The organism is Lentzea miocenica, assembly GCF_033949945.1.
Taxonomy (GTDB): Bacteria; Actinomycetota; Actinomycetes; order Mycobacteriales; family Pseudonocardiaceae; genus Lentzea; species Lentzea miocenica.
Window position 1 is genome coordinate 1 of sequence record NZ_JAXAVW010000052.1, and the last position, 47,458, is coordinate 47,458.

49 protein-coding genes, 1 tRNA gene and 1 pseudogene are annotated in these 47,458 nt (G+C 69.1%); 27 read left to right on the plus strand and 24 right to left on the minus strand.

The features are described 5' to 3' along the window. Window positions 1-31 precede the first annotated feature (31 nt). Window positions 32-199 carry a DUF397 domain-containing protein gene (locus SK803_RS42670; protein ID WP_319971986.1) on the plus strand — a complete coding sequence of 56 codons (168 nt, stop codon included), beginning with the start codon at window positions 32-34 and terminating at the stop codon, window positions 197-199. On the opposite strand, the gene SK803_RS42675 is transcribed toward SK803_RS42670, so the two are convergent. Then, window positions 177-371 carry a PspC domain-containing protein gene (locus SK803_RS42675; RefSeq protein WP_319971939.1) on the minus strand — a complete coding sequence of 65 codons (195 nt, stop codon included), beginning with the start codon at window positions 369-371 and terminating at the stop codon, window positions 177-179. The genes SK803_RS42670 and SK803_RS42675 overlap by 23 nt on opposite strands. Before the next feature lie 134 nt (window positions 372-505). Between SK803_RS42675 and SK803_RS42680 the strand changes: the two genes are divergently transcribed. After that, entirely contained in the window at window positions 506-1,768 is a 1,263-nt protein-coding gene (locus SK803_RS42680) for a hypothetical protein (protein ID WP_319971940.1), read from the plus strand. Here the strand turns inward: SK803_RS42680 and SK803_RS42685 are convergent. Together SK803_RS42685 and SK803_RS42690 are read right to left on the minus strand one after the other, a co-directional pair. Then, entirely contained in the window at window positions 1,672-2,277 is a 606-nt protein-coding gene (locus tag SK803_RS42685) for a TetR/AcrR family transcriptional regulator (protein WP_319971941.1), read from the minus strand. The two genes, SK803_RS42680 and SK803_RS42685, sit on opposite strands and share 97 nt — an antisense overlap. A 27-nt stretch (window positions 2,278-2,304) precedes the next feature. Further along, window positions 2,305-2,664: pseudogene (locus SK803_RS42690) on the minus strand (hypothetical protein); the annotation flags it as partial. A gap of 243 nt (window positions 2,665-2,907) precedes the next feature. Here SK803_RS42690 and lnt point away from each other — a divergent pair. The 5 genes from lnt to SK803_RS42715 all read left to right on the plus strand — a co-directional run bounded on the left by lnt (window position 2,908) and on the right by SK803_RS42715 (window position 6,917). Further along, window positions 2,908-4,374: an apolipoprotein N-acyltransferase gene (gene lnt / locus SK803_RS42695; protein WP_319971942.1), complete on the plus strand. Its 1,467-nt coding sequence runs from the start codon at window positions 2,908-2,910 to the stop codon at window positions 4,372-4,374. Further along, window positions 4,358-5,125: a polyprenol monophosphomannose synthase gene (locus SK803_RS42700; RefSeq protein WP_319971943.1), complete on the plus strand. Its 768-nt coding sequence runs from the start codon at window positions 4,358-4,360 to the stop codon at window positions 5,123-5,125. Before lnt ends, SK803_RS42700 begins: the two co-directional genes overlap by 17 nt. A 200-nt stretch (window positions 5,126-5,325) precedes the next feature. Beyond that, a complete protein-coding gene (locus tag SK803_RS42705) occupies window positions 5,326-6,138 on the plus strand; it encodes a MerR family transcriptional regulator (protein WP_319971944.1) in 813 nt (270 codons plus the stop codon). Between the two features lie 9 nt (window positions 6,139-6,147). Then, complete coding sequence (locus tag SK803_RS42710; protein WP_319971945.1) at window positions 6,148-6,444, plus strand: hypothetical protein; 297 nt, start codon at window positions 6,148-6,150, stop codon at window positions 6,442-6,444. Beyond that, window positions 6,441-6,917, plus strand: a complete 477-nt coding sequence (locus tag SK803_RS42715; protein ID WP_319971946.1) for a TspO/MBR family protein — start codon at window positions 6,441-6,443, stop codon at window positions 6,915-6,917. The genes SK803_RS42710 and SK803_RS42715 overlap by 4 nt, the downstream gene beginning before the upstream one ends. Here SK803_RS42715 and SK803_RS42720 read toward each other — a convergent pair. Continuing rightward, window positions 6,910-7,185, minus strand: coding sequence for a hypothetical protein (locus SK803_RS42720; RefSeq protein WP_319971947.1), 276 nt, complete (start codon window positions 7,183-7,185; stop codon window positions 6,910-6,912). The two genes, SK803_RS42715 and SK803_RS42720, sit on opposite strands and share 8 nt — an antisense overlap. Before the next feature lie 50 nt (window positions 7,186-7,235). Continuing rightward, window positions 7,236-9,806, minus strand: a complete 2,571-nt coding sequence (locus SK803_RS42725; protein WP_319971948.1) for an ATP-binding protein — start codon at window positions 9,804-9,806, stop codon at window positions 7,236-7,238. A 122-nt stretch (window positions 9,807-9,928) separates the two neighbouring features. Here SK803_RS42725 and SK803_RS42730 point away from each other — a divergent pair. The 5 genes from SK803_RS42730 (at window position 9,929) to SK803_RS42750 (ending at window position 18,228) form a co-directional block, all read left to right on the plus strand. Further along, window positions 9,929-10,012 (plus strand) — tRNA-Tyr (locus SK803_RS42730). Window positions 10,013-10,091: 79 nt separating this feature from the next. After that, a complete protein-coding gene (locus SK803_RS42735; protein ID WP_319971949.1) occupies window positions 10,092-10,583 on the plus strand; it encodes a Gmad2 immunoglobulin-like domain-containing protein in 492 nt (163 codons plus the stop codon). A gap of 16 nt (window positions 10,584-10,599) precedes the next feature. Continuing rightward, window positions 10,600-11,826: an MFS transporter gene (locus tag SK803_RS42740; RefSeq protein WP_319971950.1), complete on the plus strand. Its 1,227-nt coding sequence runs from the start codon at window positions 10,600-10,602 to the stop codon at window positions 11,824-11,826. Between the two features lie 159 nt (window positions 11,827-11,985). Next, window positions 11,986-17,451 (plus strand): ATP-binding protein, encoded by a 5,466-nt coding sequence (locus SK803_RS42745; protein WP_319971951.1) that lies wholly within the window; start codon window positions 11,986-11,988, stop codon window positions 17,449-17,451. A 72-nt stretch (window positions 17,452-17,523) separates the two neighbouring features. Then, complete coding sequence (locus tag SK803_RS42750) at window positions 17,524-18,228, plus strand: hypothetical protein (RefSeq protein ID WP_319971952.1); 705 nt, start codon at window positions 17,524-17,526, stop codon at window positions 18,226-18,228. Here the strand turns inward: SK803_RS42750 and SK803_RS42755 are convergent. Next, window positions 18,215-19,087: a 5'-nucleotidase gene (locus tag SK803_RS42755; RefSeq protein WP_319971954.1), complete on the minus strand. Its 873-nt coding sequence runs from the start codon at window positions 19,085-19,087 to the stop codon at window positions 18,215-18,217. The two genes, SK803_RS42750 and SK803_RS42755, sit on opposite strands and share 14 nt — an antisense overlap. A gap of 51 nt (window positions 19,088-19,138) precedes the next feature. Between SK803_RS42755 and SK803_RS42760 the strand changes: the two genes are divergently transcribed. Then, window positions 19,139-19,453, plus strand: coding sequence for a DMT family transporter (locus tag SK803_RS42760; RefSeq protein WP_319971955.1), 315 nt, complete (start codon window positions 19,139-19,141; stop codon window positions 19,451-19,453). Then, window positions 19,453-19,857: a DMT family transporter gene (locus SK803_RS42765; RefSeq protein WP_319971956.1), complete on the plus strand. Its 405-nt coding sequence runs from the start codon at window positions 19,453-19,455 to the stop codon at window positions 19,855-19,857. Before SK803_RS42760 ends, SK803_RS42765 begins: the two co-directional genes overlap by 1 nt. Here the strand turns inward: SK803_RS42765 and SK803_RS42770 are convergent. The 3 genes from SK803_RS42770 to SK803_RS42780 form a co-directional block, all read right to left on the minus strand. After that, a complete protein-coding gene (locus SK803_RS42770) occupies window positions 19,753-21,012 on the minus strand; it encodes a glycosyl hydrolase family 18 protein (RefSeq protein ID WP_319971957.1) in 1,260 nt (419 codons plus the stop codon). The genes SK803_RS42765 and SK803_RS42770 overlap by 105 nt on opposite strands. A gap of 185 nt (window positions 21,013-21,197) precedes the next feature. Next, window positions 21,198-21,935, minus strand: coding sequence for an SDR family NAD(P)-dependent oxidoreductase (locus SK803_RS42775; RefSeq protein WP_319971958.1), 738 nt, complete (start codon window positions 21,933-21,935; stop codon window positions 21,198-21,200). A gap of 5 nt (window positions 21,936-21,940) precedes the next feature. Further along, window positions 21,941-23,662 carry a serine/threonine-protein kinase gene (locus SK803_RS42780; protein WP_319971959.1) on the minus strand — a complete coding sequence of 574 codons (1,722 nt, stop codon included), beginning with the start codon at window positions 23,660-23,662 and terminating at the stop codon, window positions 21,941-21,943. A 66-nt stretch (window positions 23,663-23,728) separates the two neighbouring features. On the opposite strand from SK803_RS42780, the gene SK803_RS42785 reads away from it, so the two are divergent. After that, window positions 23,729-24,379 carry a Clp protease N-terminal domain-containing protein gene (locus tag SK803_RS42785; RefSeq protein WP_319971960.1) on the plus strand — a complete coding sequence of 217 codons (651 nt, stop codon included), beginning with the start codon at window positions 23,729-23,731 and terminating at the stop codon, window positions 24,377-24,379. On the opposite strand, the gene SK803_RS42790 is transcribed toward SK803_RS42785, so the two are convergent. Then, window positions 24,333-25,301 (minus strand): helix-turn-helix transcriptional regulator, encoded by a 969-nt coding sequence (locus SK803_RS42790; protein WP_319971961.1) that lies wholly within the window; start codon window positions 25,299-25,301, stop codon window positions 24,333-24,335. The genes SK803_RS42785 and SK803_RS42790 overlap by 47 nt on opposite strands. 101 nt (window positions 25,302-25,402) lie before the next feature. Here SK803_RS42790 and SK803_RS42795 point away from each other — a divergent pair, with 101 nt between their 5' ends. From SK803_RS42795 to SK803_RS42810, 4 genes are all read left to right on the plus strand, one after another. Beyond that, window positions 25,403-25,816, plus strand: a complete 414-nt coding sequence (locus tag SK803_RS42795; protein ID WP_319971962.1) for a VOC family protein — start codon at window positions 25,403-25,405, stop codon at window positions 25,814-25,816. Window positions 25,817-25,897: 81 nt separating this feature from the next. After that, window positions 25,898-26,287, plus strand: coding sequence for a response regulator (locus SK803_RS42800; protein ID WP_319971963.1), 390 nt, complete (start codon window positions 25,898-25,900; stop codon window positions 26,285-26,287). A 109-nt stretch (window positions 26,288-26,396) separates the two neighbouring features. Next, on the plus strand, window positions 26,397-26,981 hold the full coding sequence (locus SK803_RS42805; RefSeq protein WP_319971964.1) for a sigma-70 family RNA polymerase sigma factor: 585 nt from the start codon (window positions 26,397-26,399) through the stop codon (window positions 26,979-26,981). A gap of 92 nt (window positions 26,982-27,073) precedes the next feature. Then, window positions 27,074-27,559 (plus strand): hypothetical protein, encoded by a 486-nt coding sequence (locus tag SK803_RS42810; RefSeq protein WP_319971965.1) that lies wholly within the window; start codon window positions 27,074-27,076, stop codon window positions 27,557-27,559. On the opposite strand, the gene SK803_RS42815 is transcribed toward SK803_RS42810, so the two are convergent. Both SK803_RS42815 and SK803_RS42820 read right to left on the minus strand, forming a co-directional pair. After that, complete coding sequence (locus tag SK803_RS42815; RefSeq protein WP_319971966.1) at window positions 27,525-28,886, minus strand: FAD-dependent oxidoreductase; 1,362 nt, start codon at window positions 28,884-28,886, stop codon at window positions 27,525-27,527. The genes SK803_RS42810 and SK803_RS42815 overlap by 35 nt on opposite strands. A 43-nt stretch (window positions 28,887-28,929) precedes the next feature. Continuing rightward, window positions 28,930-29,916 (minus strand): helix-turn-helix transcriptional regulator, encoded by a 987-nt coding sequence (locus tag SK803_RS42820; protein WP_319971967.1) that lies wholly within the window; start codon window positions 29,914-29,916, stop codon window positions 28,930-28,932. 88 nt (window positions 29,917-30,004) lie between these two features. On the opposite strand from SK803_RS42820, the gene SK803_RS42825 reads away from it, so the two are divergent. Further along, entirely contained in the window at window positions 30,005-30,394 is a 390-nt protein-coding gene (locus SK803_RS42825; RefSeq protein WP_319971968.1) for a cupin domain-containing protein, read from the plus strand. Further along, window positions 30,391-30,780 (plus strand): DUF1304 family protein, encoded by a 390-nt coding sequence (locus SK803_RS42830; RefSeq protein WP_319971969.1) that lies wholly within the window; start codon window positions 30,391-30,393, stop codon window positions 30,778-30,780. The genes SK803_RS42825 and SK803_RS42830 overlap by 4 nt, the downstream gene beginning before the upstream one ends. On the opposite strand, the gene SK803_RS42835 is transcribed toward SK803_RS42830, so the two are convergent. Genes SK803_RS42835 through SK803_RS42850 form a run of 4 tightly spaced genes read right to left on the minus strand, consistent with a single transcriptional unit; the run spans window position 30,769 to window position 34,760 of the window. Then, window positions 30,769-31,326 (minus strand): SMI1/KNR4 family protein, encoded by a 558-nt coding sequence (locus SK803_RS42835; RefSeq protein ID WP_319971970.1) that lies wholly within the window; start codon window positions 31,324-31,326, stop codon window positions 30,769-30,771. The two genes, SK803_RS42830 and SK803_RS42835, sit on opposite strands and share 12 nt — an antisense overlap. Next, entirely contained in the window at window positions 31,323-31,976 is a 654-nt protein-coding gene (locus tag SK803_RS42840; protein ID WP_319971971.1) for a response regulator transcription factor, read from the minus strand. Before SK803_RS42840 ends, SK803_RS42835 begins: the two co-directional genes overlap by 4 nt. Before the next feature lie 18 nt (window positions 31,977-31,994). Continuing rightward, window positions 31,995-34,544 carry a histidine kinase gene (locus SK803_RS42845; RefSeq protein WP_319971972.1) on the minus strand — a complete coding sequence of 850 codons (2,550 nt, stop codon included), beginning with the start codon at window positions 34,542-34,544 and terminating at the stop codon, window positions 31,995-31,997. Window positions 34,545-34,550: 6 nt separating this feature from the next. Next, window positions 34,551-34,760, minus strand: coding sequence for a hypothetical protein (locus tag SK803_RS42850; RefSeq protein WP_319971973.1), 210 nt, complete (start codon window positions 34,758-34,760; stop codon window positions 34,551-34,553). 131 nt (window positions 34,761-34,891) lie between these two features. Between SK803_RS42850 and SK803_RS42855 the strand changes: the two genes are divergently transcribed. Further along, window positions 34,892-35,305, plus strand: a complete 414-nt coding sequence (locus SK803_RS42855) for a protein-tyrosine phosphatase family protein (protein WP_319971987.1) — start codon at window positions 34,892-34,894, stop codon at window positions 35,303-35,305. Here the strand turns inward: SK803_RS42855 and SK803_RS42860 are convergent. Both SK803_RS42860 and SK803_RS42865 read right to left on the minus strand, forming a co-directional pair. Next, complete coding sequence (locus tag SK803_RS42860; RefSeq protein WP_319971974.1) at window positions 35,302-35,985, minus strand: MOSC domain-containing protein; 684 nt, start codon at window positions 35,983-35,985, stop codon at window positions 35,302-35,304. The two genes, SK803_RS42855 and SK803_RS42860, sit on opposite strands and share 4 nt — an antisense overlap. A 10-nt stretch (window positions 35,986-35,995) precedes the next feature. Further along, on the minus strand, window positions 35,996-36,385 hold the full coding sequence (locus SK803_RS42865; RefSeq protein ID WP_319971975.1) for a MerR family transcriptional regulator: 390 nt from the start codon (window positions 36,383-36,385) through the stop codon (window positions 35,996-35,998). Window positions 36,386-36,459: 74 nt separating this feature from the next. On the opposite strand from SK803_RS42865, the gene SK803_RS42870 reads away from it, so the two are divergent. Then, window positions 36,460-37,494 (plus strand): aldo/keto reductase, encoded by a 1,035-nt coding sequence (locus tag SK803_RS42870; RefSeq protein WP_319971988.1) that lies wholly within the window; start codon window positions 36,460-36,462, stop codon window positions 37,492-37,494. Between the two features lie 29 nt (window positions 37,495-37,523). On the opposite strand, the gene SK803_RS42875 is transcribed toward SK803_RS42870, so the two are convergent. Genes SK803_RS42875 through SK803_RS42885 form a run of 3 tightly spaced genes read right to left on the minus strand, consistent with a single transcriptional unit; the run spans window position 37,524 to window position 40,686 of the window. Continuing rightward, entirely contained in the window at window positions 37,524-38,645 is a 1,122-nt protein-coding gene (locus SK803_RS42875; RefSeq protein ID WP_319971976.1) for a hypothetical protein, read from the minus strand. Continuing rightward, window positions 38,642-40,156: an alkaline phosphatase D family protein gene (locus SK803_RS42880; protein WP_319971977.1), complete on the minus strand. Its 1,515-nt coding sequence runs from the start codon at window positions 40,154-40,156 to the stop codon at window positions 38,642-38,644. Before SK803_RS42880 ends, SK803_RS42875 begins: the two co-directional genes overlap by 4 nt. 11 nt (window positions 40,157-40,167) lie before the next feature. Beyond that, the gene (locus tag SK803_RS42885; protein WP_319971978.1) at window positions 40,168-40,686 is read right to left on the minus strand and encodes an FAD-dependent oxidoreductase; all 519 of its coding nucleotides are present in this window, start codon (window positions 40,684-40,686) and stop codon (window positions 40,168-40,170) included. Window positions 40,687-40,752: 66 nt separating this feature from the next. Between SK803_RS42885 and SK803_RS42890 the strand changes: the two genes are divergently transcribed. Further along, window positions 40,753-41,223 (plus strand): GbsR/MarR family transcriptional regulator, encoded by a 471-nt coding sequence (locus tag SK803_RS42890; RefSeq protein WP_319971979.1) that lies wholly within the window; start codon window positions 40,753-40,755, stop codon window positions 41,221-41,223. Here SK803_RS42890 and SK803_RS42895 read toward each other — a convergent pair. Continuing rightward, window positions 41,159-41,710, minus strand: a complete 552-nt coding sequence (locus SK803_RS42895) for a TetR/AcrR family transcriptional regulator (RefSeq protein ID WP_319971980.1) — start codon at window positions 41,708-41,710, stop codon at window positions 41,159-41,161. The genes SK803_RS42890 and SK803_RS42895 overlap by 65 nt on opposite strands. Window positions 41,711-41,838: 128 nt before the next feature. Here SK803_RS42895 and SK803_RS42900 point away from each other — a divergent pair, with 128 nt between their 5' ends. From SK803_RS42900 to SK803_RS42910, 3 genes are all read left to right on the plus strand, one after another. After that, the gene (locus tag SK803_RS42900; RefSeq protein WP_319971981.1) at window positions 41,839-42,783 is read left to right on the plus strand and encodes an SDR family NAD(P)-dependent oxidoreductase; all 945 of its coding nucleotides are present in this window, start codon (window positions 41,839-41,841) and stop codon (window positions 42,781-42,783) included. Next, window positions 42,780-43,721 carry an SDR family NAD(P)-dependent oxidoreductase gene (locus tag SK803_RS42905; RefSeq protein ID WP_319971982.1) on the plus strand — a complete coding sequence of 314 codons (942 nt, stop codon included), beginning with the start codon at window positions 42,780-42,782 and terminating at the stop codon, window positions 43,719-43,721. Before SK803_RS42900 ends, SK803_RS42905 begins: the two co-directional genes overlap by 4 nt. A 945-nt stretch (window positions 43,722-44,666) precedes the next feature. Beyond that, a complete protein-coding gene (locus SK803_RS42910) occupies window positions 44,667-45,710 on the plus strand; it encodes a chitinase (protein ID WP_319971983.1) in 1,044 nt (347 codons plus the stop codon). Here SK803_RS42910 and SK803_RS42915 read toward each other — a convergent pair. Continuing rightward, window positions 45,707-46,114 (minus strand): SgcJ/EcaC family oxidoreductase, encoded by a 408-nt coding sequence (locus SK803_RS42915; RefSeq protein ID WP_319971984.1) that lies wholly within the window; start codon window positions 46,112-46,114, stop codon window positions 45,707-45,709. The two genes, SK803_RS42910 and SK803_RS42915, sit on opposite strands and share 4 nt — an antisense overlap. A 46-nt stretch (window positions 46,115-46,160) precedes the next feature. Then, on the minus strand, window positions 46,161-47,458 hold a 1,298-nt coding region (locus SK803_RS42920; RefSeq protein WP_319971985.1), incomplete at its 5' end, for an alpha/beta hydrolase family protein.

The following is a 47,458-nucleotide window of genomic DNA, read 5'->3' on the forward strand; positions in this document are numbered from 1 at the left end:
ACCAGCATCGTGTCCTGAGGAGGCGGCCCGGATGACCGAATGGCGCAAGAGCAGCTACAGCGCGACTGAATCCGACTGTGTTGAGATCGGGCACCGCGTCGGCATCCGGGACTCCAAAGCGCCCGCCACCCACCTGCCGGTGAGCCCGGCAGCGTGGACGGCGTTTTTGCGGTCGGTCAGTAACCGCGGTCGGGCATGATCACCCAAAGCACGAGGTAGACGACGAACTGCGGTCCGGGCAGAAGGCAGGACAGCACGAACAGAAGGCGCACGGTGCTCGCCTTCATGCCCCAGCGCTGGGCGAGCCCCGCGCACACACCCGCGATCATCCGGTTGGTCCTGGGCCGGCTCAAAGCAACTGTCGTGGTCATATACCTAGAATGCCCGGTTTCGTCCATCTGTTGCATCGGGGATGAACCCTGATTTCACCCGGACGTGTTACAGGACGTAACCCCGAGGCTGTGACCTGCGACTCCACGGTTGTCCCGAACCGTGGGGAGCCGAGATGCGCGTTGATTTCCTTGTCGACACGGTGTTCATCGCGGTCTACGCGCCGCTGTTGTGGCATGCCTGGCAGTGGTTGCGCGCGAAGGAACTCGAAGGGCCGCCGTCGCCGCTGCGCAGCCTGACGCTGGCCGGCAGCCCGTATCCGCGGGCGGTGCCGATCACGGTGCTGGCGGTGGCGCACCTGGCGGGCAACCCGATGGGCTTCGTCGCGCTCGGGTTCCTGGCGCTCGTGGTCGTGGAATCCGCGTGGCGCAACCGGAACCGGTGGGTGCGCCGGCATCTGTGGGCGTTGGGGCGCCTCAGGGTTCCGGCGGTGGTCGTGGTGCTGACGGCGGCGATCCTGTTGTTCGGCGACACGCGGTCGCTCAGGCAGCCGGGGGTGGGGCTGGCGATGTGGATCGCGGCGGTGGCGATGGGGGCGAGCGTCTGGTTCGTCACGCGCAGGCTCGTGCTCACGTCCTGGCCGCAGAAGACGTGGCGCAGTGCGCGGCCGGAGTTGGGGGCGTTGATCAGGCTGGCGTTGTGCGTTCTCGTTGGTGTCATCGGGTGGATTTACGGGCCGCGGGAGTTGACCGGGTACGCGGTGGTGCTCGGGCTGGTCGTGCTGCTCGGGTTGGTGTGGGTGGTCTGGGAGTTGGAGGACGCCGACGCCGCGGAGAGCAAACGCGGTGAGGCGGACACGATCCGGGCCAGAGCCGCGATGAGGCCTGGCGTGGAACAGCGACCGGCCGTGATGCGGGTCGCGCGCGGGCTCGCCGTTACGCCACTCGCCGCGCTCGCAATCGCTTACGTGCCAATGGCGTACGAGGTCGACGGGCAGAGTGTGCTCACGGCCATGCGGGTGCTGGTGTTGTGTTGCGTGGCGGTGTTGTTCGGCGACTGGCTGATGGCTCGCAGCGCGAAAGGGCCCTCGCACACGCCGCATCACTGGTGGTTCACGGCCGGGATCGTGGTGGTGTCGAGCGCGAGTCTCGTGACGGTGGGCGCGCTGGGGCGCACCTTGCCGCTCGCGGTGGTGTTCCTGATGTTCGCCGGCCTGTTGCTCAGCGAGGCGCAGCGGTTCGCGGAGACCGTGCCGGTGCCGAAGGGGTTGCTGTTCCTGGGGTTCACCAGGACGCCCGTCGCGCTGCTGATCGTGCTGTGCGTGCTCAGCAGCGGGCTGAGTTACCCGACGGACGCGGTGGAGAGCTGGTCGACGAACCTCAGGCAGGTGGTGCGCATGACGTCCACGGTCATGGCGTTCGACCCGGCCAGCACCTGAAGGGCGAGGCCGTCGAGCATGCTGACCATCATGTTCGCCAGCTCGACCGGGTCGCCTGGCGAGTGGATGTCGCCGGACTCCTGGCCGTCGCGGAAGATGCTCGCCACGATGTCGCGCCACTCGCCGTAGAAGCGCTCGTTGAGCTCCTGGAGTTCGGGGCTTCGGATGGCCTCGACCCACAGCTCGGCCCAGACCTTCCAGGCCTCGACGGTCTCCGCGCCCTCGGGCAGGTAGGACTCCACCACCATGCGCAGGCGGGACAGCGGCGGTTCGTCGGACTCGAGGATCCAGCGGCGGCGGGCGACCGAGAGTTCGAAGCAGTGCTCGAACGCGGCGTCGGTCAGCTCGCGCTTGGTCTCGAAGTAGTAGTGGACCGTGCCGCCGGAGACTCCCGCGTCCTTGGCGACGTCGGACACCCGGAGGTGGCGGAAGCCCTCGGACGCGATCACCTTGCAGGTGGACGCGAGGATCTGCGCCTTGCGTTCGGCTTCCACGCTTGGACGGGGCATCCGTCACCTCCTGATTTGGTCCGAACCTTACCGAAACTGGGAACGAAGCTTGCGCTTGTCGACCTTTCCCACCTTCGTCAGAGGCAATTGGGGGACGATCGTGACGCCTCTTGGCCGATGAAGCTCGTCCAGTTCGTCAACAACGGAACCGTGCCTGCCGGATACCGGAAGCGTGATGAGGAAGTCGTCAAGCAGGCGTGAGCAGACGTTGTCCGACGTCCGGCCGGTGACGATCACGTCCTTGAGCTCGGCCGCGCCGGGCTCGGGCGGCACGTAGACCAGCCGGCCGCCGAGCAGGTGGACCGCCAGGTTCAGCAGGACCTTCTCCGGGGTGTTGCCGACGTGCACCGCCACCCCGTCACCGGGCCGGACGCCGCGCTGGGTGAGCCCGTCGGCGAGCGGAACAGCAGGTCACGGGCTTGAGAACGGGTGAGCCGGGTGTCTGCGCCGACGATGAACTCTCGGTCCCCCTCCGTCGCCAGGCGTTGCAGCACCAGATCGACATAGGTCATCCGTTCTGTGTACTCCTGGGCCTCGTAGGCTGATCGGGTGGTCGCACCCCCCATCGCGCCGGAATCGCCGGAATTGCCCGCTCGCAGACGGCGGGTGAGCCGCCCGGTCCTGTCTCGCATGGCACTCGCCGCCACCGGCGGCGTGCTGATCTACCTGAGCTTTCCGCCCCGTCCGCTGTGGTTCCTGGCGCCGGTCGGGTTCGCGTTGCTCGCGTATGTGATCTACGACAGACGTGCGCGGGCCGGGTTCGGCTACGGGCTGCTGTTCGGGCTCGGGTTCATGGTGCCGCTGCTGCGGTGGACCGGGGAGTTCGTCGGGCTGATCGCGTGGCTGCCGCTGGCGCTGGCGTGCGCGCTGATGATCGCGATCGGCACGGCCGCGATGGCGTTCGCCTCACGGGTGCCGGGGTGGCCGTTGTGGGCGGCGTTCTTGTGGGTGGCCGACGAAGCGCTGCGCGGGGTGTTCCCGTTCGGCGGCTTCACCTGGGGCAAGATCGCGTTCGGGCAGCCGGAGGGCTGGTACCTGCCGCTGGCGTCGCTGGGTGGCGCGCCGCTGGTGTCGTTCGCGGTGGTGCTGACCGGGTTCGGGCTGTTCTGGGTGCTCAGGAACTGGAAGCTCGGCCTGCCGCTGGTCGTGGTGCCGCTGCTGGCCGGGTTCGTCGTGCCGGTGGGCGTCGACGCCTCGGCCGGGACGGTGACCATCGCCGCGATCCAGGGCAACGTGCCGCGCGCCGGGCTCGACTTCAACTCGCAGCGCCGCGCGGTGCTCGACAACCACGTCAAGAAGACGATGGAGCTGGCCGCCGACGTCGCCGCGGGCAAGGTGAAGCAGCCGGACGTGGTGATCTGGCCGGAGAACTCGTCCGACATCGATCCGTTCCGCAACGTCGACGCGGCCGCGCGGATCGATGAGGCCGCCAAGGCGATCGAGGCGCCGATCGCGGTGGGTGCCGTGGTGGTCGACCGCGCCGACGGGCTGCCGCGCAACCAGGTGGTGCTGTGGGACCCGGAGAAGGGGCCCACGGACACCTACACGAAGCGCAAGCTGCAGCCGTTCGGCGAGACGATGCCGATGCGGTCGTTCTTCCGGCTGTTCGCCTCCGAGGTGGACCGCGCGGGTGTGTTCCAGCCCGGTTCGGACCCGGAAGGTTTCGTCATGGGGCCGGCGAAGGTCGCGATTGACACATGTTACGAAGTGGCGTTCGACTCAGTGGTCCGCGACACCGTGACGGCGGGCGCGACGATCATCGCGATCCCGACGAACAACGCCACGTTCGGCTACACGGAAATGACCTACCAGCAGCTTTCCATGTCAAGAGTGCGGGCCGTGGAGCACGGCCGGGCAGTGGTCGTGGCGGCCACTTCCGGGGTCAGCGCGATCGTCCAGCCTGACGGTTCCGTCACTCAGAAGACTGGCCTTTTCGTGCCTGATGCCCTGGTCGCGGAGCTGCCGCTGAGGTCGCAGACTACGCTGGCGACTTGGCTAGGAGCCTGGCCCGAGTGGGTGATGACCGCTCTGGGCCTTGTCGCATTGGCGCTGGGCTTCGCACGACGACGGAAGGACTCGAATGGCGCAGCAGCCTGACCAGGAACTCGGGCAGGTGCTGGTGGTGATCCCGACCTACAACGAGCGGGACAACATCGGAAAGATCGTCAAGAGGCTGCACACGGCACTGCCCGACGTGCACGTGCTGGTGGTCGACGACGGCAGCCCCGATGGCACCGGCCAGCTGGCCGACGAGATGGCCGCCGCCGACGACCGCGTCCACGTGATGCACCGCACCGAGAAGGCCGGACTGGGCGCCGCGTACGTCGCGGGCTTCCAGTGGGCGCTCGACCGCAACTACGGCGTCATCTGCGAGATGGACGCCGACGGCTCGCACGCGCCGGAGCAGCTGCATCGGCTGCTGGACGCGCTGCCGAAGGCCGACCTCGTGCTCGGCTCGCGCTGGGTGCCCGGCGGCGAGGTCGTGAACTGGCCCGCGAAGCGCAAGTTCCTGTCGCTGGGCGGTTCGCTGTACTCGCGGCTCGCGCTGGGCGCGAACATCCGGGACATGACGGGCGGCTACCGGGCGTTCCGCGCGGACACCCTGCGCAAGCTGAACCTCGTCTCGGTCGCGTCGGCCGGGTACTGCTTCCAGATCGACCTGCTGTGGCGCACGCTCGAACTCGGGTTCCGGGTGCGCGAGGTGCCGATCACGTTCCTGGAGCGCGAGTTCGGCGAGTCGAAGATGAGCGGCAACATCGTCCGCGAGGCACTGATCCGCGTGACGAAGTGGGGCCTGCGCCGGCGCGGGAACCAGGTCAAGGACCTGTTCACCGGCAAGAAGAAGTAGTTCCACCGGCTTGCATCACGGCGTCTGCAAGTACCGCCAACTCAACATCAACAGGCGCACAACTACACCCAACCTGTTCGGCACTCGTCGAACAGGTTGGGTGTAGTTGCAGGCGGTTTGATCATGGGTCGGTAGTACTTGCAGACGCCTCTCGGGCGTCCGCGCATTACGATTCGAAATCGGTGCAGCGGAGGTGAGCGGTGGAGTGGAGTGCCGGAGCGGTCGCGCGGATGCTCGGCATCTCGCCCACGACCCTGCGCACCTGGGACCGCCGCTACGGCCTCGGTCCCAGCACGCGCCAGGAGGGCAAGCACCGCCGCTACAACGACGAAGACCTCGCGCGCCTCAGGCGGATGCTCGAACTGACCGGTTCGGGTGTGGCGCCCGCGTCGGCCGCCGCTTCCCTCGTTCCGCCTGGGGCTCTGATCCCGTCCGGGGACGCTGACCTGGACTTCGAGGCGGCCGCCGACCGGCTCGACGCGGCGCAGATGCGCCGGGTGGCGGTGGGCCTGATCGCCCGCCACGGTGTCGTGCACACGTGGGACTCGGTGCTGATGCCGTTCCTGGTCGAACTGGGTGAACGGGTCTCGTCGACGGCCGCCGGTGTCGACGTGGAACACGTCGCGAGCGGCACCATCTCCGACGCGATGCGGGTGTCCGGGGTGGCCGTGGGAACGCCTTCGGTGCTGCTGGCGTGTGCGCCGGACGAGCAGCACAGCCTGCCGCTCGACGTGCTGGCCGCGGCCCTCGCCGAGAAGAACTGCGTGTCGCGCAATCTCGGTGCCCGCGTGCCTGCTGCGGCGCTCACCAGTGCCGTAGGGCGGTTGGAGCCGCGCGTTGTGTTCGTGTGGGCACACGACCGGGTATATGCCGAACAGGTGCCGCTGGCCGAGCTGGCCGGGGTGTCGGTGCTGGTAGGCGGGCCGGGGTGGGACGGAATGTCGTTGCCGGAGGGCGCCGAGAGGGCACGCACGCTCGCCACGGCTGTTGAAACGATTTTGAATCGAATCTAGACTCCTGGCATGAGCCTCGCCGACCGCATGATCCGCCTCCTGTGGGCGGCGGGTGGCGAGGACGTGGCCGAGCGGGTGCTCAAGGAGCACTGGCGGGTGTTGCCGTCCGACGATCCGTCGGGGCGTGCCCTGAGGAACCGGCTGGTCGAGGTGCTCGCCCTGGAGGTGCCCGGCGGGTTCGCCAAGATCCGCCAGGCCGTGCTGGCCGACGAACTGTCCCTGCTCGACGACTCCGAACGCGCGGCGCCGAGCCGCGCCACGGTGCTCGCCATCGTCCGCGCCCTGCCTGTCGGGAGTTCTTCATGACCACGTTGCCGGTGCGCCATCACCCCGTGCGGGTCCTGTTCGTGTTCGTCGCGGCCGTCGTCGTGACGGCCGTGGTGGGATCGCTGTTCTCGGTGTCGGCCGGAGACGAGTACCTCAGTCTGCAACGGCCGTCCTGGGCGCCGCCCGCCTGGTTGTTCGGTCCGGTGTGGACGGTGCTGTACGGGCTGATCGCGTTGTCCGGCTGGCTGGCGTGGCGCGCCGGTGCCCGGCGCGGCGAGCTGACGTTGTTCGGCGTGCAGCTGGTGCTGAACGCGCTGTGGACGCCGTTGTTCTTCGGGCTCGGCTGGTTCGGTGCCGCGTTCGCCGAGATCCTGGTGCTGTGGCTGGCGATCGTGGCCCTGATCGTCGTGTTCTGGTGGCGCGGCAAGGCCGCCGCGCTGCTCCTCGTGCCCTACCTGGCGTGGGTGAGCTTCGCGGCGGCCCTCAACGTGTCGATCGCGACCCTCAACTGACGGGCACGAACTCCCGCAGCACCTCCATGCCGGTGGCCGTGGGCGCGCCGGACGGCGTCGGCCCGAGCACGCGGGCCAGGTGCGGGCCGAGCACCTCGCTGAAGAAGCGGTCGGCGTGGTCCTTCGACTCCCACACGGCGATGACCCGGAACTCGTCGCCGGCCTGGCAGGCGTAGCGGGCCCGCATGCCTTCCGGGGTGAACGCGCCCATGATCTTGTCGAGCTGGTCAAGGGACTTGACGGGCGGGGTCGCGATGGTGAGCCACATGGTGTTCCTCCTGAAGTCGGTGTGGCGCCAACCTAGGAAGTTCGCGCTGGTCAGCCATCCGCCGGAGTACTCGGCCGGGTACTCATCCACGCCGCGATCTGGCTGCGGGTGCTGAAGCCGAGCTTGGTCAGGATGTGCTGCACGTGGTTCTGGGCGGTGCGTTCGGAGATCACGAGCCGCTGCGCGATCTGGCGGTTCGTGAGGCCGTTGGTGACGAGGCAGGCGACCTCGTGTTCGCGGCTGCTCAGTTCGGTCGTCGTGAACGCCGTCATGCCCAACGCGCGGATGGCGCGGTCCGCGGCGCGTTGCACGGTGTCGGCGTCACGGCCCAGAGCGCGCAACGCTGCGGCGAGGTGCCAGCGGGCCTCGGCGGCGAACGCGGGGGCACCGGCTCGGGACGCCTCGTCGACGGCGGTGGTCAGTTCCGTGACGGCGTCTTCGAGCGCGCCGAGTGCGAGGTGGCCACGGCCCAGCGCGAGCGAGACCGGGCCCATGTAGGCGACGCCGTTGCCGGCCGCGTGCGCGCCGCGGAACTCCGCGAGGCGGGCGAGGATCACCTTCACGTCATCGGTGAGTCCCAGGGCGGACGTCACCAGGACGGCGTCGACCAGGCCCGGCAGCACGAAGAACGCGGGCAGGTCCCAGTCGGCGATCGGGCCGCTGCGGCGGTACCACTCCAGAGCCTCGTCGCGGAAACCCGCGCGCTGCAACAGGAACGCCCGCGTGAGCTTGGACATCAGCCGGAAACGCGGTGGCGGGTCGTGGAAGTGGCGGGCGAGCGTCAGGCCGTCCTCGGAGACGCCGAGGTGGCAGGCGAGACCGCACTGCAAGGCGAAGTAGGCGCCGGACGCGGGTTCGCGTTCGATCACGCGCATGCGGTCGTAGGCCCGCCGTCCGACCTCCTGGGCTTCGGCGAACCGGCCCTGCGCCTGGGCCAGGCACGCCGTCGCGACTTCGACGTGCCATTGCGGAACCTGGCCGCCGACGCGGTCGCAGGCCAGTTGCAGCGCGGGCAGTTCTTCCTGTGCGGCAGCGAGTTCGCCACTCTCGATCAACGCGTGGACGCGCCACAGCGAACCCCACATCGCCCCGCGCGGGCTGTGCGTGCGGTGGGCGAGGTCGATCATCTCGGCGGCCAGCCGCAACCGTTCGGCCCGGCCGGCCGGACCGGGGCAGGCCTCCTGCCGGGCGTGCAGGGCCTCGGCGAGCGCGCGGTCGTCGTGACTGCGCCGGGCCAGGTCGAGCGACTCGCGGCTGAGGTCGTCGAGGCGGTGCTGTTCACCCCGGTAGAAGGCGAGGTGGCTGCGCTGGGCGAGCAGCCTGGCGCGGGTGGCGAGGCTGACGTCCTGACGGAGTGCGTTGTCGCACAACGGGGTCGCGATCGCGTTCACGCCGGCGCCGGGTGCCGCTTCGAGCACGAGCGCGGCTTCCGCGATCTGTTCGGGAGTCCGCGCCAGCTCGGCGGCTCGTTGGGCGGCCTGGACGCACGTCGCCAGGTCGCCCGCGAAGTACGCCGCTTTTCCCAGTGCCACCTGGACTTCGCAGCTGTCCTCGAAAGCCGCTGCGGCCGCGTAGAGCCGGGCGCCCTCCTCGTAGGCGAGCCTGGTCACAGCGTCCTCGGCGGCGCGGATCGTCCACGCACGGGCTTCTTCCGTCGCGCCACAAGCGTTCCAGTGCCGGGCGACGTCGGCGTAGCGGGTGCTGCCCGCCATCGCCTCGGCGATCCGGCGGTGGATCGCTCGGCGTTCGGCGGTGGTGAGCGCGGCCTCGACCGCGTCACGGGTCAGCGCGTGCACGAACCGATGCCCTGTCGCGTCGATCAACGTCGTCGCCTCGTCCAGCGCACTGATGGGCCGGCCCGAGGCCTGGGCTGCCAGGTCGAGATCGAAGTCGCGGCCGATCAGCGCGGTCGTCTTGACCAGCTCGCGGGCGTCCGGGCAGAGCCGGTCGAGGCGGGCGGTGACGATGTCGCGGACGCTGCGCGGCGGCTGGTCCGCACGCCAGGTGCCGTCCTCGACGGCACGCGCGATCTCCGTGACGAACAACGGGTTTCCGCTGGTCAGCTCGGTGATCGTGGCGGCGTGCTCCGGTCCGGTGAGTTCGGCGACCTCCTCGGCGGACAGGCCGTGCAGGTCGATGCGGACGGCCGAGCGCATCAGGTCCGCGGCCGCGGGGCACGGGTCACGGAAGGTGGCGAACAGCAACACCTTGCGCAGGTTCGTGGCGAGATGGGCGAGCACGAGCAGCGAGGCCCGGTCGGCCCAGTGGACGTCCTCGACGATGATCACCAGGCCGTCGCGGTCCAGCGCGGTCGCGATCGCGTCGAACACCCGGAACCTGTCCTGCGGCACCTCGGCGTCGTGCGCGAGGACGACGTCGGGGTCGGCACCCGCCGCTTTCAGCACCTGGCGCCACGGCCAGAACGCCGGCGCGCCTTCGGTTTCGACGCAGTGCCCCCACACGACCTCACGGCTGCGCGCGAGCGCGTGCCCGGCCAGCTCCTGGGCCAGCCTGGTCTTGCCGATGCCGGGCTCACCGCCGCACAGCACCAGCCCGCCGGTCTCCGCCGCCAGCCACGACCGCACCAGCGCGAGCTCGCGGCCGCGTCCCACCACCTTCACAACCCGGATATCGCGTACGCCCCGATCCGCGTTTCGGAAAATGGGTTGAGCGAACTTGGTGCAGGACGTCAGGATATCGGTGTTACCGCAGCTCAGGGGCCTGAAAAATGGGTTGCGACAATGGTGGAGATGGGGCTGTGGAGCCCCGCCTGTCTGTAAAACAGGAGCCTCGGGCAAAGGCGGTTCGACTCCGTCCTCCACCACCACCCGTTGCGCCACCGGGGTGACCCCCGGCAACGCCGCACTTCCTCGCCACGACCTAGTAGGCGAGGAAGGGACTCACCCATGTCGATCGATGTCCAGCAACCGAGGCCGCTCGGTCTCGTCGGAAGTCACGTCCAGATCGCCGGTACCGCGGGCGGGGCGTTCGAGGCGCAGTTCAACTACCGGATCCACGAGGGGCACGACGAGGTCGTCGGCGGGTTCATGGCCGGCGACGGGGTCGGTGGCCACGGCCAGTTCCAGGTGAGCGTCGACGTGTCCGGTGCGGCGTTCGCGCTCGACCGGCTCTTCGTCGAGGTGTTCTGGGTGTCGCCCAAGGACGGCGAGGAGCTCGACAAGATCATCGTGCCCGTGGTGTACGGCCCGCGGATCGTGCCGGGGTACCGCGTCTACCAGGAGTACACAATCAAGCCGGGCGACACGTTGTTCGCGATCGCCGCGCACTACTACGGCAACGGCAACCTCTACACGCGGCTGGTCCGGGCGAACCCGCACGTCATCACCAACCCCAATGTGATCCACCCCGGGGATGTGATCCGAATTCCGCAGTCCTGATCTCCAGGCCCTGGAGTTGGGGACCCTGTGGACCGATCGCGAGTTCGGGAAGCTCTGGCTCGCCAGGGTGGTCTCGACGGCAGGGTCCGCGTTGTCGGGCGTCGCGCTGCCCGTCCTCATGTACTCGCTCACCGGCAGCGCCGTGCACACGGGAGCGCTCGCGGCTTTGGCTGCCGCGCCCTACCTCGTGTTCGGGCTGATCGCGGGTGCGCTCGTCGATCGAATGCACCGGCGCACGGTCATGGTCGTCGCCGACCTGGCCAGCGCCGGGCTTCTCGTGAGCGTGCCCGTGGCGGCCGTGTTCGACGCGCTGACCCCGGTGCACCTGCTGGTGGTGGCCGGGGGAGCGGCGAGCGCCACCGTGTGGTTCGACGCGGCCAACTTCGGGGCCGTGCCGGCGCTCGTCGGGAACGAGCAGCTCGTCCGGGCGAACAGCGCCGTCTGGAGTGCGTCCACCGCCGTGCACGTCGTGGCGCCGTCGGTCGCGGGAGTGCTGATCGCGGTGATCGGGCCGGCCGGGGCGGTGGCGCTCGACGCGCTGAGCTTCGCGGCGTCGGCGGCGTTGGTCCGGACGATCCTCAGGCCGCTGAACCAACTCAGAGAACCACGGATCTCCCTGCGCGCGGACATCCGGGAAGGACTCGAGTTCCTCTGGAGGGAACCCACAGTCCGGCTCTTCACCGCCCTGGGCGTCGGTCAAGCCGTCGCTGGCGGTGCGGTGTCCGGGCTTCTGGTGGTCTACGCGATCCGGGTGTTCGACGTCCCGGAGAACGACGCACGGGTCGGGGTGCTGTTCAGCGCGCTGGCGGCCGGGTCGTTCGCCGCGACGGTCGTCATGCCCAAGATCAGCGACTCCTGCTCACCCCGCCACGTCACCATGATCGGGCTCTCCGCCGGGGTTGTGGTGATGGGACTGCTGGCCGGGGTGCAGCTGTGGTGGGGCGCGGTGATCAGCACGGCGTTGTGGGGTCTGACCTCGACGATCGTGATCGTCAACGGGCTGACCGTGCGCCAGCTGGTGACACCTGATCACCTCCAGGGCAGAGTCGGCCTGGTCGGACGCATGGTGACCTTCGGAGTGGGGCAGCCCACAGGCGCGCTGGCCGGGGGAGTCCTCGCCGACGCGGTGTCCGTCCGGACCGCCTTGGTGATCACGGCGTTACCGCTCGTGTTGGTGGCGGTCATCGGGTGGTCGCAAGTGGGTGAGCAGCCTCGCCGTGAGTTGGGACACGGGCTCAAGTGAATCTGTGCCGAGGACCTGGTGCCTTGTTGGTTTCATACAAAGCACGCTGCTCAACTCGCTTCGATCTAGCGGTTTTCCTACCGGGTAGTAGACGAGAGTGTGTACATCGATTGGGCGGCGACTGCCGCTGAGGTTGTCTGTCCGCGAGGAGAGAAGTCGTTGTTCAGTCGTGTAGCGATCGTCAACCGCGGGGAAGCCGCAATGCGGCTGATCCACGCCGTCCGTGAACTCGCCGCCGAGTCAGGGGAACGGATCGAGACCGTCGCCCTGTACACCGATGTCGACAAGTCTGCGCCCTTCGTGAGGGAAGCCGATCTTGCCTACAACCTCGGCCTGGCGGCCGATCGTCCGTACCTCGACCTCGAGGTGCTGGAGAAGGCTCTCGTCGAGACCAAGGCCGACGCCGCGTGGGTCGGCTGGGGCTTCGTCGCCGAGATCCCCGAGTTCGCCGAACTGTGCGAAAAGGTCGGGGTCACCTTCGTCGGTCCGTCGGCCGAGGCCATGCGCAAGCTCGGTGACAAGATCGGCTCGAAGCTGATCGCCGAGGAGGTCGGCGTTCCTGTCGCTCCGTGGAGCAGGGGCGCCGTCACCGACCTGGAGCACGCTTTGAAGGTGGCCGAGGAGGTCACCTACCCGTTGATGCTCAAGGCGACCGCCGGTGGTGGTGGCCGCGGCATCCGCAAGATCACCTCGCCCGCCGAGATGGAAGAGAACTTCGAGCGCACCAGCCTGGAGGCCGCGCGCGCGTTCGGCTCCGGCGTGATGTTCCTGGAGCGCCTGGTCACCGGCGCCCGGCACGTCGAGGTGCAGGTCATCGCCGACGGACAGGGCACGGCGTGGGCGCTCGGCGTCCGCGACTGCTCGGTGCAGCGGCGCAACCAGAAGATCATCGAGGAGTCGGCCTCCTGCGTGCTGGAGCAGCACCAGGTCGACGAGCTGAAGACGTCGGCGGAGCGACTCGCGAACGCGGTGGGCTACCGCGGCGCGTGCACCGTCGAGTTCCTCTACCACCCCGGTGAGAAGCTCTTCGCGTTCCTCGAGGTCAACACCCGCCTGCAGGTCGAGCACCCGATCACCGAGATCACCACCGGCTTCGACCTGGTCAAGGCTCAGCTGCACGTGGCTGGTGGCGGCAAGCTCGAAGGCGAGAAGCCCGTCGAGCTCGGCCACGCCGTCGAGGCCCGCCTGAACGCCGAGGACCCGGACCGCGACTTCGCGCCGTGCCCCGGCACGATCGTTCGGCTGGAGCTGCCCGCCGGCCCCGGTATCCGCGTCGACACCGGTGTGGCCGAGGGCTCGCAGATCCCCGCCGACTTCGACTCGATGATCGCGAAGATCATCGCGTACGGCCGCACCCGCGACGAGGCGCTGGGCAAGCTGCGCCGCGCCATGGCCGAGACCACCGTCATCATCGAGGGCGGCACGACCAACAAGAGCTTCGTGCTCGACCTGCTGGACGAGCCCGCCGTGATCGACGGCTCCGCCGACACCTCGTGGATCGACCGCGTCCGTGCCGAGGGCGGCCTCGTGTCGCACCGCCACTCCGCCATCGCGCTGGCCGCGGCCGGCATCGAGGTGTACGAGGACGAGGAGCAGCTCAACCGCACCCAGCTGCTGGTGTCCGCCCGCGGTGGCCAGCCGCGCACGAACCACGAGGGCGCTGGCAAGCTGGAGTTCGTCCTGCGCGGCCAGCCGTACGTGGTGAACGTGGCCCGCATCGGCTCGGCCAAGTACCGCGTGGGCGTCTCCGCCGCCGACTCGGACGTCGTGCTGACCGGTGACGTCGACGTGGAGCGGTTCGACCACCACGTCGGCCAGATCACCGTGAACGGCACGCGGTTCCGCGTCGTCACCGGCACGCACGGCGTGGTCCACCAGGTCGAGGTCGACGGCGTCACCCACCGCGTCACCCGCGACGAGGGCGGTGTGCTGCGCTCGCCGATGCCCGCGCTGGTCGTCGCCACTCCGCTGGAGGTCGGTGCCGAGGTCGAGGCCGGTGCTCCGGTCCTGGTGCTCGAGGCGATGAAGATGGAGACGGTGCTGCGCGCGCCGTTCCGCGCTCGCCTGAAGGAGCTCAACGTCGCCGTCGGCACGCAGGTGCCCGCCGGTGGCCCGCTGCTCAAGCTGGAGGAGATCGAGGACGCGGACGGCACCGCCGAGGTGCAGAAGTCCGAGTCGTCGGTCGAGCTGGAGCTGCCCGAGCCGCGCACGGACGTGCGGCCGGAGGAGCTCGTCGCCCGCGGTCTCGACGACCTGCGCGCGTTGCTGCTGGGCTTCGACACCACCGCCCTCGACACCGCGCGAGTGCTGTCGAACTACATGGGCGCGCGGCACGATCTGCATGAGCGGCCGCTGGTCGAGGAGGCCAAGCTGCTCGGCATCTTCGCCGACGTGTGCGACCTCTCCCGCAACCGCCCCGCCGGTGAGGAGACCAAGCCGGAGAACCACATCCACTCTCCGCGCGAGCACTTCCACACCTACCTGAAGACACTGGACGCGGACCGCGCGGCACTGCCGGAGGGCTTCCGCGCCCGCCTGCAGAACGTGATCGGTCACTACGGCATCACCGAGCTCGACCGCACGCCGGAGCTGGAGCAGGCCGTCTTCCGCGTGTTCGTGGCGCTGCGCCGCGGCGTGTTCGACGCGGCCGTCGCGACGACCCTGCTGCGCCAGTGGGTGCAGGAGGCGCCGCCGGTCGAGTCCGAGCAGGTGCAGATCGGCCTGGTGCTGGAGCACATCGTCGCCGCGACGCAGGTCCGCTACCCGGCGGTCGCCGACCTGGCCCGCAGCGTGGTGTTCGCCTGGTTCGCACAGCCGTTGGTGCGCCGCAACCGCGCCCGCGTGCACAGCGAGGTCCGCAAGCACCTGATCCACCTGGACGCCGAGCCGCAGGCCGCCGACCGCGAGGAGCGGATCGCGGCCATGGTGGCGTCCGCCGAACCGCTGGTGCGCCTGCTCGGTCAGCGCATCGGCAAGCCCGGCGCGGACAACACCCCGTTGCTGGAGGTGCTGGCCCGCCGCTACTACACCAAGAAGGCGCTGGAGAAGCCGCGCGTGAGCGGTGCGTTCTTCATCGCGGAGAACGACCCGGAGCAGACCCGTCTCGTGTCGACCGCGGTGGAGTTCCCGTCGCTGACCGACGCGATCGGTGACGTGGTCAAGCACGGCAACGGCACCGCGGTCGTCGCGGACCTCTACGTCAACTGGCCCGACGGCCCGTCCGACCAGGACGAGATGGCCGCCGGTCTGGGCGCCGCCCTGGCCGCGCACCAGCTGCCGCCGACGGTCACCCGCATCACCACCACCGTGGCGGGCCGGCGCGGTGAGTCGATGCACCACCACTTCACGTTCCGCCCGTCTTCCAACGGGTTCGCGGAGGAGAGGCTGGTGCGCGGGCTGCACCCGCGCATCGCCGAACGCATGCAGCTGGAGCGGTTGCGCGAGTTCGACCTGACGCGTCTGTCCTCTGTGGACGAGGACGTCTACCTGTTCCGCGCGGTGGCCAAGTCGAACAAGTCCGACGAGCGGCTCGTCGCGCTGGCCCAGGTCCGCGACCTGACGCCGCTGCGCGACGACGAGGGCCGGATCGTGGCCCTGCCCGCCGCCGAGGACGTGCTGGCGACCTGTCTGGACGGCATCCGGCGGGCTCGTGCGCAGGCCGGCGGCCGTACCCGGCTCGCGACGAACCGCGTGGTGCTCTACGCGTGGCCGCCGACCGACCTGTCCTCGAAGGACCTGGACGCCGTCGCCTCCCGCGTGCTGCCGACGACCACGGGCCTGGACCTGGAGGAGGTCCTGTTCCTGGCGCGCCGCAAGGACCCCGTCACCGGTGAGCTCACCGACATCGGCGTCCGGATCGCGAACGACGCGGGCGCGGGCGTGCGGTTCTCGTTCGTGCAGCCGCCGACCGACCCGATCCAGCCGCTCGACGACTACCGCCAGAACGTCCTGCGCGCCCAGTCGCGCGGCACGATCTACCCGTACGAGCTGGTCGACATGCTCGTCGGCGACGGCGGGTCCTTCGTGGAGCACGACCTCGTCGACGGTTCGCTGGTGCCGGTGGATCGCCCGCGCGGTGGCAACAAGGCAGGCATCGTCGTCGGTGTGGTGACCACGCCGACGCCCGCGTACCCCGAGGGCATGAAGCGCGTCGTCCTGCTGGGCGACCCGACCAAGTCCCTCGGCGCCCTGGCCGAGCCCGAGTGCTCGCGGGTCATTCACGCCCTGGACCTCGCGACCGAGCTTTCCGTTCCGCTGGAATGGTTCTCGCTGTCCTCCGGCGCCAAGATCTCGATGAGCTCCGGCGTCGAGAACATGGACTGGGTCGCGGCCGCGCTGAAGCGGATCGTCGAGTTCACCCAGGCCGGTGGCGAGATCAACGTGGTGGTCAACGGCATCAACGTCGGCGCCCAGCCGTACTGGAACGCCGAAGCCACGATGCTCATGCACACCAAGGGCATCCTGGTCATGACCCCCGACTCCGCCATGGTCCTGACCGGCAAGCAGGCGCTGGACTTCTCCGGCGGCGTCTCGGCCGAGGACAACTACGGCATCGGTGGCTACGACCGCGTCATGGGCCCGAACGGCCAGGCGCAGTACTGGGCCCCGAACCTGCGTTCGGCGTTCGACGTGCTGCTGGCCCACTACGAGCACAGCTACATCGCTCCCGGTGAGGCGGGCCCGCGCCGAGTGCCCACCACGGACCCCTCGTCGCGCGACGTCTCGTCGTTCCCGCACGTGGTGGGCGACAGCCCGTTCACGACGGTCGGCGAGATCTTCTCGGTGGAGTCGAACCCGGACCGCAAGAAGCCGTTCGACATCCGCACGGTGATGCGTGCCTTGAGCGACCAGGACCACGACGTCCTGGAGCGCTGGGCGGGCATGGCCGACGCCGACACCGCCGTCGTGCAGGACGTGCACCTGGGCGGCATCCCGGTGACGCTGCTGGGCATCGAGTCACGCGGCGTCGCCCGCACCGGCTTCCCGCCCACCGACGGCCCGGACACCTACACCGCCGGCACGCTGTTCCCGAAGTCGTCGAAGAAGGCGGCCCGCGCGATCAACGCGGCCTCCGGCAACCGCCCGCTGGTCGTCCTGGCGAACCTGTCCGGCTTCGACGGCTCGCCCGAGTCGATGCGCGAACTCCAGCTGGAGTACGGCGCGGAGATCGGCCGCGCGATCGTGAACTTCAGCGGCCCCATCGTGTTCTGCGTGATCTCGCGGTACCACGGCGGCGCGTTCGTGGTCTTCTCGAAGGCCCTGAACCCGTCGATGACGGTGCTGGCGGTCGATGGTTCGTTCGCCTCGGTCATCGGTGGCGCGCCCGCCGCGGCCGTGGTGTTCGCCCGTGAGGTCGACGGACGTACGGCCAACGACCCGCGGGTGAAGAAGCTGGAGTCCGCGGTGGCGGAGGCTTCGGGTGCCGAGCGTGCCGCGCTGACCGCCGATCTGGCGACCACGCGGCAGTCGGTGCGGACGGAGAAGCTGAACGAGATGGCTGCCGAGTTCGACCGGGTGCACAGCGTGCAGCGCGCGGTCGAGGTCGGGTCGGTGGACGCGATCATCTCGGCGGCGGAGTTGCGGCCGGCGATCATCAAGGCGATCGAGGACGGTCTCGCTCGCTGAGTGCTTGAATGAGGAGGGCCCGGCCACGCGGCCGGGCCCTCCTTGCTGTCAGGGGAACGCCGAGGGGGAACCATGACTGCGAACGACGCGCTCGCCGACATCCTCGACCGCCAAGCCTCCGAGACGGAAAGCGAGCAACTGCTGGCCGCGCTGGTCGACCACGGCGTGTTCGTGCCCGTGCAGGAGAACGGCACTGTCATGTTTCTCGCGGACGACGAGGGTGCTCCCGCGCTGCCCGGCTTCGTCAGCAAGGAGTGCTGCGCCGACCGTCTGTCGGAAGCCGCCACGGCATTGCACTGCGATGCGTTGCAGCTCTTGGAGATCGTGGAGCACACCGGCGTCGAGGCCCTGATGCTGCACTCCTACCAGGGCTGGGCCCGTGTCCCGGCCGCGCTGATGCACCAGACGTTGCAGCAACGAGGCCGGCGGGCCGCGGGGGAACAGCTCCAGCTCAGCGCGTCCACGCACCGGCTGGCTCTCGCGCTGCGTGACGCGGTGTCGCGGCGGCTACCGGAGGTCCCGGCGATCCGGACGGTCTGGGTGTCGCAGGCGCGGTGGCTCAACACCGGCGTGGAGCACCTGATGCTGCACGTCGCGGTGGACGAGCCGCTGCCCTCGTCCTCGGCGGATCGACTCGTCGAGGTCCTGCTCGCCGGGGAGGTCGTGCGCGGTGACGGGGATCCGCAGCTGGGCATGCTCGCCCTGAACACCACCGAGCACGCCGGCACCATCGCCGAACTGGAGGCCAGCGGGCTCGACTCGATCACTCGTTCGTGATGCCGAACGGGATGTGCACGCACGGCACTGTCTGGATCAGGTGCCCGCGCTGGTCGTCGAAGAAGATGTGCGGCTTCAACACGTCCAGAATCGGCGCCTTCCTCAACCCACCCAAGAAGAACGCGTCGTTCACCGTCAGCCCCCAGGCCTTGAGGCTGTTGATCGCCCGCTCATGCGCCGGAGCAGACCGGGCGGTCACCACGGAGACCCGGATCCGATCCTCAGCCAGCCGCTGGATCCGGTTGACACCCGCCAGGAAGTCCCGCAACGGCCCAGGATCGAGCGGTGTCACCACATTGGTCGCCTCGTGTTCCTGGAACCGGTCCAGCCCACCGGCCTGGTAGACCCGCTCGGACGCGTCGTCGGCCAGCACCCCGTCGAAGTCGAACGCGATCCGCAACGCCGGATCGTCATCATCCCTGAACGAAGACTTCAGGACCTGCCCCGCGGGCAACCCGGCCGCCGTCGCCCGCCGGACGTCGTCCTCGTTGGCGGACAGGAAGAGCGACATGTTCAGCGCCGGCATGTACTCGTGCGGCGCCCGCCCCTGGGTGAAGATCGCCCGCGAGATCGTGAGCCCGTGGTGGGCGGCCGACCGGAGGATCCGCAACCCGGTGTCGGGGGAGTTGCGCGACAGCACGATCACCTCGACCAGCGGCCCCAGCGAGTTGAGTCGCAGGAGGCGGCGGATGAACGGGAATGCGACACCGGCACCGAAAGGTTCTTCGAGATGGGCTTCCTGGTAGGCGCGATAGGCCTGCTCGCCGTCGGACGAGAAGACGGCGTCGGACTCGGTCAGGTCGAACAGCGCGCTCGACGCGACGCCTACGACCAGCAGGTTCTCCAGGCTGGGTGCCATGTGTCCTAGATCGTAGCGGTGCCGTCGAGCGTTTCTGGTACGGTCGTACCAATGTACTGGGTGGTGCTGGTCGCGTCGGGAGTGCTGGAGGCCGTCTGGGCCACGGCGCTCGCGGCGTCGAAGGGTTTCCGTCGGCCGTGGCCGGTGGTGGTGTTCGCCGTGACGATGACGTTGAGCGTGGTCGGCCTCGCGTGGGCGATGCGGGAGATCCCGGTCGGCACGGCGTACGCGGTGTGGGTCGGCGTGGGGGCCGTGCTCACGGTGCTCGTGGCGGTCATCCGCCGTGAGGAGAAGCTCGGGGTGGCCAAGGCGTTGCTGCTGATCGCGTTGATCGGCTGCGTCGCCGGCCTGAAGGCGGTGAGCTGATGTACTGGGGTGTGCTGCTGGCCAGCGCGGTGCTGGAGGCTGTGTGGGCGACCGCGTTGTCGCACCAGTCCTATGTGCTCTTCGTGCTGGCCGCGACAGTGAGCATGGTCGGGCTTTCTTTTGCCATGAAACGGATTCCGGTCGGCACCGCGTACGCCGTGTGGGTCGGGATCGGCGCGGCCCTGACCGTGGCGTGGGCGATGATCACCGGCGAGGAGTCGGTCTCCGTGTGGAAGATCGTGTTCCTCACCGGGATCATCGCCTGCGTCATCGGGCTGAAATTCCTGCGGTCAAACGATTCAGCTGAACGTCCAGCGCTGGTTGGCGCTGGCGGCGCAGTCCCAGAGCTGAAGCCTGGTGCCGTCGGCCGAACTGGGGCCGGTGGCGTCGAGACATCTTCCTGACGCCGTGTTGCGCAGCTGGCCGTTGGCCTCCGAGGTCCACTGCTGGTTGCCGGCGCCGGTGCAGTCCCAGAGCTGGGTCACGGCGCCGTTGGCGGTACCGGTCGCGTCCAGGCACTTGCCCAGGGCGCGGACGGAGTTGCCGTTGCGGGACCACTGCTGAGCGTTGGTCCCGTTGCAGGTCCACAGCTGCACCGCGGTGCCGTTGGTCGCGTTTGCACCCGCCACGTCGACGCACTTGCCGCCGTAGCCGACGATCGTGCCGCCGGGCGGGGTCGGGGTGCCGTTGTTGGCGGTTTCCCAGATCGCGTTGAGCAGGCTGGTGGCACCGGTCGTGTCCTGGGACAGCTCCCAGTTCATGATGCCGCCCGCGTTGGACAGCGCCCACGTCGTCTTGCGACGGATGGTCGGCAGGCCGTTGTAGCAGTTGCCGTTGTAGCAGTCGCGGTTGGCGTTGGCCGGGTCCTGCGCGACCAGGTCGCGGTAGGAGATGTAGGTCGGCCGGCTGTAGAACGGCACACCGAGGACGGCCTTGCTGGCCGGCAGTCCGCGGTTCTTCCAGAAGTTGACGGAAGCGATCGACCAGTCGTAGTTCGCGTGCGGGCTGCCACCGTCGTAGGCCATGATGTTCAGCCAGTCGACGATGCCGAACACCGCGGGCTGCACGCCGTTGGCCGTGCCGCCTTCGGACACGACCGCGGCGGTGAGCAGCTTGCCGCGGCTGTGCAGCTGGTCGCCCAGCTGCCGCATCAGCAGCGTGTAGTTGTCGCCCTCGACGCCCGGATCCGGGTACTCCCAGTCCATGTCGACGCCGTCGAGGTTGTACTGGCTGACCAGGTTGATCAGCGCGTTGACGAACGTCGTGCGGCCGTTGGCGCTGGCCGCGAGGATCTCGAAGTTGTCGTCGTTGCCGTTGTTCCAGCCACCGACCGCGATCGAGACCTTGACGCCGTTCTGGTGGCCCAGGCTCACCAGCTGCTGCAGCTTGCCGGGGTCGGGAACGCCCTGGAGCGTGCCGTTGGAGTTCGGCAGCACGAAGGAGTAGTTGATGTGCGTCAGCTTGCTGTACTGGATGGAACTCACGTTGCCGGCCCACGAAGGCATGTAGCCGACGCTCTTGAACCCGGCGGGATAGGCGGCCTGCGCGGCAGGTGCCATGACAGTCATCGTCGCCGCGGCGGCGGCCAGCGCTAGGCCGACTGCACCGAGGCGTGATCGGAGTGAACGCATTGCAGGGGTTGCCTTCCACTTCGTCGAGCGCCCACTCGCGACGTTAGTGGTCTAGACCGGTTGCTGGAAGATCAACTCTGTACCGGAACTGGTTCCGGTTCTGGTTCGGGGAATTACCGGAGGTACGACGCCCCGTTGACGTCGATGATCGTTCCGCTGGCCCAGGTGGCCTTCTCGGTGGCGAGCCAGGCGACGGCCGCGGCGACCTCTTCCGGTTCGGCGACGCGGTCGAACCCGCTCTGGGCCCGGATGGCGTCACCCTCGGGGCTGGCGAGGAGGTCCGTGACCATGTCGGTCCGCACGAAGCCCGGCGCGACACCGGCGACCGCGATGCCTTGCGGGGCAAGGGACTGCGCCAGCGACTGGGTCATGGCGTGCAGGCCGGCCTTGGCGGCGCCGTACGCGGGGGCGTCGGGCTCACCGCGGTAGGCGCCGCGCGAGCCGATGTTGATGATCCTGGACCCGCTCGACATGTGCCGGACGGCGTGCCAGGTGAGGTCGGCCGGGCCGTGCAGGTTGAGCTCGATCGTGCGGCGCCAGGCCTGCTGCCACTCGTCGAAGCTGGTCGTGGCGATCGGGTGGCGGAAGTAGATGCCCGCGTTGTTGACCAGGACGTCGAGGCCGCCGAGTTTGCCGACGGTCTCGCTGACGATCTGCTCGGCCCGGTTCGCGCCGAGGTCGCCCTGGACGGTGACGTGCCCGTCTCCCGGCAGGCTTTCGGCGACTTCCCGCGCCCTGTCCGCGCCGGACCTGTAGTGCACGGCGACCTGGTGGCCGCTCTCCGCGAGGGCGTGGGCGATGGCGGCGCCGATGCCGCGGGACGCTCCGGTGACGAGTGCGCGTCTAGCCATGATTCCTAAGCCTGGTTGTCGATCATCCACTTGCCGTTCTGCTGAACGAGCGTGTACGTGTGCGTCTCGGTCGTGACGAGGCTGTCGCCCCGCATGTACTGCAGTGTCACGGTCACGACGTTGTCGCCCTGTGGCACGGGGTTCGACACCCTGACGGCCGTGTACTGGCTCCAGAACGTTTGGTACGTCTGGAAAGTTTGGTTGCGTCCTGCCTTGAACCTGTCGGTGAGGGTCGCGAAACCGGCTTCGAGGTTGCCCGGGACGATCGTGTAGTAGGCCTCGATCGCCTGCTGGGCGGTCTGCGGGGGTGCAGCGGGAGGCGGTTGCGTCTGGCTCGGGGTGTTCTGCGGGGTGCTCGGCGGCTGCGTCGGGGTTTCCGACGTCGGCTGCGGCTGGGTCTGCGACTGACCGGTGGAGGGCGGGTTGGTGTTCGGGGTGCCCGAGGCCGATGGGTTGCCCGACGACGAGTTGTTGTTGTTCTGGTTGTTGCCCTTGGGCCACAACAGGAACGAACCGACACCCACGGCCAGCACGAGGAGCACGATCGCGATCGGGACCAGCGGGAACTTGCGGCGGTTCTCCTCGGGCTCCGGCTGGGGCGCGGGCTCAGTGGGAGGCGGCGGCGTGTAGACCGGCTGCACGGGAGCAGGCGCCGGTGCGGGCTCTGGTTCCGGCGTGGGCTCGGGTTCTGGCTCGACCGCCGTGGGTTCGGGTTCCGGCTTCGCGGGCGGTGCGGTCAGCCCGGCGGCCTCTGCCGCGGCCGCACCGGCGACCAGCCCGGCCGCGGCCGCCCCGGCCTCCTGCTTCGACAACTCGGCGGGCTGCGCCTCGGCCGGCAGCTCCACCGTGGCGGGGATGACGACGGTCGCCGCGGAGACCTGCGGCGACTCGTTCACCACCGCGGCCAGCAGGTGGACGGCCTCCTGCATGGACGGACGGCGCTCGGGCTCGTTGGACAGCAGCCGGAACAGCACGGGGGCCAGCAGCGGGCCCGCGTTGGCCGGCGGCATGATCGAGCCGCTGGCGACGCGGTGCAGCATCGCGATGTGGTTGTCGGCGGTGCCGAACGGCGGACCGCCCTCGACGGCGGTGTAGAGGGTGGCGCCGAGCGAGTAGACGTCGGAGGGGAGACCGGCGTCCTCGCCGCGGGCGACCTCGGGGGAGAAGTAGGCGGGGGTGCCGACGGTGCCGGTCATGGTGGCCGTGCCGTCGTCGGTGGCACGGGAGATGCCGAAGTCGGTGATCTTGACTTCCTGGTCGCCGATCAGCACGTTGCCGGGCTTCACGTCGCGGTGCTGGATGCCGCGGCGGTGCGCGGCGGCCAGTGCGGCGGCGGTGTAGCAACCGATGCGCGCCACCTCGCGCGGCGGCAGCGTGCCCTGCTCGGCGATGACGGCGGCGAGGCTGCGCGAAGGGAGGTACTCCATGATCAACCAGGGCTGACCGTCCTCCTCCACGACGTCGTAGACGCGGATGGCGTTCGGGTGCTCGAGACGGGCGGCGAGACGTGCCTCGCGCATGGCCCTGGCTTTGGCGCGGTCGATCTTGGCGTCGTCGAGGCCGTCCAGCGCGAGCAGCTCCTTGGCCGCGACGACGCGATGCAGTTGCTCGTCGTACGCCTGCCAGACGACGCCCATCGCGCCCTGGCCGACCTTCTCTCGCAACCGGTAGCGGCTCGCGATGAGCCTGCTGCTCTCCTCCACGCGTTGCCCGTCCCCTCTGATCACTCGCAAGTGTGACGGTTGCCGCGTTCTCCGTTGACTGTAACCCTATATGGGGGTACATATGGGGTTATGCCTAAAGTCAACGTGTACCTGCCCGACGACCTGGCGGAAACCGTCAAAGAGCTCAACATCCCGATCTCGGCGATCTGTCAGCGCGCGTTGGAGGTCTCCGTGAAACGGATCACGTCCGTTCGCGGGCTGACTCCTGCCGACCTCGACGGTGAACGGGGTTCCCAGCTCACCGAGCGGCTGCGCACGGTGATCAGGCTGGCCGCCGAATCGCCCGTCGTGACCACCGCGGAGCTGGGGCGGGCCCTCGTCGACGAGGCCGGCAACCTGGCCCTGGACGTGTTGCGGGCGATCGACATCGATCCGCGGGCGCTGCGGTTCCCGTCATCGGAGGTTTCCGGGGCCGGGTTCACCCAGGACGCGGTGAACGCGCTGGAGCTGGCCGTGGTCGAGGCGATGGCGCTGGGGCACAACTACGTGGGCTGCGAACACCTGCTGCTCGGGCTGGTAGCGGAACCGGACGGCGCGGGTGGTGAGGTACTGCGGTCGCTGGGGGCGGATCTCAAGGGCACGCGCCGGGCCGTGCAGACCGCGCTCGCCGGGATCGTGCACCTCAAGAAGCAGCAGGCGGCGACCCCGGACGCGGCGAAGATCCTGGAGATGATCATGTCTCGGCTGGACCGGCTGGAGAAGCACGCCGGTATCGGCTGACCAACTCGGCGCCGATGCTCGCGAGGTGTTCGCGCACTTCCTGGGGCGACTCGACGGTGATGAGGCTGCCCCAGCCCGCGACGTTGCGGGCGATGTCGAGCGGGCGTGGGGCGGTCAGCTCGACTCTGGCGTGGTCGCCGTCGGTGTCCAGCACCGTGCAGTGACGGCCGTGCTGGTGCTGGAAGACCTTCAGGAACCGCTCGGGCACCAGGATCACGGCGGCGGTCTCCGAGCGGCGTTCCTCCATCATCGTGACGACCTGGTCCCAGGCCCCGGTCAGCTCGAAATCGGCCGGCCGGGAAGCGGGTGCGCCGGTCAGCGTGGCGCCCATGATGCGGTCGATCCGGAACGTGCGCTGGCCGTCACGCGTGCCGGCGACGAAGTACCAGGTGCCGTCCTTGTCGACGAGTCCCCACGGGTCGACGGTGCGGCCTTTCGGTGCCTCGCCTCGTTTCTGGTAGGTCAGGCGGACCTGGACCTGCTTCACCACCGCCTCCTGCAGCAGGGACACCAGCACGGGCCGGTCCTTGGTGTCCTCGCCCCACGCCGCGGTGTCGACGATCGTCGACCCGGCCGCGGCCTGTGCCTCGGCGCGGAAGGTCTGCGGCAGTGCCTTGACGAGTTTTCTCAGTGCTGACTTGATTTCCGGTGCCACGGAGGCGGCAGGGCCGGCGATCAGGAACAGCGCCTGCGCCTCGGCCGAGGTCAGGCCGCTGAGGTCGGTCCGGGCGCCGCCGATGAGCGACCAGCCGCCGCCCCGGCCCGGTTGGGGGTAGACGGGCACCCCTGCCGAGGACAACGCCTCCAGGTCGCGGCGGGCGGTGGCCAGGGACACTTCCAGCTCTTCTGCCAGCTCAGCGGCGGTCACCCGGCCGCGGGCCTGCATCAGCAACAACGTGGCGACCAGTCGGTCTGCGCGCATGTCTCCAGGTTTCCGGCAAAAGTGCTCACTGGATGAGCACTTTACGGCCCAAGCTGAAATCACACCGACCGAGAAATTTGGGAGTCACGATGTTGCGAGGCATGTCGACCGTGTCCTACTACGCCGACGACCTGGAGCAGGCTCGCGCCTGGTACGCGTCGTTCCTCGGGGTTGACGCCTACTTCGAGCGGAGCACCCCGGACGGGATGCTCGCGTACGTCGAGTTCCGGATCGGCGACTACCAGGCCGAGCTCGGGCTGGTGAACCGCCGCTTCGAGGCCACGCCGTCGGAGAAGCCCGCGGGACAGATCCTGTACTGGGCGGTGGACGACCTCGACGCGACGCTGGCCAGGTTGCTGGAGCTGGGTGCTCAGGTGCACGACGAGCCGCGGGTGCGGGGTGAGGGGTTCGTGACGGCGTCGGTGATCGATCCGTTCGGCAACATCCTCGGGGTCATGACGAACACCCACTACCTGTCCGTGGTGGAACAGAACCGCGACAAACGTCTCGGGTGAGAGCAGTCATTCGCCGCTCCACCCACGACGTCACCGGGGCGTGTACTTCTCGGTGACGTCGTGGTTGTAGGAGGCCCGTTGATGGTGAACGACGGGCGAGGGCCCATCCGCGTGCTGATCGTCGACGACGATCCGCGGGTGCGCAGCGCCATGCGCACGTTTCTGGGGGCACATCAGGAGTTCGAGGTCGTCGGAGAGGCGGGCGGTGTCGAGTCCGCCGTGCGGCTCGCCGCGGAGACCACGCCAGGCGTGGCGATCGTCGACGTTCTGATGCCGACGGAACGGGAAGGCCTGTCGCTGCTCAAGGTCTTCGCCGAGCTGCACGGGATTCCCGTGGTGGCAATGAGTCTGGACAACGCGTGTGCGGACAGCGCGATCGCTGCCGGGGCTTATGCGTTCCTCGCGAAGGACGGCTGCTCGGATCTGTTGGTGAGCGCGTTGCTCGCGGCACACGAGGAGCGCGACGGATGACGTAGGTGGGGCCGGACTTCGGTCCTGGTCAGGGGTTCCGCAACTACGCGGGCAGGTTCGGTCGGCCGACCGATTCGGACGGGTGTGGCGCGGAGCACAGTTCTGTGGCATGACCATCGTGAGCATCGACGCGGGAACACCGGACACGGGAACGCTGGACACCGGAACTCTGGACACCGGAACGCTGGACAGCCGGGTTCTCGCGGACATCTACGAGATGCACGGCCGTTCGGTGCACAAGTACGTGCGCACGCTCACGAACGGCGACGCGCAGCTGGCCGAGGACATCCTGCAGGAGACGTTCCTGCGCGCCTGGCGCACCCCGCGTCTCGCGCGCCGCCCGGAAGCGGCGAGACCGTGGCTCGTGACGGTCGCGCGCAACCTGGTCGTCGACCACGTCCGGCACCGCAACCGCCGCCCGAAGGAGGCCGGCGACGGCGCTCTCGCCCACCTTCCGGCCGCCCGCTGCGAGATTTCGCGGATCGTCGACTCGATCACGCTCACCGAGGCGATGGCGAAGCTGACCCCTGGCCGGCGAGAGGTCGTCGTGCACATGTACCTGCACGGCCGCAGCCCGGACGAGGTGTCCGCCGTGCTGGGCATCCCGGTCGGAACGGTGAAGTCGCGCGTCCACTCGGCTCTGCGCTCGATGCGGGCGCACCTCGCGCCTTCGGACTTCTGCCTGGCCGCGTGAGATGGACCTGGGCGAACGGTCGGGGTGTTTGCTGCGGCACGGGTGGGCCGATCCGCGGACATGATGCCGCGGTAGCCGCTTATCCTGCACAGATGACGACCCAGCTCGCCATCACCGGACATCGCGGTCTCTCCGCCGAACTCGAGGCAGAGGTCGACCAGATGATCCGTGCCGTGGTGGCGGAGAACGGTGCTCAGGACGGCACCGTGGTGGGTGTGTCGTGTTTGGCCGATGGTGCCGACGCCGTGTTCGCGCAGGCCGTGCTGGACGCGGGCGGTTCGCTCGTCGCGGTGTTGCCCGCCGCGCACTACCGCGAGGCGTTGCCAGAGGACTACCGGCCCGTTTTCGACCGGCTGCTCGCTCGTGCCGGCAAGGTCGTGCAGCTGCCGTACGTCACGCCTGACTCGCACGCCTACATGGAGGCGGGGAAGCGGATGATCGACGAGTCCGACTCGCTGCTCGCGGTGTGGGACGGCCGGCCTGGGCGTGGTCCCGGTGGGACCGCCGACGTCGTCGCCTACGCGCGGTCCCGGGGTGTGCCGGTCACCGTTGTCTGGCCCGACGGCGCCAACCGCTGAGGGCCCGTCCCAGGAGCACCCGCCACAGCACCGCGGGGCGGAACAGCGCCGCCGGGTGGTCGACCATCTGGGAGACCCGGATGAACGACCGGTAGACCTGCCGGTTGCCGGGGATCACCTTGAACAGATGCCGGGCGTACCACTGCGTCAACCGCGTGCTCGGCGGGAGCTTCTTGGTTCCCCAGCCCAGGTCGGTGGTCGTCGCGGACGTCCACGGGATCTGCGCGGTCCTGGCGATCGCGCGTTGGAAGGTGAGCGGTTCCTTGGCCAGGTCGTGTCGCTGGAGGAGGGTCTGCAACGTCGCGGCGTTCAGGGCGGCGAGCGTCATGCCGTGTCCGTAGACGGGGTTGAGCGAGACCACGGAGTCGCCGAGTGCGAGCAGGCCGCGGGGCCAGTCCGGCACCTTGTGGAAACGGTTCCAGCGGCTGCGCAGGTTGCCGACGCGGTAGATCTTCGAGGCCGGGGTGGCTGTTTTGATGATCTCCGCGATGTCCTGGCACTCCAGCGTCGTGGCGTAGGAGAGGAAGCCGTCCTCGTCGGTCGGGGCCACGTCGCCGCCCGCGCCGAACAGCGTCACGAACCACAGACCGCCGTCCACGGAGGAGACCGCGCCGCCGCGCTTGGTGGTGGGTGCGTAGGTGATCTCGTAGGCGGTCTTCCAGTCGAGCTTCAGGTCGTGGTTCACCTCGTAGAGGCGTGAGGTGTAGGCGAGGTGGCCGTTGACGATCACCGGCGCGGGGCAGTGCACGCCGTGCTCGGCGAGCCACGACACCAGCTTGCTGTTGCGTCCCGACGCGTCGACCACGAGGTCCGCGTAGTCGGCGAACGGCTCGCCGTCCCGGCGGCCCTGGACTCCGGTGACCGTGCCGCGGTCGTGCAGCAGCCCGTCGATCGTGACACCGTCCACAAGGGACACGTTCGGCAGCTTCAGCACCCGGCGCCGGATGATCCGCTCGATCGTCACGCGCGTCATCGACAGGACGCTGAGGCCGATGTGGTCGCGCGGCGCCCATCCTGCCGGCGCGCGGCTGAGGAAGTCGCTGCCGAGATCCGCGCGGACCGCGCCCGCGTCCTCCAGTTCCGTGCCGAGCCGGGGGAAGAGCGTTTCCAGCACGTCGGCCCCTCGCGCCAGCAGCGCGTGCGGGTGGTGAGCCTGCGGGACGCCGGCCCGGTAGCCGGAGTTCGCCTTGGTCACCGCGTCGACCGCGATCTGGTCGCGTTCGACCAGGACCACGTCCCCGTACGACTCGGACAACACCCTGGCGGCCAGCAGTCCCGCGAAGCCGGCGCCGATGACGAGGGCGCGGTCGGAGTACATGGCGGTCATGCTGGCAGAGCGAAGGTCCCTTAACGATCCCCCGAAAGTCCCGTCAGCTGAGCTTCGCGACCAGTTCCGCGCGGCTGCGGACGGTGAACTTCGCGAAGAGCGATTTGAGATGGTCCTGCACGGTGTACGGGGAGATGCCGAGCCGTGCCGCGATCTCCGCCGTCGGCTGCCCGGCGAGCACCTCGTGGCAGATGTCCTGCTCACGTGCGGTCACCCCGTACGCCTTGAGCAGCAACCCGATCAACTCGGCTCCGGAGGCGCGGCTGATCGTCACCGCGGTCTCGACGTCGTCGTCGGACACCAGTTCGCTGGCCTCCAGCAGGATCCAGCCGCCGTGCGCGTCGCGGACCCTCGCCTTGAACGTCCCCGTCCGCGCTCCCGCCGCGGCCGCGCGCAGCATCACCGCGAACCGTCCCGGCGCGACCTCCTCCAGTTCGTCCCGCCACCGCGCGGCCGAGGCGGTGGTGGCGCGGATGGTGCCGTCCCCGGCCACCACGACGATCGCGGGCGTACCGGGCCTCTTCGCGGCCGTGCGCGCCGCGACCTGGGTGGCGGCGCCCAGCGCGGGCGCCACCGACGCCATGAACTCCGCCTCGCGTTCGCTGAAGTCCTTGGTGCGCACCATGCCCGCCGCGCCCCAGCACGTGTCGTCGGCGCGGAACAGCGACCGCATCTCGTGACTGAGTCCCAGCGGTCGCCAGATCTCGTTGAGCCGTGTGGACCGCTTGTCCTCCAGCCGCGCCACGGTGTCCCCGCGCTGCGCCAGCTCCGCGAACGTGTGCGGCTCGCCCGGGGTGTACTCGCAGGTCGCGAGCAACGGCTCGTACTGCGGTGGGATGCGGTTGTCGCCACTGGTCATCGAGCTGATCGCGCCAGAGTCCGGGTCCATCGACGCCCAGCAGGTGAGCTCGCAGGGCACCACCTGGTCCACCAGCGCGATGGCCGCCGCGTGCAACTCCGCGACGTCAAGTCCCGCCGCCGCGAGTGCTGTGACGTCGCGTCGCACGCCGAGCGCCCGACCCTCCCACATGGTTGGCAGTATGCGCCGACATCGGGAGGTCCGGGCATCCCAGTTTTCCGGGATGTCCCCGCGTCCGCCCGGCGTGGACGCTGGCCGCATGATGACCACAGCAGGCGAGGGCGAGGAACTGACCGCGCCCGACGCGAAGATCACCGTCCGCATCTCGGGCAAGCACACCGACGGCGCCTACGAGGTGTTCGAGGTGGACGCACCCAGGGGCGAAGCCGCACCCCCGCACCGCACGCCGTGGCCCAAGGCCTATTACGTGCTGCACGGACGCATGGCCGTGCTGCTCGACGGCGAACTCCACGACCTCTCGCCGGGCGACGCGATCGCCATCCCGCCCAACGCCTCGCACACGTTCACCGTGCACACCCCGTCCGTCCAGTTCCTGGCGTTCGCGGCGGGCGACGCGATGAGCGCCTTCTTCCGCGACCTGTCGTCGAACGGCCTGGAGGCTTTGCCCCGTCACGGGGTGACGCTGTGAGCGTCGTGGCCCAGGTCGCGGCGGCCGTCGCGGCCCTGGTGCACCTCGTCGTGTGGGTGTGGGAGGCGTTCCTGATCCATCGCGTCCACTACAGCGTGTTCCGGCAACCCGCGGAGGACGTGCCGGCGATCCGGCTGTGGGCGTTCGGGGTCGGCTTCTACAACCTCTTCCTGGCGTGCGGCCTGATCGCCGGACTCGTCGCCGTGCACTCAGGACACGAGCTGGTCGGGCGCACGCTGGTGATCTACGTGTCCTGGTTCATGGTGCTGAGCAGCGTGGTGCTCGCCGTCGCCGACCAGTTGTCGATGAGCAGGCCGCGCAACCAGGCGTGGGGAGGCGTTGCGGCAGAAGGCATCCCGCCGTTGGTGGTGCTGTTATTTCTGTAGCGCCGCCAGCCGGCCGGTGAGCCAGGCGCCGTACCACTCGTCGAGCGTCGGCGTCAGGCCGAGCTCGAGTGCGTTCGTGGAGCCGAGCGGCGTGCGGGCGGGGGCCCACTGGTTCTCCCACTGATCGCACACCGTGCCGGCCAGCTCTCCGGTGAGGATCAGCACGGTGGTGTCGCTGCACCCCTGGTGGCCGATCTCCAGGCAGCCGGGCGCGTCGAAGTCCATCTCGATCGACCTGGCCCTGGCCGTGACGAAGTGCTCCTCGAAGTCGGCAGGGGTGAGCGGGAACAACCCGGCGGTGTCGCCGCGGTCCTTGGCGTTGACGTGGAGGTCGGCCACCCGGTGCAACCCGTAGTAGGGCCCCGGCCCGGTGCCCACCCGGAGAAGGAAGTTCCGGTACGTGGTGGGCAAGGCGACGCCAAGAGCGTGTTCGAGGTCTGTCAGCTCGGCCTCGGTCACCGGTGTGCTGGGCGGCAGGCCCGTCAGGTCGAGGGCGCGCAGCTCGGCCAGTTGTGCCGCAAGCGTTTCCGTGCGATCCGCGGTCATTGCCCGGTCACCAATCCTTCGCGCACCGCCCACAACGCTGCCTGGGTCCGCGAGGCGAGGCCGAGCTTGTTGAGCACGTTGGAGACGTGGGTGCGCGCGGTCCGTTCGGAGATCACCAGCGTCTCGGCGATGTCGCGATTCGACTTGCCCTGCGCCACCAGCACCAGGATCTCGCGCTCTCGCGGGGTGAGGGCGGTAGCGGTGCGCTGGGGTGCGACCAAGGACCGGGTCAGGGTTCGGGCGACGGCCGGATCGAGGTGGACCTGACCGCGCATCGCCGCCCGCACCGCCGCACCCACCTGGTCGGCCTCGGCGTCCTTCAGCAGGTATCCGGCGGCACCGGCTTCCAGTGCGACGTGGACGCGTTCGGCTTCGGAGAACGACGTCAGCGCGACCACCTCGACCTCGGGGTAGAGCTGCTTGATCGCCTTCGTGGCGCCGATTCCGTCGAGGCGGGGCATCAGCAGGTCCATCAGCACGACGTCGGGGAGGTCGTCCGCGGTGGCGCGGGCCGCGAGGTCGTCGAGGGCGGCCTGGCCGTCGCCCGCCTCGCCCACGACCTCGATGTCGTCCAGCATCTCGAAGAACGCGCGCATGCCGCGGCGCACCACCGCGTGGTCGTCGACGAGGAACACCCGGATCGGAGTCACCGTGCACTCACCTTGCCGTCACCGCGCCTCTCCTGCCGTTGCCGGGGGCAGCACCGCGCGGACCGTCGTGGAACCCGCCGGGGTGCTGTCGATGACGAGGCCGCCACCGATTCGTCTCATCCGCTCCCGCATGCTCGTCAGGCCCATGCCGCCCGACGAGACCGTAGCCGGGTCGAAGCCCGTGCCGTCGTCGGTCACCTCGATGACCACTGCCCCAGGGAGATCGACGCTGTCGTCCAGGAGCGTGATGTCGATGCGACCCGGCCGGGCGTGCTTGATCGCGTTGTGCACGGCCTCCTGGACGACGCGGAACAGTTCTTCCTCCGTGCGGTCGTCGAGCGGGAGCCGGTAGCCGGGGGCCTCCACCGAGATGGCGACGCCTTCGCGGGAGGCGATCGCGGCCGACTGCTTGCGGATCGCCTCGGCCAGGCCGTCCTCGCGCAACGCGTCGGGGCGGAGCTGGAACAGCGAGGCGCGCATCTCCGCCAGTGCGTCCTGGGTCAGGCCGCGCAGTTCGGTGATGCCGCGGGCGACCGGGCCGGTGGGGTCGCCGCCCTGCTTCTGCAGCGCCAGTTCGACGGCGCGGGTGTGCAGGGTCATCGAGAACAGCGCCTGGGAGACCGAGTCGTGCAGTTCGCGCGCCAGCCGGTGGCGTTCTTCGAGGGCGGCGACCTGGGAGGCTTCGTCGAGCATCTCCATGACCTCCTCGACGCCGAGCTGTTCCTCGCCGGCGACGGAGGTGAGCATCATCCGCGCGGACGCGGCACCGACCGCGCCGGCCAGCACGGTTTCCACGTGGTGCACGAGGTCCGGGTCAGCGTCCTGGCCGGACTTCACCGCGAGGTCCACGCCCTCGAGCGCTTTCGCCGCAGCGCGGTGGCCCATCGAGCGGACGAGCACGTCGTGCAGCGCCCGCACCGGCACCCGGCTGCGCCACAAGCGCGGCCGTGACGGGTCGTCCAGGGCGTCGACGAACAGCACGGCTTGCGCCTGTTCGCGGGCCTGTGGGCGGCCGAGCAACGAGACCACGACGTAGCAGCCGACGTTGACGAGCATGCTCCAGAACATGCCGTGGCTGATGTTGTCCATGCCGGTGATGCCGAGCAGGTGTTCGGGGCGCAGTGCCTCGATGCCGAACGGTCCGTGGTCGAGGAACCCGCGCGGAACCCAGCCCGTGGCCGCGAAGTTGGGCAGCAGCAACGTGTACGTCCACACCGCGAATCCACCGGCGAGGCCCGTCATGACGCCGTTGCGGGTGCCGCCCTTCCAGTACAGGCCGCCGATGATCGCCGGGGCGAACTGCGCGACCGCCGCGAACGACACCAGTCCCATGGACACCAGCGCGGCGCTTTCGCCGGCGAGGCGGAAGTACCCGTAGCCGAGCAACAGGATCGCGACGATCGAGAGGCGGCGGGTGCCCAGGATGAGCCGCGCCAGCCTGCCGCGGTAGCCGCGCCGGAGCAGCATCGGCACGACGATCGAGTTCGACACCATGGTCGACAAAGCCACCGTCTCGACGATGATCATGCCGGTCGCCGCGCTGAGTCCGCCGACGAACACCAGCAGTGCCAACGAGTCCAGGCCCGCCGCCATCGGCACGGTCAGCACGAAGGTGTCCGCGTCGGTCCCGGTGCCGAACCGCAGCAGGCCCGCCGCCGCGATCGGCAGCACGAACACGCTGATCAGCAGCATGTACAGCGGCGTCATCCACATGGCCTGCTTGACGTGCCGCTCGTCGACGTTCTCGACCACGCCCACCTGCCACTGCCGCGGCAGCAGCACGATCGCGAAGAGCGACAACACGTTCAGCCACACCCACGTCCCGGTCGAGTCGCCGAGGGTGAACAACGCGGTGTGGCCGGCCGCGGCGGCCTGACCGAAGAGGTCGCCGAAACCGCTGTAGAGGCCCCAGGTCACGGTGATGCCGGCCGCGACGAACGCCACCAGCTTCACCACCGACTCGAACGCGATGGCGGTGACCATGCCCTCGTGGCGTTCGGTCGCGTCGAGATGCCTGGTGCCGAAGAGGATGGTGAAGCCCGCCAGCAACAGCGCCACGTACAGCGCGGTGTCCTCCAGCAGCGGCACCTGGCCCAGTGCGGACGACTCCGTGACCTCGGGGGCGCGGCGGATGATCTCGAACGTGTTGGAGACCGCCTTGAGCTGCAGGGCGATGTACGGCACGACCCCGATCACCGCGATCGCCGCCACGAGGCCGCCCAGCCGCACGCTCTTGCCGTAGCGGGCGGACACGAAGTCGGCGAGGCTCGTGATGCGGTGGCGGTGGCTGATGTGGATGATCCGGCGCAGCACCAGCCACCCGAGCGCGAGCATGATCGTCGGCCCGAGGTAGATCGACAGGAAGCCGACGCCGGTCGACGCGGCCCGCCCGACGCTGCCGTAGTAGGTCCACGACGTCGCGTAGACGGCAAGGGAGAGCGCGTAGATCGTGCCGCGGCCGACGATGCTGCGGCCCGCGTCGGCGCGGCGGTCGCCGTAGAACGCGATCGCGAACAGCACGCCGAGGTAGGTGACGGACACACCGATGACGAACCACGTGGTGAGCACGGCGGATCAGCCGGACCGGCGGACGACCAGCGCGACCAGCGCGATGACGGCGAGCCACGCGCCGAAGAGGTAGGCCGCCACCGCCGGCACGCCCGCGACGGTGCCCCCGTCGTTCGCGGCGGTGAGCAGAGGCGGTAGGAAGAGCACGAAACCGGTCGCGGCGGCGAGGATCGTCAGGCCGGTGAACCGCTTGTCATCCCTGGCGCCTCGTCGCACCGGTCACCACCTGTCGAACATGATTGACTCGCCAGTCAGCAGGTTCGCGAGCGTAGTACGAATGGTGGAATTCGGTGAAGCACACATGACAGAATTTCACGCTGTTCGCGCAATGCGACCGTTTGGGGGAACTGTTCTTGAAGACCGTTGAGCTGCCCGACGGAGCCGTGATCACAGGCCGCGGCCTGCGGGACGGCAAGATCGTGGAGCCGCATCCGCAATACGGGGTGTACCTGCAGCCACGGCCTGTTGACGTGCCGTGGTCGCACGACTGGATCGACTGGCCGGACTTCCGTCTGCCGCGTGATCATGACGCCGCGATCAGGTTGATCCGGTCCTTGCACGCCCGCGCGCTGTCCGGTGAACACGTCGAGGTGGCGTGCAGCGGCGGCGTCGGCCGCACCGGAACCGTCATTTCGTGCCTGGCCGTACTGGCTGGTGTTCCGGCGGACGAAGCCGTGGCGTGGACGCGCGCGAATTACCACAAGCGCGCGGTCGAAACGCCGTGGCAAAAGCGCTGGGTCAGGCGTTTTCCAGCTCTTTAGGAATCGAGCTCGACGACGGTGCGCTTGTGCACCAGTTCGATGATCTCCGGCGGCAGCGAATCTCCCGCCTCCAGCAGGCGGGGCAGGAGGTCGGCCTCGGTGAGCACGGCCCGGAAGGACATCTCGACCGTGACGTCGTGGTCCGGCCGGTGCACGACGGTGATCTCGTCGCCGGGCGCGATCAGCCCGGCCTCCAGCACGCGGAAGTACGCACCGGGCCGCTTGACCTGCGTGAACCGCTTCACCCAGCCGCGCTGCCCCAGGCCGTGTTGTTCGAGATGGCCGGCGAACGTCCGGCACGGCACGCGCGGCCCGGTGACCTCCAGCAACGCGGTGCCGACCCGCCACCGCTCGCCGATCAGGGCGTGTGTCTGGTCGATGCCCTGCGTGGTCAGGTTCTCGCCGAACTGGCCGTTGTGGAGGTCGACTCCCAGCTCGGCCTGCCAGAAGTCGAGGTCCTCGCGGGCGTAGCCGTACACGGCCTGGTAGTCGCCGCCGTGGTGGTCGGGGTCGCCGATCGCGTCTCCCTGGACGCCGCTGCCCGCGCTGCCCTTCGGGCCGGGCGCGACGACCTCCAGCGGGTGGTCGACGGGGCGCTTGTCGATACCGGTGATGCCCTTCTGGGCGTAGTCGACCGGAACCGTCCTGTGGGCGACGTTCAGCGAGAGCACGACGGGCATGGGCCCGAGCCTATTGGCCGACCGCCTTCGAGGCGATCGAATTGACGTAGTCCTGGTAGATGCCGACCTTGCGGGTGATGAGGTCCATGCATTCCTGCAGCTGGACCATCTGCTGCCGGACGCGTTCCTGGTGCTCCTTGAGGATGTCCAGGCGCTGCAGCTCGTTGCCGTCGCCCTCGCGCACCAGCTCGGTGTAGCGGCGGATCTCGGGCACCGGCATTCCGGACATCCTCAGCATGATGCACATGCGCAGCCAGTCGATGTCCTGCTGCGTGTACACCCGGCGGCCGCCCGGTCCTCTGTGGACCTGGTGGGCGAGGATGCCTTCCTTCTCGTAGAACCGCAGCGCGTGCACGCTCAGCCCGGTGCGTTCGGCGACCTGTCCGATGCTCAACTGCATGACGGTGAGCATAAGTTGGAAGCTCGGTGCTTGACCTGGAGACGACTCCAGTTCGTAGGTTTTCGCTCATGACGATGCGTTATCGCGTACTTGGGGGAACCGGCATCGAGGTCAGTCACCACTGCCTCGGCGCCATGATGTTCGGCGATGTCGCCAACAAGGACCACGACGAGGGCGTGCGGATCATCCACCGCGCTCTCGACGCCGGCATCAACTTCGTCGACACCGCCGACATGTACTCGGCGGGGGAGTCGGAGGAGATCGTCGGCAAAGCACTGAAGGACCGCAGGGACGACGTCGTGCTGGCCACGAAGTTCCACTTCCCGCTGGGGGAGGGCCGCAACCGCAGCGGCAACTCGCGCCGCTACATCGTGAACGCCGTCGAAGCCAGCCTGCGCAGGCTCGGCACGGACTGGATCGACCTCTACCAGGTGCACCGGCCGGACTACCGGACCGACGTCGAGGAGACGCTCTCGGCGCTCACGGACCTGGTGCGGGACGGGAAGATCCGCGCGTTCGGATGCTCGACGTTCCCGGCGGAGGAGATCGTCGAGGCGCACCACGTGTCGGCGAACCGCGGGCTGATGCGGTTCCGGACCGAGCAGCCGCCGTACTCGATGCTGGCGCGCGGGATCGAGCGGTCGGTGCTGCCGACCTGTCAGCGGCTCGGCATGGGCGTGCTGGTGTGGAGTCCGCTGGCCAGCGGGTTCCTGTCGGGCAAGCACCGGCGTGGCGCGTCGGCCGAGGCGTTCCGGGCGACGCTGAGCCCGGAGCGGTTCGACGAGTCGCTGCCGGGCAACGCGGCGAAGTTCGAAGCTGTGGAGGCGTTCGCGAAGCTCGCCGACGAGATGGGGGTGTCGCTGCCGGCGCTCGCGATCGCGTTCACGACGACGCATCCGGCGGTGACCTCCGCGATCACCGGGCCGCGCACGATGGAGCAGCTGGAGTCGTTGCTGGAGGGCGCTTCGCTGGTGCTGACCGACGACGTGCTGGACCGGATCGACGAGATCGTGCCGCCCGGCACCGACACCTACGACGTGCACGGCTTCTGGAAGCCCGCGTCGCTGCTGGACGTCCACCAGCGACGCAGGCCCGTGGATCAGAGGTAGATCACTTGGGGTAGATCACCTGGGGTGAATCACCAGGCCTGGGTGCTCAGACCCGTGCCCAGGTAGATCTGGTCGAACCCGTTGCCGTCGTTGTCATCCGTGTAGACGACGGTGACGCGGCCCCACGGATCGACGCCCACGGCGGGCTCGTCCTGCCTGCCGGTGGCGTTCGAGACCGTGAGCTGCCTCGGCGGCCTGCCGGTGGTGGTGCCGTCGGGGTTGTAGACGCTGGTGTGGACGTCCTGCGTCTCCGCCGTGGTCACCGCGACACCGAGCTGGTCGTCGATGCCGATCTGCGGGTCGCTGCCGGTGGTGCTCGCGGCGTTGCCGCGGGCGGCACCCGCGGCGGTGAAGGACTGCGACTTCACCCCGGACTGCTCCCACGCGACCGCGAAGTCGCCGTTGAAGTTGGCCGCCACGGCGGGGCGCTTTCCCTGCCCCGTCGTGGTCTGCGCCTGCTTCACGCCGCCGGACGGGGTGAGGATCTTGCGGGCGATGTTCGCGTCCGCCTCCCACACCACGATCGCGTTGCCTGCCGCGCCCATCGCCGCCTGCGGCTTCGCGTGGGTGCCGCCGGCGTTGTTGACCTGGGCCTCGTAGGTCTTGGAGCTGATCGACGCGAACCCGCTCACCCGCACGGTGGGCGGGTTCGTGCCCTGCTTGTCCTCCCACGTCACCGCGAAGCCACCGGTGTCCGGATCCGCCGCGACGCTGGGGAAGTACTGCTGGCCGTCCGCGCTCGCGTTGGCCGTGCCGGAGCCAGAGACGGTGCCCGCGACGCTGACCGAACGGACCGCGATGTTGTAGAAACCGTTGCCGTCCGGGTCTTCCGACCACACGACGACCGCGCTGCCGTCCTCGTGCAGCGACACGTCCGGTTGCCAGTGGCGCCAGTTCCCGGTGCCGCCGGTGCTCAGCTTCTTCTCGTAGAGCGACGTTCCTTCTTTGTAGAGCCGGATCCAGACGTCGGAGTGGATCGGGTCCTCGGGGGTGGCGGTGTCGCGGTCGTCCTCCCACACGACGGCCGTGTAGCCGTTGCGGGTGGCCGAGACGGACGCGTTGTCCTGGTCGCCGGTCGAGTCGGTGTTGACCGTGGACCACGTCATGGGAGCGGGCGCCAGCAGGAGGCTCGCGATCAGAAGGGTTTTCACGGCGCCTGCAATCCGGGGTTGTTCGCCTCGACGACGTAGCTGCCGACGGTCTTCACCGGGTAGTCGCGGACGGTGACCTTGTCGACGGCGCGGAAGTCGACCCGCATCTCGGTGGAGGTGGTGCGGGTCTTCACGTACCCGCGCAGGTTCTTGAAGTACTTGACGTGCGGGTTCAGCGTCGGGTTGAGGCTGTTGTCGGCCGCGTTGCCGTCACCGCCGGACGTGATCGACGTCGTGACGAGCTCGGTGCCGATGATCCGGTTCTGCGACTGGTAGCTCTGCATGAGGTTCGCGGCCCAGCTGCGGTGCACGTCGCCGGTGAGCACGACCGTGCCCTTGTTGCCGTTGGTGTCCCAGGCGTTCTGCAGGCGCGTGCGGTTGGCGGTGTAGCCGTCCCACGCGTCCATGCTCTTCGATCCGTCCGCCGCGGCGAGCCGTTGGGCGAAGAACACCTGCTGGCCCAGGAAGTCCCACGTGCCGAGCTTCTGCCGGAGACCGTCGATCAGCCACGTCTCCTGCGAGGTGCCGGTGAGGGTGCGCGCGGGGTCGTCGGCTGCCGGGCAGACCTTCGTGCCGTCGCCGCACGCCTGGTCGTTGCGGTACTGGCGGGTGTCGAGCATGTGGAACGTGGCGAGGCTGCCCCAGCGAACCCTGCGGTGCAGCAACATGTTCTCCGCGGTGGGGGCCTGGGCGCTTCTGAGCGGCATGTGCTCGTAGTAGGCCTTGTAGGCGGCCGCGCGGCGGGCCTTGAAGTCACCGGCCGGGTTCGTGTCGTTGCGGATCAGGTTGGCGTAGTTGTTCTCGACCTCGTGGTCGTCCCAGACCACGAGCCAGGGCGCGGTGGCGTGGGCGGCCTGAAGGTCCGGGTCGGTCTTGTACTGGGCGTGCCGGACCCGGTAGTTGGCCAGCGTGCTGATCTCGGTGGCGGGTGCGAACTGGCGGACCTTCGTGGTGGTGGCGGCGCCTTCGTAGATGTAGTCGCCGAGGTGCAGGATCAGGTCGGGGTGTTCCTCCGCCATCCGGCGGTAGGCCGTGAAGTAGCCCTCCTCGAAGTGCGAGCACGAGGCGAAGAGCATGCTCAGTTCTGGGGAGGTGCCGACGGCCGGTGCGGTGAGGGCGCGGCCGGCGGGGGAGATGTGGCCGCCGGTGCGGAAGCGGTACCAGTGCTCGCGGCCGGGTTCGAGGCCGGTGAGGGTGACGTGGACGGAGTGCGCGCTCGCCTGCTGGGTCGTGAACGTGCCGGTGCGGACGATGGCGGTGAAGCGTTCGTCGGTGGCGATCTGCCATTCGACGGCGGTGTTGGTGTTCGGCATGCCGCCGAGACCGTCACCGTTGAGGGGGTTGGGGGCGAGGCGGGTCCAGATCACGAACCCGTCCGCGGCGGGTTCGCCGGACGCCACGCCGAGGGTGAAGGGGTAGCCGATGGCGCTGGCGGTGCTGGGGCTGAGGACTCCGGCGCTCGCTCCCGCGAGGCCGCCCACGATGAAGGTACGTCTCCGTAACGTGGTCATGAGCAGCAGGCTTACCGAACGCGGGTAAAGGCCCGCCTAACAGTGTGCGGCTTCAGAGTGGTTTCCCACCAAGCGAAAGCGTCGTGGTCGTCGAGATGGATGTCGAACGCGTCGGCGAGCAGCTCGGCCGCGCACAGCGGGATGCCGGTGTCCCGGACGGCGCGGTAGAGCAGCGCCACGTGGTCGCGGGACCAGGATTCGAGACGCAGGCCGGGTAATCGTTCGGCCTCGCAGCACGGTTGGGCGCACACGACGATGTCGAACCACTCGTCGTCGTGGTCGTTGAACGCGACGGTGACGCCGAACCGGTCCGGGTGCAGCGCGGTGACTTTGCTGTGCCTGGTCTCGTAGTGCAGCGGGTAGGGCAGGGCGGCGAGTCGTTTCGCGGCGTGCAGGTCAGGGCCCTTGAGCGGCACGGGATTCGGGTGCGTGCCGTGGTCGAGCATGACGACTTCCCACGTGCTGCGGCTCAGCCGGAGTGCGGTCGCGAGGCCCGCGATCCCGGCGCCGACGACGAGTGCTGTGGCCATGACCAGCCCCTTCCCCCTAGGATTGAGGCTAGCGAACGTTCAGAAATTTCTGAAGACAGGAACATTGTGACGAGCGAGACAGCACGCAGGGATGCGGCCGAGAGCCTCGCGCTCGCGCTCGTCGGCGCCGGGATGCAGCGGATGGCGTCGCGCACTCTCGCGGCGTTCTTGTTCGCTGACAAGGAGTCGCTGACCGCGGGCGATCTTGCCGACGAGCTGGGTGTGAGCGCGGGGTCGGTGTCCGGCGCGATCAAGATGGTCGCGCAGATGGGCCTGATCGAGCGGAGTTTCGTGGCCGGCAGCAGGCGCGAGCACTTCCGGATGCGCGACAACGCCTGGACCACGCTGTACTCGCGCCAGCACTCGATCCTCGACGACGTCCTGTCGGCGGTCGAGCGAGGGGTCGACGCGGTCGGGTCCGGGCCCGCGTACGACCGGCTCACCTACATGCGCGACTTCTACACGTTCCTGCTCAACGAGGTGCCGGCGCTGGTGGAGCGCTTCGAGCAGCAGCGCCGTGCAGGACGCCGTCCATGATCAGGTCGAGCATCCGCTTCGCCTGATCCGGGTCGCCGTTCTGGGCGACGCCGATCAGCAACGCCATCAGGTCCATCGGCTTCGTCCGCGCGCCCAGCGGGGCGAGCAGGGTGGCGACCGCCTCGGTCATCTTCGCGCGGCTGTGCTCGAACGGGTTGATGCCCGCCGCGATCACGGCCTGCAGTGCCTCCTTGAGGTCGCGTTTCGTGGCGGCGTAGGCGATGAAGCGGTCCATCCACTCGCGCAGCGCCGCTTCGGGCCCGTGGGTCTCGAGCAGCTCGGGGGCCGCGTCGCAGAGCTTCTCCAGCTCGGTGCGGTAGACCGCCTCGATCAGCGCCTCACGCGTGGGGAAGTGCCGGTACAGCGTGCCGATCCCGACGCCCGCCTTCTTGGCGATGGCGCCGAGCGTCACGTCCTTCTCGTGGGTGAACGCGTCGAGCGCCACCTCGACGAGCAACCCGCGGTTGCGGACAGCGTCAGCACGCACTTCTTCACTCCACCGGGTCACTTGCACTGCGGTCATCCCACTTGCCAAACGGAGGATCCTCCGTTTACTGTGGAACTCGAACCGGAGGAACCTCCGTTTCAGTGTACGACACAGGTTGGGGATTTGAGATGAGCGAGCGCATCACCACCCCGTTCGGTTTCGGGAGCACCGCTCTCGAGGTCGTCGAGGGCGTCGACCTCTCGGGCCGTCGCGCCGTGGTCACCGGTGGGGCGTCCGGCATCGGCGTCGAGACCGTGCGGGCACTGGCCGCCGCGGGCGCCGAGGTCACCATCGCGGCGCGGAACGTCGAGGCGGGCGAGCAGGTCGCCGCCGAGGTGTCCGCCGCCACGGGCAACAAGAACGTTCTCGTCGCTCCGTTGGAGCTGACCTCGCAGGACTCGGTGAAGGAGTTCGCCCGCTCCTGGGACGGCCCGCTGCACCTGCTGATCAACAACGCGGGTGTCATGGCCACCCCGCTGACCCGCACGGCCGAGGGCTGGGAGCTCCAGTTCGCCACGAACCACTTCGGTCACTTCACGCTGACGCTGGGCCTGTTCGACTCGCTGCGCGCCGAGGGCGCGCGCGTCGTGAACGTCAGCTCGGCCGGTCACCTGTCCAGCCCGGTGGTGTTCGACGACATCCACTTCGAGCGCCGCGAGTACGACCGCTGGCAGGCGTACGGCCAGTCCAAGACCGCGAACATCCTGTTCGGCGTCGAGGCGGGCAAGCGCTGGACCTCCGAAGGCATCACGATGAATGCCCTGATGCCCGGCGGCATCCTGACGGCCCTGCAACGCCACATCACGCCAGAGGAACTGGCCGAACGCATCCGTCTCCGCGGCGGCGACAAGCCGCTGCAGCTCAAGACGCCGGAGCAGGGCGCGGCCACCACGCTGGTGCTGGCCGTGTCGCCGCTGGTCGAAGGCCGTTCGGGCCTCTACTTCGAAGACTGCGACGAGGCCCTGCCGAACACCCCCGGCGCGTCCAACGGCCTCGCTGCCTACGCGATCGACCCCGAAGCGGCTGCCCAGCTGTGGAAGGTCTCCGAGGAAACACTGAAGGTGCAGGCATGATCACCACTGGCTTCGGCTTCAACACGACCGCCCTCGAAGCAGTAGAAGGCATCGACCTCTCCGGCCGCCGCGCCATCGTCACCGGCGGCGCCTCGGGCATCGGCGTGGAAACCGTCCGCGCCCTGGCCACCGCCGGCGCCGAGGTGACCATCGCCGCCCGCGACATCGACGCCGGCCAACGCGTGGCGTCGTCCCTGATGGCCTCCACCGGCAACAAGAACATCTCGGTAGCCCACCTGGACCTGGCCTCCCAGCCCTCGGTGAAAGCCTTCGCCCGCAACTGGGACGGCCCGCTACACCTCCTGATCAACAACGCCGGCGTGATGGCCACCCCGCTGACGCGCACCCCGGAGGGCTGGGAACTCCAGTTCGCCACCAACCACTTCGGCCACTTCACCCTCACCGCCGGCCTCTTCAACTCACTCCGCGCCGAGGGCGCCCGCGTGGTGAACGTGAGCTCCTCCGCCCACCTCATGGGCGAAGTAGTGTTCGAAGACCTCCACTACCAGCGCCGCGAATACGACCGCTGGCAGGCCTACGGCCAATCCAAAACCGCCAACATCCTCTTCGGCGTCGAAGCAGGCCACCGCTGGGCCTCCGAAGGCATCACCATGAACGCCCTGATGCCCGGCAGCATCGCCACCAACCTCCAACGCCACCTGACCCAAGCCGAACTCCAAGAACGCATCCGCCTGAGCGGCGCCGCCACCAAACGCCGCGTCAAAACCCCAGAACAAGGCGCCGCCACAACCCTCGTAGTGGCCACCTCACCGCTCCTGGAAGGCTTGTCCGGCAAGTACTTCGAGGACTGCAACGAGGCCCTGCCCAACACCGGCGGCGTCCTCTCAGGCGTAGCCCCCTACGCCCAAGACCCAGAAGCAGCAGCCACTCTGTGGCAGCTCTCCGAACAAACCCTCTGGTCCCTCAAAGCCGCCTGACCCCAGCCAAACCCACGCAGACCAGCCCTTGCGGGGAAGCAAAGCGGTGTGGCCGCAGTGCGCGAGCGCCAATGAACGCTCTCCCACCGCGGCCACACCACCCGCAGGTGGCAACAACACCTACCCAGCCCGCTCCGCCTGGCCAGCCGAGTCGGCCCCGCCCTGCCACGCCTCGCCCTGTCTGCCCCGGCTTGGCCTGCCACGGCATGGCCTGGCCCGCCCAGCCTGCCGCGCCCACCCAGCCTGCCTGCCCGGCCTGTCCGCCCGGCCTGTCCGCCCGGCCTGCCCGCCTGGCCTGCCCGCCTGGCTTGCCCTCCCGGCCCGTCGAGCCCGGCCCGTCGAGCCCGGCCCGTCGAGCCCGGCCCGTCGAGCCCGGCCCGTCGAGCCCGGCCCGTCGAGCCCGGCCCGTCGAGCCCGGCCCGTCGAGCCCAGCCCGTCGAGCCCAGCCCGTCGAGCCCAGCCCGTCGAGCCCAGCCCGGCCCGGCTTGGCAAACTCGGTTCCGGCTCTCTGGTCGACCCGGCCCGCGCTCTTCCGGGTCTTTTTTGGTCAGCCTCGCCCAGGTCCACCCTGGGTCGCTGGCACCGCCGCGGCCAACAGCGCCCTGCCCTGGTCTGCTCCGCCCGGCCGCTGGCCTGCCCGCTCGGTCCAGCCTTGCCCGACCGCCTCGGCCTTGCCGCCCCCGTCTGGGTCCTGCCTGCCCTGCCCCGCCCGGTCCGCCCTGCCCCGCCCGGTCCTGCCCGCCCGGACAAGCGTGTCGCCACACCACACCCGAGAGCTTCCAACCCCAAGCACCACCCCACACCGAGGCCCTGAACCCCCTGGGACTCCTCCTCTTCCCACGACCAAGTCCGGCCCCTCCAACCTGGCCAGCCCGCCAGTAGAGGTCTGGACCATTTCGTGCTTCAATGACAAAGGGTCGCCGCCTGCACACGAAAGGTGAGCGAATGTCTGCCCGTTTGTTGCTGAGGGCACTGACAGCCCTGCTTCTACTCTTGAGCACGGTGCTCGTCCCGTCCACCGCACAGGCGGCCGACACGTGTGCGCTCAAACCCCGCCCAGCCGGCAAGGTCCTGCACGGGTACTGGGAGAACTGGGACGGCGCGTCGAACGGGGTCCACCCGCCGTTCGGCTGGACCCCGATCACCGACAGCCGCATCAAGCAGCACGGCTACAACGTGCTCAACGCGGCGTTTCCCGTGATCCGCTCCGACGGCACGGTGCTGTGGGAGGACGGTATGGACGTCGGCGTCAAGGTCGCCACGCCCGCCGAGATGTGTGCGGCGAAGGCGGCGGGCGCCACGATTCTGTTGTCGATCGGTGGCGCGGCGGCGGGCATCGACCTGAGTTCCACTGCTGTGGCCAACCGGTTTGTCGCCACCGTTGTGCCGATCCTGAAGAAGTACAACTTCGACGGCATTGACATCGACATCGAGACCGGACTGGTCGGCAGCGGCAACATCAACCAGTTGTCGGCATCGCAGGCCAACCTCATTCGCATCATCGACGGCGTGCTGGCCGCCATGCCCGCGGGCTTCGGGCTGACCATGGCCCCGGAAACCGCCTACGTGACCGGCGGCAGCATCGTGTACGGCTCCATCTGGGGCGCGTACCTGCCGATCGTCAAGAAGTACGCGGACAACGGCCGCCTCTGGTGGCTGAACATGCAGTACTACAACGGTTCCATGTACGGCTGCGCGGGCGACAGCTACCAAGCCGGGACCGTGCAGGGCTTCGTGGCCCAGACCCAGTGCCTGAACAAGGGCCTCGTCGTGCAGGGCACCACCATCAAGGTTCCCTACGACAAGCAGGTTCCCGGCCTCCCCGCCCAGCCGGGCGCGGGTGGCGGCTACATGAACCCCTCGCTGGTGGGGCAGGCCTGGAACAGCTTCGGTGGTCAGCTCAAGGGCCTGATGACCTGGTCGATCAACTGGGACGGCTCGAAGAACTGGACCTTCGGCGACAAGGTGAAGTCGCTGCAGGGCCGTTAGAGCACGATGGTGTTCTGCCCGGCCACGATCCTCCACCCGTCGTCCTCTTTGGACACGACGTAGAGCGGCGAACCCTCGGCAAGCTCCAGGTACTCGCCATCAGGCGTGACCCGGCGCTGTCGGATCTTCACCGCGGCCACGTCGGGCCGGATGAACAACACGTGCGACACCTCGTAGGCGGCGAGCGCCTCCTTCCCCGCGCCAGGCAGGACCTGACGCGTGAAGGAGGCGATCTCGTCCCGCCCGGTCAACCGCTTGCCGTGCGCGGTCGTCCAGATCGCGTCCTGCCGGAAGAGTCCGATGAACTCCTCCGGCAGTTCGTTCTGCTGGGCGTGCTGAACGGTGGCGACGAGCGCCTCGATGTCGGCGGTGTCCTGGGCTGTGGTGTCCTGTGCGAGCGTCATGGTCGAGATCCTGGTACCTCGACCAAACTGGAGGTCAAGCACTGGGTTACGTGCGGGGTGCGACCCGGGACTCGTAGGACTTCGGCTGGTACCAAGGGTCGTAGAAGCAACCCGTGCCGTACTTCTGGTCGTGGCTGGGACAAGAGGCCGCGATCAGGAAGGGGTTCGAACGCAGCCCGCGCTTCTCCCACGCCGCCAGCGACTGCATGGCCGCGGCGTATTCGGAGTCGCTGAACGCGGAGTGCGTCGCCTCGGTCGTGAAGGTCTGCACGAGGTTGTACCAGCGCCCGGCCTTCGTCACGACGTCGCGATAGGCCGACTCGTGCTCCACGAACGCTGTCGGGTCACCGATCGCGTGCACGGACAGCACCGGAATGTCGATCTTCCCGGTCAGGTCGCTGTCGTACGCCAGCTCGGCGCGGGCCGCCGGGTCCGCGGCGAAGCGTTCGACGCCGGCGTTCAGCGCCTTGTCGTCGTGCGAACCCTTGTAGACGACACCGGTGTTGCTGAACGGGTTCCTGTCGCCCGGCCGGAGGTGCACGATGTCGCGGAACGTGAACGTCGCGAAGTTCAGGTGCGAGTTCAGCGTCTCCTCGGGAATCTTGGTGACCGTGAGGATGTCGTTGAGCTTCTGCTGCTGCTCGGGCGTGCGGCTGCCCGCGACGCCGAGACATTCCTCGATGCGGCTGCGCAGCCCGGCGGTCGTCATCGTCGAGCCCGCGCGCAGGCCCTGCCACAGCGGGTACTGCACCTCGGACGGCCGCGGGTGGTTGCCGCAGTAGTACTGGTAGACCACGCGCAGGTCGACGCGGTAGTCGTAGCCGCGCGAGCCGCCGGCCAGGACGCCGCTGGTGAGCAGCGCCGCGTCATAACCCTTGTACAGCTCGATGGTCTTGGCCGCGACGTTGCCGCCCCACGACTGTCCGTGGATGTAGACCTTGTGCGGCTTCAGCATCGCGCTGACCATCTTGCGCAGGTTGTCGGTGTCCTCTGCCGCCATCCGCGTGCCGTAGCCACCGCGCCGGTAGGAGGTGCCTGCCCACGCGTAGCCCTCCTTGACCATGACGGCCCAGCGGTTCAGGTCGTCACGCGTGCGCTCGGGCGTGGGCTCGCCCAGGTCGGGTCCGCCGTGCGAGTGCACGACCAGAGTCTTGTTCCACTTCTTCGGCACGGCGATCGTGTAGTACGCGCCGTTGGCGTCCCGGCCCTCGTAACAGGTGGTGCCGGCGGGGACGTTCTCCGGGCACGGTGCAGTCGGAGGCAGGTGCACCGGCGACGTGAGACTCGCGGTGAGTGCGAATGCCAGCAGGACGTTCATGGCGGGAATCGTGAGTCCAGCTCGAT

What these genes read in the sequence shown, in the direction of transcription:
- SK803_RS42915 (WP_319971984.1), bottom strand. Translation starts at nt 46,114, where the DNA reads ATGACGCTCGCACAGGACACCACAGCCCAGGACACCGCCGACATCGAG.
- SK803_RS42680 (WP_319971940.1), top strand. Translation starts at nt 506, where the DNA reads ATGCGCGTTGATTTCCTTGTCGACACGGTGTTCATCGCGGTCTACGCG.
- SK803_RS42800 (WP_319971963.1), top strand. Translation starts at nt 25,898, where the DNA reads ATGGTGAACGACGGGCGAGGGCCCATCCGCGTGCTGATCGTCGACGAC.
- SK803_RS42860 (WP_319971974.1), bottom strand. Translation starts at nt 35,985, where the DNA reads ATGCCCGTCGTGCTCTCGCTGAACGTCGCCCACAGGACGGTTCCGGTC.
- SK803_RS42790 (WP_319971961.1), bottom strand. Translation starts at nt 25,301, where the DNA reads ATGCGCGCAGACCGACTGGTCGCCACGTTGTTGCTGATGCAGGCCCGC.
- SK803_RS42910 (WP_319971983.1), top strand. Translation starts at nt 44,667, where the DNA reads ATGTCTGCCCGTTTGTTGCTGAGGGCACTGACAGCCCTGCTTCTACTC.
- SK803_RS42880 (WP_319971977.1), bottom strand. Translation starts at nt 40,156, where the DNA reads ATGACCACGTTACGGAGACGTACCTTCATCGTGGGCGGCCTCGCGGGA.
- SK803_RS42885 (WP_319971978.1), bottom strand. Translation starts at nt 40,686, where the DNA reads ATGGCCACAGCACTCGTCGTCGGCGCCGGGATCGCGGGCCTCGCGACC.
- SK803_RS42820 (WP_319971967.1), bottom strand. Translation starts at nt 29,916, where the DNA reads ATGTGGGAGGGTCGGGCGCTCGGCGTGCGACGCGACGTCACAGCACTC.
- SK803_RS42905 (WP_319971982.1), top strand. Translation starts at nt 42,780, where the DNA reads ATGATCACCACTGGCTTCGGCTTCAACACGACCGCCCTCGAAGCAGTA.
- SK803_RS42710 (WP_319971945.1), top strand. Translation starts at nt 6,148, where the DNA reads ATGAGCCTCGCCGACCGCATGATCCGCCTCCTGTGGGCGGCGGGTGGC.
- SK803_RS42815 (WP_319971966.1), bottom strand. Translation starts at nt 28,886, where the DNA reads ATGACCGCCATGTACTCCGACCGCGCCCTCGTCATCGGCGCCGGCTTC.
- SK803_RS42715 (WP_319971946.1), top strand. Translation starts at nt 6,441, where the DNA reads ATGACCACGTTGCCGGTGCGCCATCACCCCGTGCGGGTCCTGTTCGTG.
- SK803_RS42755 (WP_319971954.1), bottom strand. Translation starts at nt 19,087, where the DNA reads ATGGCACCCAGCCTGGAGAACCTGCTGGTCGTAGGCGTCGCGTCGAGC.
- SK803_RS42865 (WP_319971975.1), bottom strand. Translation starts at nt 36,385, where the DNA reads ATGCAGTTGAGCATCGGACAGGTCGCCGAACGCACCGGGCTGAGCGTG.
- SK803_RS42900 (WP_319971981.1), top strand. Translation starts at nt 41,839, where the DNA reads ATGAGCGAGCGCATCACCACCCCGTTCGGTTTCGGGAGCACCGCTCTC.
- SK803_RS42805 (WP_319971964.1), top strand. Translation starts at nt 26,397, where the DNA reads ATGACCATCGTGAGCATCGACGCGGGAACACCGGACACGGGAACGCTG.
- SK803_RS42765 (WP_319971956.1), top strand. Translation starts at nt 19,453, where the DNA reads ATGTACTGGGGTGTGCTGCTGGCCAGCGCGGTGCTGGAGGCTGTGTGG.
- SK803_RS42770 (WP_319971957.1), bottom strand. Translation starts at nt 21,012, where the DNA reads ATGGCACCTGCCGCGCAGGCCGCCTATCCCGCCGGGTTCAAGAGCGTC.
- SK803_RS42810 (WP_319971965.1), top strand. Translation starts at nt 27,074, where the DNA reads ATGACGACCCAGCTCGCCATCACCGGACATCGCGGTCTCTCCGCCGAA.
- SK803_RS42785 (WP_319971960.1), top strand. Translation starts at nt 23,729, where the DNA reads ATGCCTAAAGTCAACGTGTACCTGCCCGACGACCTGGCGGAAACCGTC.
- SK803_RS42675 (WP_319971939.1), bottom strand. Translation starts at nt 371, where the DNA reads ATGACCACGACAGTTGCTTTGAGCCGGCCCAGGACCAACCGGATGATC.
- SK803_RS42775 (WP_319971958.1), bottom strand. Translation starts at nt 21,935, where the DNA reads ATGGCTAGACGCGCACTCGTCACCGGAGCGTCCCGCGGCATCGGCGCC.
- SK803_RS42750 (WP_319971952.1), top strand. Translation starts at nt 17,524, where the DNA reads ATGACTGCGAACGACGCGCTCGCCGACATCCTCGACCGCCAAGCCTCC.
- SK803_RS42760 (WP_319971955.1), top strand. Translation starts at nt 19,139, where the DNA reads ATGTACTGGGTGGTGCTGGTCGCGTCGGGAGTGCTGGAGGCCGTCTGG.
- SK803_RS42835 (WP_319971970.1), bottom strand. Translation starts at nt 31,326, where the DNA reads ATGACCGCGGATCGCACGGAAACGCTTGCGGCACAACTGGCCGAGCTG.
- SK803_RS42870 (WP_319971988.1), top strand. Translation starts at nt 36,460, where the DNA reads ATGCGTTATCGCGTACTTGGGGGAACCGGCATCGAGGTCAGTCACCAC.
- SK803_RS42670 (WP_319971986.1), top strand. Translation starts at nt 32, where the DNA reads ATGACCGAATGGCGCAAGAGCAGCTACAGCGCGACTGAATCCGACTGT.
- SK803_RS42735 (WP_319971949.1), top strand. Translation starts at nt 10,092, where the DNA reads ATGTCGATCGATGTCCAGCAACCGAGGCCGCTCGGTCTCGTCGGAAGT.
- SK803_RS42685 (WP_319971941.1), bottom strand. Translation starts at nt 2,277, where the DNA reads ATGCCCCGTCCAAGCGTGGAAGCCGAACGCAAGGCGCAGATCCTCGCG.
- SK803_RS42700 (WP_319971943.1), top strand. Translation starts at nt 4,358, where the DNA reads ATGGCGCAGCAGCCTGACCAGGAACTCGGGCAGGTGCTGGTGGTGATC.
- SK803_RS42795 (WP_319971962.1), top strand. Translation starts at nt 25,403, where the DNA reads ATGTCGACCGTGTCCTACTACGCCGACGACCTGGAGCAGGCTCGCGCC.
- SK803_RS42720 (WP_319971947.1), bottom strand. Translation starts at nt 7,185, where the DNA reads ATGTGGCTCACCATCGCGACCCCGCCCGTCAAGTCCCTTGACCAGCTC.
- lnt (WP_319971942.1), top strand. Translation starts at nt 2,908, where the DNA reads ATGGCACTCGCCGCCACCGGCGGCGTGCTGATCTACCTGAGCTTTCCG.
- SK803_RS42825 (WP_319971968.1), top strand. Translation starts at nt 30,005, where the DNA reads ATGATGACCACAGCAGGCGAGGGCGAGGAACTGACCGCGCCCGACGCG.